The organism is Streptomyces sp. (genome assembly GCF_036566765.1).
Taxonomy (GTDB): Bacteria; Actinomycetota; Actinomycetes; order Streptomycetales; family Streptomycetaceae; genus Streptomyces.
Genome location: NZ_DATCVQ010000422.1, coordinates 1 through 49,958 on the forward strand (window position 1 = coordinate 1; position 49,958 = coordinate 49,958).

Below are 49,958 nucleotides of genomic sequence, written 5' to 3' on the forward strand. Positions count from 1 at the left end.
TCGGACATGGCCTTCGGCCACTCCCGGCGTACGGTCACCAGGGCCTTGGCCAGCTGTTCGGAGGTGGGGAACTGCGGGGTGCCCTCGACCGTCGGCAGTTGCGCGGCCAGGGTCTTGTTCAGGGTCCCGTTCTCCGCCATGGCGGCCATCTGGGCCGGGCGGGCATGGCCGACGAGTCGGAGGTTCTGTCCCACGGGGCTCGCGAGGTACTCCTCCCACAGGCGGGCCGCCGCCGGGTGGGGGGCGTTCTTGTTGATCGCCTGGGCGTAGTACTGGGAGAAGCTGCCGTCGAAGGGGATGGACACCTTCCAGTCGACGTGCGTGCCGCGGAAGGCGGCGGCGTGGTCGAGGTTCAGATAGTCCCACTGGATGCTGATCGGGGTCTGTCCGCGACCGATCGCGGCCGTGTCGGGCTGGCCTCGGTTGTAGTTGCCCACCCGGTCGAGAACGGCGAAGAACTCGATGCCGGGGCGGATGTCGTCGAAGGAGCCGCCGTTGGCCAGGGAGGCCGCGAAGACGGCCGCGAACGCCGAGCCGGCCATGGTGGGGACCCCGTTGAGCGCGACCATGTTCTTGTACTCCGGCTCGAGCAGGTCGCTGAAGGACACGGGGCACCGCGTGACGCGGTTGGCGTCGCAGCCGATGGAGACGTAGCCGCCGTAGCCGTTGTACCAGCGGGCCTCGGGGTCCTTCTGGTTCTCGGGGATCTCGTCCCACCGCTCGACCCGGTACGGCGCCAGCAGGCCCTCGCGGGCGGCGGACTGGGCGAAGGTGTCGCCGACGTCCACGACGTCGGGAGCGTTCGGCTTGCCCCGGTACCGCTTGATCTCGTCGATCTCGTCCTGACTGTGGCCGTAGGGATTGTCGACGACGACGTCGATGCCGTACTTCCGCTCGAAGCTGTCGATCAGGCCGCCGTAGTTGGCCCAGCCGCGCTGCAGCGTGGTCGTGTTGAGCCGCCCCTCCGCCTGCGCCGCCTTGATGAGCGCCGTCATGCCGCCGGCCTCGGCGGCCGAGGTGGCGCGGGCGGGCCCGACGACGCGCACGGCCTGGTTCTGCTGGCAGGCGTACAACCCCACCGTCAGGAGCAAGGCGACGAACCCGGCGGCGGTCGCGCGGACGCGGCGTGCGCGCGGCAGGTGAGCTTTCGTCCTCGCGGGAAGTCTCACAGTTCCACGTCTTCCCATTGCGCCAGCATGTCTGCCTCGTCCTGCTCGTGCGGAGCTGCGACACCGCCGAGCGCCTGGGCGGCCCAGATGGTCTTGCCGCGGGAGCTGTAGCGGGTCCCCCATCGCTGTGCGTACTGGGCGACGAGGTACAGGCCGCGCCCTCCTTCGTCGGTGTCGGCGGCCCGGCGGATGTGCGGGGTGGTGCTGCTTCCGTCGGAGACCTCGCACTCCAGCACGTCCGTCAGGATCATCCGTACGTGGATCGGGTCGGCCCCGTAGCGGACGGCGTTGGTGATCAGCTCGCTGAGGACGAGCTCCGTCCCGAACGCGATGTCGTCCAGGCCCCACTCGGCCAGCCGCCGCGCGCAGGCCTTGCGGGCCCGTCCGACGGCGGCGGGGTCGCGCGGCACGTCCCATTCGGCGACATGCTCCGTCGGCACCTTCCGGGTGCGGGCCACGAGCAGGGCGACGTCGTCGTCCGGGCGTTCGGGCAGCAGCTGGTCGATCACGGCCGCGCAGGTTGCGTCGGGGGTGCGCCCGCGCACGGCGAGCACGGTGCGCAGGTCTTCCAGGCCGGCGTCGAGGTCGCGGGTGCGGTGCTCGATCAGGCCGTCCGTGTAGAGGACGAGCTGCGAGCCTTCGGGCACGACCAGTTCCGCGGCCTCGAACGGCATGCCGGCCGACAGGCCCAGCGGCGGCGAGACGGGGGCGTGCAGGAAACGCGCCGTGCCGTCCGGGTCGACGACCGCCAGCGGAGGGTGGCCGGCGGTGGCCGCCGCGACGCGCCCGGATACCGCGTCGTAGACGGCGTAGAGGCAGGTGGCGCCGGTGATGCCCTGCTCGGCTTCGCCGGCGTCGTCGTGGTGCGGGACGTCGATGCGGGCGACCAGGTCGTCGAGGTGACCGAGCTGCTCGTCGGGGGGCAGGTCCAGCGAGGCGAAGTTGTGCACGGCGACGCGCAGCCGGCCCATGGTCGCCGCCGCGTGGACGCCGTGCCCGACCACGTCGCCGACGACGAGTGCGACGCGGGCGCCGGACAGCGGGATCACGTCGAACCAGTCCCCGCCCACGCCCGCCTGGGCGGGCAGGTAGCGGTGCGCCACTTCCAGGGCGCTCTGGTCGGGCAGCTCCCGGGGCATGAGGCTGCGCTGCAGGGTGACCGCGGTGCCGTGCTCGCGGGTGTAGAGCCGGGCGTTGTCGATGCTCATGGCGGCCCGTCCGGCCAGCTCCTCGGCGACGGACAGGTCCTCGGCGTCGAACGGCGGGGAGTCGTCCGCCCGCCAGAAATCCACGATCCCGAGGAGGACGCCCCGGGCGCGCAGCGGCACGACGGCCAGTGAGTGGATTCCGTAGTCCAGGATCCGGCGGGCGCATTCGGGGTCCTGGGACAGCCAGCCGGGCGACTGGGACAAGTCGGAGACCGTCAGGGAGCGGCCGTCGGCGACGCTGGTGGCCATCGGGGTGCCCGGCGCGAAGCGGATGAGCTCGCCGCGGCCGTAGAGGGGATGTCCTTCGGGCAGGCCGGCGAGGGCGATGCGGCGCAGTGCGGTGCTCGTGCCGGTGGGCTCCTCCCCTTCGAGGACCGGGTCGAGCAGTTCGACCGTGACGACGTCGGCGAAGCGCGGCACCGCCACGTCGGCGAGTTCCTGGGCGGTCTTCGCGACGTCGAGGGTGGATCCGATGCGCACGCCGGCGTCGTAGAGGAAGGTGAGCCGTTCCCTGGCCGCCTCGGCCCGCCCGGCGAGGGAGCTGAGTTCCGTGGTGTCGCGGAGGGTGATCACGCTGCCCTGGTGTCCGCCGAAGGGGGTGGTGGAGCGCTTGTTGAGGGCGAGCAGCCGCTCCCCGGCGGGGTGCACCTCGTCCGTGACGATGCGGTCCGAGGTCAGGAGGTCGGCGGTACGGCGCTCCAGGCCGAGGTCGGCGACGGGGCGGCCCTCCGCGTCGGGCGGCAGGTCGAGCAGCCGGGTGGCCTCGTCGTTGGCCAGCAGCAGACGGCCGTCGCGGCCGATGATGACGACGCCCTCCCGGACGGCGTGCAGGACCGCGTCGTGGTGTTCGTACATCCGGGTCATCTCGGCCGGCGCGAGGCCGTGGGTCTGCCGGCGCAGCCTGCGGCTGAACAGTCCCGCACCGACGGCGGCGAGGGCGAGTGCGACGCCGGAGGCCCCCAGCAGGGCGGGCAGCTGGCGGTTGACCGCGTCCTGGACCTTCTCCACCGTGACGGGGGCGGCCACGATGCCGACCACGTCGCCCGTCGAGTCCTTGACGGGCACGGCCGACACAACGGACGGGCCGAGCGCGCCGTCGAACGTCATGGTGAACGGCTCGCCGTCGGCCGCCCGGGCGTAGGGGCCGATGACGTGCCGGCCGATCAGGTTGGGGTCGCTGTGGGTGAGGGCGGTCCCGTCCAGCCGGTACACGACGATCGCGTCGATGCCCGAGCCCTTGCGGGCCGCCTCGGCGAGCGGCTGCAGCCGGTCGGTCGCGTCGGGGCCGTTCACGGCCTCCGCGAGCCCGGGGGCGTTGGCGAAGGACTGGGCGGCGGCGAGCGTGCGGTGCCGGGCGTCGGTCAGGGTGTCGTGTCGGGCCTGGACGATCAGGCTCGTCAGAGCCGCGGCGATGAGGAGCACGGCGAAGATCAGCTGGAGGACGAGCATCTCGCGGGCGACGCTGCCCCTCACCAGCCAGGACCGCAGGCGTCCGAGACCCCCGGTGCCGTTCGAGCCGCCCTCCTCGGGGCGGTCGTGATCGCCCGCGACGGCGTCCTCGTCGCCCGTTCGGCGAGCGGATCCGCCGAACGGGCGACGCGAGCGCTCCGCACGTCGACTCATACCTCTATTTACCCAGATTGCTTGAAATCGCGAAAGAACGGGTATTTAGGGGCGAACCTCAGCCGACCTGCATCCGGAGCGCCCGAAGCTTGCCACGCGCGGGATGTTTACGTAAACATGGCTGCGGCGGATTTTCTCGCCGCCACCCGGCGCATCGCCACCCCCGCGCATCCCACCTCCAGCACAGGAGCACCCGTTCATGCCCCTTCTTCAGATCGACGACGGCGGCTTCACACTCGACGGCGAACCGTTCCGGCTCCTGTCCGGCGGGCTGCACTACTTCCGCGTGCACCCCGACCAGTGGGCGGACCGGCTGCGCAAGGCCAGGCTCATGGGGCTCAACACCGTCGAGACCTACGTGCCCTGGAACCTCCACCAGCCCCGGCCCGACGCGTTCACGACGGACGGCGGCCTGGACATAGCAGCGTTCCTCGACCTCGCCGCCGCCGAAGGACTGCACGTCCTGCTCCGCCCCGGTCCGTACATCTGCGCCGAGTGGGAGGGCGGCGGCCTGCCGTCCTGGCTGCTCGCGGACCCGGACATCCGCCTGCGGACCCGCGACCCCCGATTCCTCGCGGCCGTCGACGACTACTTCGCCCGGCTGCTCACCCCGCTGAGACGCTGCCTCGCCACCGAGGGCGGCCCGATCCTGGCGGTGCAGGTGGAGAACGAGTACGGGGCGTACGGCGACGACACCGCCTACCTGGAGCATCTCGCGGACTCGCTGCGCCGCTGCGGGGTGGACGTGCCGCTGTTCACCTGCGACCAGCCCGCCGACCTGGCCCGGGGCCGGCTGCCCGGCGTCCTCGCCACGGCCAACTTCGGCAGCCGCTCCGCCCAGAGTCTGGCCGCCCTGCGCGCCCAGCAGCCGACGGGCCCGCTGATGTGCACCGAGTTCTGGATCGGCTGGTTCGACCGCTGGGGCAGCCACCACGTGGTCCGGGAACCCGAACAGGCGGCGCAGGAGTTGGACGAGGTGCTGGCCGCCGGGGCCTCGGTCAACTTCTACATGTTCCACGGCGGCACCAACTTCGGCTTCACAAACGGCGCCAACGACAAGCACACGTACCGGCCCACGGTGACCTCGTACGACTACGACGCCCCCCTCGACGAGGCCGGCGACCCGACGGAGAAGTTCACCGCCTTCCGCGACGTCATCGCCAAGTACGCGCCGGTCCCCGCCGAGGCCGTCCCCCCGCGCGGGCCCAAGCTCGCCCCGCAGGCCGTGACCCTGACCCAGAGCGCCGGACTGCTGCAGTGCGCCGAGGCGCTCGGCGGGGCCGTCGACTCCCCGCGGCCGCTCACCATGGAGCAGCTCGGGCAGGACTTCGGCTTCGTCCTGTACGAGACGGCCCTGGCCGACGCAGGTCCTGCCCTGCTGGAGGTGGAGCAGGTACGCGACCGCGCCCAGGTCTTCGTCGACGGGCTGCCGGCCGGCGTGCTGGAGCGGGAGAACCACGAGCACGCCCTCGCCCTGGCCGCGCCGCGCCCGGGCAGCGTCCTGAGCGTGCTGGTGGAGAACCAGGGGCGGGTCAACTACGGGCCTGGCATCCACGACCGCAAGGGTCTGCTGGGCGAGGTCCTGCTGGACGGCGAGGAGCTCACCGGGTGGACCAGCCGGCCGCTGCCGCTGACCGATCTCTCCGGCCTGCCGTTCACGGCCGGCACGGGTGCGTCCGTGGGGCCGACGTTCCATCGCGGCGTCTTCGAGGTCGACGAGCCGGCGGACACGTTTCTGCACCTCGACGGCTGGACCAAGGGCAGCGTGTGGATCAACGGCTTCGCGCTGGGCCGCTACTGGTCGCGCGGCCCCCAGCGATCCCTGTACGTCCCCGCGCCGGTGCTGCGCGCCGGGGACAACGAGATCGTCGTGCTTGAGCTGCACGCCTGTCACCGCTCCCGGACCGTCGACTTCCGCGAGACCGCCGACCTCGGGCCCACCGAGGAGTAGGACCGAGCCGCGCACGCGCATCAGCCGGGCTCCGACCACAGGGTCGGAGCCCGGCCTCACGGCGTCGTCAGCCCAGGCTGAGCTGCTGGGCGGCCGCGCCGTCGCAGGTCCGCTGGGCGACGGCAGCGCCATCAGCGGTGGAGGCGCCGCTGACCTCCAGACACTTGGCGCTGTGCCGGGCCGTCAGCGTCACGTGCCCGTCCCCGGTGTTCCGGACCGCCCATTCCTGGTTGCGGCCCTGGTTGCAGGAGTACTGGAAGACCTGCGCGCCGTCGGCCGTGGACTGGCCGCTCACGTCGAGGCACTTGCCGCTGTGGCGGGCGACGACGTTCACGTAGCCGCCGCCGGTGGCGCGCAGCGACCACTGCTGGTTGGGGCCGGCGTTGCAGCCGTACTGGGCGACGGTCGCGCCGTCCGCGGTGGAGGCGCCGCTGACGTCGAGGCACTTGGAGCTGTGCCGGAACGTGAGCGTCTTCCAGGCGTCCGGCGCGGCGCCCGGGAAGGTCCAGGACTGGTTGGCGCCGGTCGTCGGCCGGTAGACCCCGACGGGCGCTCCGTCGGAGGTCGAGGCGCCGGTGACGTCCAGGAGCCAGCCGGTCGCCTGGTTGATCAGGGTGTTGTGGCCGTCGCCGGTGGTGGAGCGGATCCACTGCTGCGCGGTGGACGTGCCGGGCGTGGCGAAGGTCAGGGCGCCGTCGGCGACGGAGAGCGCCTTGCCGGTCTTGGCGTTGGTGAGGCGGTAGGCGGCGGTGCTGCCCCAGTCGGTGGCGGACAGCTTGGTGAAGGTCCACTGCTGTGCGGTGTCCGCCGGGTCGGAGGTGCGCTGGACGACGGTGTTCTTGCCGTTGACGGTGGCGACGGCGAGCGCCTTGCCGCTGTGGTCGTTGAGCAGTCGGCGCGGGGCGCCGGTGGGAGCGGTGGTCGCCGTGGTGTTCACGCCGGTGACGGTGGGCAGGACGAACGTGGTGACGGAGCCGGGGCCGACGGTGGCCTTGAGGGTCCGGCCGGCCACGGCCGCGTCGCCGTCGCGCTGGAGGTTCTTCGTGGCGTCGGTCGTCCAGCGCTCGACGGGGCCGTCGGCGGCGGTCTGGAAGCCGTCGAGGTTCAGGGTCACCTCGCGTGCGCTACCGGTGGGGTTGGTGTGGACGACGACCACGCCGTTCCCGCCCGGCCGGACGGCCGCCAGGGTCTGCGGGTCGTCGGTGTCGACGATCCGCGCCCCGGGGCGGACGAAGCGGCTGTAGTTCGCCATCGCCCAGTACTTCTTGTTCTTGCGCAGCGGCTCGGTCGCCGCGTCGGCGGGGGTGAAGTCGGTCTGGATCAGGCCCCAGTTCGAGTCCTCGCGGCCCGGGGTCATGTTCTCGTAGTCCTCGACGGCCTGCCACAGGACCCAGGCGCGCGGCTCCAGTTCGCGCAGGTCGTCGTTGATCCGCCCGGCGAGGTCGAGCGCGGGGCTCATGTCGGTGAAGCTCTGCGGGACGCTGCCGCCGAGGTCGACCTCGGACATCCACAGCGGCGTCGTCTCGCCCTTCGCTATGTCCCGGGCCCCCTTGCGGCCGTTCGTCCCGTAGGTGTGCGTGTTGAGCCGGCCCACGGCGTCGCGGACGGCGGGGGCGTACGCGTCCCAATTGGACCGGAACTTGTCGGGGTTGGTCTCGTCCATCGCGGCGATCGGGGTCGTCACGCCCTTGGCGTCGAGCGCGGCGCGCAGGGTGGTGATCATGCGGGCCTGGGAGGCCGGGTCCCAGTGCGAGCCCTCCTGGCGGCCGCCGGCGTGCCAGTAGTCGGTGTCGGGCTCGTTGATCGGCGAGAGGGAGTCGAACGTGACGCCGGTGGCGGACTGGGCCCGCTGGAGCGAGCCGGTGAGGTAGGCGGCGAACCGGTCGTACTGGTCGGAGCGGAGGTTGTCCTGCGAGCCGCTGGCCGCGCCGGAGACCAGGCCGCTGTTGGTCATGAAGTACGGGGCGGAGTTGGAGAAGGCTTCGAAGGTGCTCGCGCCGCGGGCCTTCGCGGCTGTGAGCCACCAGCGCTGGTTGGCGTCGGCCGCGGGGTTCCAGTGGTCGGCGCGGGTGGGGTCCCACCAGTCGGGGGACTCCGGGCCCGGCCGGTTCCAGTAGCCGGGGACGGCCGCGCCGGCCCGCATGTAGGGGGTGGTCTCGGGGCTGTCGCCGCCGCCGATGTTGTAGCGGGCGATGGTGAAGCCGAGGCCGTCCGCGCCGTAGAGGTCGTCCGCGAGGCGGTTGCGCTGGGCGTCGGGCCATCCGCCGGTCACGTTGGCGAACCAGGCCAGCGCGGTCCCCCAGCCCTGGAAGGACGGCTGCTGGTAGCTGGGGTCGAGGCGGACGGTCAGCGCCGCGGCCGGCGTTTCCGCGGCGCTCGCGGGGGCGGAGGCGGGCCCGATGGCGGTGACGGCGGTCGCGGCGACGAGGGCGGCGAGGCTCCTGGGCAGTCGGGAGGGACCGTACCGGGGCCGGGGCGACGCCGATCGGTTGCGGGTGGGGAACACGACCTGCTCCTTGAGAGGGAGGGACGGGGTGTGGTGCGAGGGGGAGGGATGCGGTGTGGTGGGCGGCGGAGCCGGCCCTCGCCGCCGCGCCTCCTGGCCGGCGGCCAGGAGGCGCGGGTGACGCGGGGGCGGCGTGTCGTTCAGGCGCGGCGTCAGGCCGCCGAGCGCCGCCACTTCTGGTTGTCGCCCGTGTTGCAGGTCCACTGCTCCAGGGCGGTTCCGTCGGTCGTCGACTGGTTGACGACGTCGAGGCACTTTCCGCTGTGGCGGGCGACGAGCTGGACGTATCCGGTGACGTCGGTCGTCCGGACCTTCCACTGCTGGGAGGTCGAGCCGTTGCAGGTGTTCTGCACGGCGAGCGCACCGTCCGCGGTCGAGGCGCCGGCGACGTCGAGGCACTTGCCGCTGTGCCGGGCCATGATCTGGACGTAGCCGGTGCCCAGCTTCTTGATCCAGAAGTGCTGGTTCACGCCGCCGCCGCAGCCCCACTGGATCAGCTGCGCGCCGTCTTTCGCGTCGAAGTTCGCGACGTCGGCGCACTTGCCGCTGTTGCGGGCGGTCAGCGTCTCCCAGGGCACGTTCATGCCGGTCACGGTTCCCGCGGCGGTGTCGACGGTGAGCTGCGGGGAGTAGTCCATGGTCATGGTGGTGCTGGTGGGGAAGGTCAGCGGCAGCCAGACGTACTGGGAGTCGTTGACGGTGCCGCCCATGGAGTTGCCCCAGCGGTCTCCCATGTAGAGGTAGCTGGTGCCCTTGGTCCCCTGGACCGGCAGGACGTAGGCGGTCTGGCTGCGGTACGTCGTGGAGTCGCCGATGTCCTTCAGGTCGCTCCAGGAGCCGGTGACGCTGGTGGCGGTGGCGTACTTCTGCTGGTTCGGGGCCCATCCGGTGGCGCCGGAGGTGAGGAGGAAGTACACGCCGTCGCGCTTGAACATCGCGGGCGCCTCGCGCCACTGGCCCGACCACAGCTTCTGGACCTGGGACTCGACCGCGGTGTAGTCCGCGGTCAGCCGGTACACGTGCAGGTCGGCGTTCTCGTTGGCGGCGGAGATCATGTAGCCGGCGCCGTCGGTGTCGACGAACGTCGTGATGTCCCGGGACATGTGGCCGAGGGGGCGGAAGCTGCCGCGCCAGGTGTAGTCGCCGTCCACCGTGGACGACACGGCGACGGCGGCGCGCGCCTCCCCGTAGTCGGAGCCGTTCTCCTTGTGCATCCACATCACGAACTGCTGGGTGGAGCTGTTGTACACGACCTTGGGCCGCTCGATGTTGGCCCAGTCGAGCTCCGGGTCGGACGCCTCGGTCAGGACGTGGTTGCGGAACTCCCAGTTCTTCAGGTCTGTGGAGCGGTAGGCGGACACGTACCGGAAGGTGTTGTCGGCGTTCCGGTTCTCGCCGAACCAGTAGTAGTACTGGCCGACCTTGATCACGCCGCCGCCGTGGGCGTGCACGGGATTGCCGGCCGGATCGGTGAACTGTGTGCCGTTGGCGATGGTGGCCGGGGCGCCGTGGGCGGTTCCCACGGCGGTGAGCAGGGAGAGGAGGAGGGCGGTGAGGGCGGAGAAGAGTGCCGCCGTCCCGAAGATCTTGAGTCGCATGCGCGATACCTCATGGTGTTCGTCGGACTGGGCGCTCCGCGCGGGCGGCGCGGCAGGGACCGTCTGGGGAGGCCGGAGCGGTGGAGCGCCTGGAGGGGGTGGCCGGCCGTTGTGGACCGTCTCGATCACCGGGTCTACGTAATGTTTGCGTAAACACGATGTAGCCGGAAGTTTGAGAGCGCGGCGGGACCCTGTCAAGGAGTTGGACCAAGCGGGCCGAGCTTTTTGACCCGGGATCGTGTTTGCGTCAACATGGCGCGTGGGGGCGCAGTACGCGCGCGCCCGCGTGGGCCTCGGGGAAGGGACGGTCGAAGGTGGCGGACAAGGGACAGAGGGCGCCCCGCTCACGACCGCCCCGGAAGTGGCCCTCCATGGCGGAGGTCGCGGCGAAGGCGGGCGTGTCCTCCCAGACGGTGTCGCGCGTGGCCAACAACCACGACAACGTGGACGAGACCACCCGCGCGAAAGTGCTGGCCGCGATGCAGGCCCTCGGCTACCGCCCCAACGCGGCGGCGCGCGCGCTGGTCACGGGCAGGTTCGGGGCGATCGGCGTGGTCAGCTTCGACGTCGGCGCGCACGGCAACGCGCGGACGCTGGGGGCCATCGCGGACGCGGCGCGCGAGGCCGGTTTCTCCGTGAACTTCATGGGCATCCGGGCGCAGACCGAGGCCGCCGTGCGGCAGGCCTTCCGGCACCTGACGCTGCAGTCCGTCGACGGAATCGTGCTGGTCGAGTCGCAGATGCTCGACACGCCGTCGCTGCATCTGCCGCCCTCGATGCCGGTGGTCGTCGCCGACGGCGACACCGGGCACGAGTACCCGAACGTCGACTTCGACCAGGCCCGCGGAACCCAGGCCGTGGTCGGCCACCTGCTGGAACTCGGCCACCGGACCGTCTATCACGTCAGCGGGCCGCGCGACTCCTTCGCCGCCCGGCGTCGCGCCGAGGCGTGGGAGCGCACGCTCGTCGCGGCCGGCGCGCCCGTACGCCCCACGCTGTACGGGGACTGGACCGCCGAGTCCGGTTACCTGGCCGGCCGGACGCTGGCGCAGGTCCCCGACGTCACCGCCGTCTTCGCGGCCAACGACCAGATGGCGCTCGGGGTGCTGCGCGCCCTGCACGAGGCGGGGCGGAAGGTGCCGGACGAAATCAGCGTGGCGGGCTTCGACGACGTGCCCGAAGCCGGGTTCTTCGAGCCGCCGCTGACCACGGTGCACCAGGACTTCGACGTGGTGGGCCGGCACTGCGTGACCCTGCTTCTCGAGCAGATCGAGCGCCGCGACAACCGACCGCACCGGCTCGCCGTCGAACCCACCCTCGTGGTCCGCGCCAGCACCGCACCGCCGCCCGCCTGACGGATCACGCCCGAGCTCGCCCTCCCCTGACCGCAGCGGGGAGGGGGCGCCCGGCTGTGCGCCGGGATGCGTCCGCCCCGGCTCCCACCTGCCGCTTTCCCTGCGCACGCACCCTGTCGGCCCGCCCCGGCGTCGGAGCGCCCATGACGTGAAGCCCCCTCGCCCCTCACTGGACGCGAGGGCCGCTCGACGACCCCTGACTGGCCGTCGTGTCCTTTGTCGTCACCTCAATCCCATCCGGTCGCTACCGCGCCGTGCTTGACGCCCATCTGACGGTGGTGTCACCATCAAGCCCCTCGATGATTACGTAAACATTGCTCATCGGAAAATCCCTCTTCCGGCCTTCCCGGCCCGAGGCCTCTGCCTCCCCCGCTCCGTTCCCGACCGGTCGGTCACCGACGCAAGGAACCACCATGACGCTCCTGTCGACGTCCGCACAGGCAGTCCCAGCGCCCAGGCCACGACGGCGACGCCCACTCGGGAGGCACGGCCTCGTCGGGTGGGGATTCGCCGGCCCGTTCGTCGCGGTCTTCGGACTCGTCTTCCTGGCGCCGATTGCATACGCCGGCTACTTGAGCCTCTTCCAGGACCGGCTGATCGGCGGCAGGTCGTTCGTGGGCGTGGACAACTACCGGCAGGCGCTTTCGGACCCGCAGTTCTGGGAGGGACTGGCGCGGGTCGGCCTGTTCCTGGCGGTCCAGGTGCCGATCATGCTGGGCATCGCACTGCTGGTCGCCCTGGCCGTCGACAGCGGGCGGCTCTACGGAAGGTCCTTCTTCCGCATCGCCGTCTTCCTGCCGTACGCCGTCCCGGCCGTCGTCGCGAGCCTCATGTGGGGGTTCATCTACGGCACCCAGTTCGGCCTGGTCGGCAACATCAACGACGCGTTCGGGGTGTCCCTGCCGAACCCGCTGTCTCCGTCGCTGGTGCTCGCCTCCATCGGCAACATCGTGACCTGGGAGTTCGTCGGCTACAACATGCTGATCTTCTACTCGGCCCTCAAGGTCGTGCCGCGCTCGCTCTACGAGGCCGCGGCAATCGACGGAGCCGGGGAATGGCGGATCATCGCCTCGGTCAAGCTTCCCGCGATCCGCAGCGCCCTCGTGATCGCCACGATCTTCTCGATCATCGGCAGCTTCCAGCTCTTCAACGAGCCCAGCATCCTGCAGAAGCTCGCGCCCAACGCGATCACCAACGACTTCACCCCCAACCTGTACACGTACTCGCTGTCCTTCTCCGGCCAGCAGCACAACTACGCCGCCACCGTGGCCATCGTCATGGGCGTGATCACCGCGATCATCGCCTACACGGTCCAGCTGCGCGGCATGCGGAAGGGCTGAGCCATGACCACCTCGTTCACCACCGTGGCGGCCGAGTCCTCCGCCCCCGCCCCCGAACCGGCGACCGCCGACGACTCCCGGGCCGACGCCTCCCCGCGCAAGCGCCGACGCCGGCCGCACACCCCGCTCGACGCGCGCCCCAGCATCCCGCTGACCCTCGTCACCGGTCTCGTCCTGCTCTACACCCTGCTCCCGCTGGCCTGGCTGGTCGTCAACGCCACCAAGGACCAGAAGGGCCTCTTCGACTCCTTCGGCCTGTGGTTCGCCGAGGACTTCAACCTCTGGGACAACATCTCCCGCACGCTCACCTACGACGACGGCGTCTTCGTCCGCTGGCTGCTCAACACCCTGCTGTACGTCGCGCTGGGCGCGGGCGGCGCGACCGTCCTGGCCGTCCTCGGCGGCTACGCCCTGGCGAAGTACGAGTTCCCCGGCCGGCGCGCCGTCTTCGCCGTCGTCATCGGGGCCGTGGCCGTACCGGGAACCGCCCTGGCCGTGCCCACCTTCCTGATGTTCAGCAACATGGGCCTGACCAACACCCCCTGGGCCGTGATCATCCCCTCCCTCATCTCGCCCTTCGGGCTGTACCTGATGTGGGTGTTCGCCGCCGAGGCGGTGCCTGCGGAGTTGCTCGAGGCGGCCCGCATCGACGGCTCCGGCGAGCTGCGCACCTTCTTCCGGATCGCGCTGCCGCTGCTGATGCCCGGAATGGTCACCGTGCTGCTGTTCTCGATGGTCGCGACCTGGAACAACTACTTCCTGCCGCTGATCATGATCAAGGATCCGGACTGGTACCCGCTGACGCTCGGCCTCAACGCCTGGAACGCGCAGGCCCAGACCGCCGGCGGCGAGGCCGTCTTCGACCTGATCATCACCGGCTCGCTCCTGACGATCGTCCCGATCGTGGCCGTCTTCCTGCTGCTCCAGCGCTACTGGCAGTCCGGCCTGGCCGCGGGAAGCGTCAAGGAATGACCACGCCCCTCTTCCACCTCGTCCCGCCCACCCGCATCACCGACCAGGAGCACAGTCCATGAGAACGCACTTCACCCGCAGACTGCTCGGCGCTCTCGCCGTGGTCTCCACGCTCGCGCTGACCGCCACCGCCTGCGGCGCTTCCGACGGCGACGCAGACGCCGGCAGCGGCCCGAAGGACGTCAAGGCCGCACTGGCCAAGGGCGGCAAGGTGACCGTGTGGGCCTGGGAACCCACGCTCAAGAAGGTGGCCGAGGACTTCGAGAAGAAGTACCCCAAGGTCGACGTCGAGCTGGTCAACGCGGGCACCGGCGACAAGCAGTACACCGCCCTGCAGAACGCGATCAGCGCCGGCTCCGGCGCGCCCGACGTGGCGCAGATCGAGTACTACGCCCTCGGCCAGTTCGCCATAGCCCACTCCGTGGAGAACCTCGCGCCCCTCGGAGCGTCCGGCCTGGACAAGACCTTCACCCCCGGCCCGTGGAACGCCGTCAGCGAGGACAAAGCCGTCTACGCGCTGCCCATGGACTCCGGCCCGATGGCGCTGTTCTACAACAAGAAGGTCTTCGACAAGCACGGCGTCAAGGTCCCCACCACCTGGGACGAGTACGTCGAGGCGGCCCGCGCGCTGCACAAGGCGGACCCGAAGATCTTCATCACCAACGACACCGGCGACGCCGGCGCGACCACGAGCCTCATCTGGCAGGCAGGCGGCCGCCCCTACAAGAGCGGCGGCACCCAGGTCTCCATCGACTTCGGCGACGCCGGCACCAAGAAGTACACGGACACCTGGCAGAAGCTCCTGGACGAGAAGCTGGTCGCCCCGGTCAGCTCCTGGAGCAACGAGTGGTACAAGGGACTGGGGGACGGCTCCCTCGCCACCTTGTCCATCGGCGCCTGGATGCCGGCCAACTTCGCCTCCGGCGTCGCGTCGGCGTCCGGCGACTGGCGCGTGGCCCCGCTCCCGCAGTGGACGAAGGGCGACAAGGCCAGCGCCGAGAACGGCGGCAGCTCCCTCGCGGTGCCGGACGGCACAAAGAACCAGGAACTCGCCTACGCGTTCATCGAGTTCGCGACGACCGGCGCCGGCGCGACGTCCCGCGTCGCCCAGGGCGCCTTCCCTGCCACCACGGCCGACCTGGGGTCCAAGGCGTTCCTGGAGAAGCCGTTCCCCTACTTCGGCGGGCAGCAGGCCAACAAGATCTTCGCCGAGTCCGCGAACAACGTCGGCGCCGGCTGGTCGTACCTGCCGTACCAGGTGTACGCCAACTCCGTCTTCAACGACACCGTCGGCAAGGCCTACGTCTCCCCCAAGCCGCTGGCGGACGGCCTGAAGTCCTGGCAGGACGTGAGCGTCAAGTACGGGAAGGACCAGGGCTTCACGGTCGCCGAGTAGGCACCCGACGGCGCCGAGCGAGCGCTGCCGCCTGTGTGATTCTGTTCGACCCCCGGCGAACCGTCGCGTGACACCCAACCGTGTCACGCAACGGTTCACCGGGGGTTTTGTCATGTCTGTTGCTTCTGGCACACGTGAACATCACGGACTCATCTCGACCTGTCGCATGTCTTGACGCCCCCGACAACGCGTTGTGTCATGTAGCTAAACGTTTGACCCTGTTTGATTTTGAGGGATCTGAGATGCCCGACGAGGCGCTCCTCGCCTCGCGGCCCTCCCTCGCTCTCCTCGAACGGCCCCAAGGAGCTCCCCATGTTCCGTTCCACCCCCCGCCGCACGGCCGCCGCCACCGGCCTTCTGCTGACTCTCGGCCTGAGCACGGCGTGCTCGTCCGGGAAGGAGGCCGTCACCGACGACCAGGTCGCCAAGGTCGACGGCAAGATCTCGATCACGTACCTGCAGAAGCAGGGCGACCAGGAGTACTTCATCGGCGAGGCCGCGGGCGCGAAGGAGAAGGCGAAGGAGCTCGGCATCGACCTCAAGGTCGTCAACCTGGGCAACGACGCCAACAAGACCGTCAGCGAGGTGCAGTCGGCGATCGCGCAGAAGACGAACGGCGTCATCATCGTCGTACCGGACCCGGCCGTCGGCCCGCAGGTCGTCCAGACCGCGAAGGACGGCAAGGTCGCGCTCCTGACCTCCGACGACCAGATCTGCACCACCGGCCCGGACCCGGCCGCCTGCGGCAAGGGCGACCTGGTGCCTCGGATCGGGTTCAGCGGCGCCCAGATGGGCGAGGAGGTCGGCAAGCGCGCCGCCGTCGAGTACAAGAAGGCCGGCTGGACGGCCGCCGACACCCGCGTCGTCTCGGCCTGGAAGCAGGACGTGACCGTCTGCGGCGACCGGGTCGCGGCGGCGAAGAAGGCCTTCGACGCGGCCGTTCCCGGCGTGAAGACCATCGACGTCCCCACCGACAACACGCCCACCGGCGCCCAGGACAAGATCGCCGCGACGGTCACCGCCAACTCCGGCGTCAAGAACTGGGTGGTCTGGGGCTGCAACGACGAGAACGTCATGGGCGGCGTCACCGCGCTCGCCAACGCCGGCGTCGGCCCCGACCACGTCGTCGGCGTGGGCCTGGGCGCCTACCTCGCCTGCAAGGAATGGCAGTCGGACAAGCCCAGCGGCATGAAGGCCGCGCTGTTCATCAACGGCAAGGACGTCGGCGCCCTCGCCGTCCAGACCATGTACGACAAGCTCAAGAGCGGCAAGGACTTCCCCGCCGAGGCCTTCGCCCCGACGACCATGGTCGACCACGCCTCATGGAAGAGCGCAGGACTCACCTGCAGTTGAGTGCTCCCGGCCGGCGGCCGCCCACGGAACGACCGCCGGCCGGTGACTCCCCGCCCCGCTTCCCGACGCGTCGGGGCCGCTCCCGACCGCGCCTGCACCCTGCCTTCGAGGTGAACCGACAGATGAACCAAGACCCTCATCCGGCCGCCGCCCCGGGATCCCCCGGCAGCCCGTCCCCCACGGCCTGCGACCCCCCGTCCGTCGGGGTGGCGGGCATCACCAAGCGCTTCGGCGCGGTGCAGGCACTCGGCGACGTCACGCTCGACTTCCCCGCCGGACAGGTCACCGCCCTGATGGGCGAGAACGGCGCCGGAAAGTCGACGCTGCTCAAGATCCTCACCGGCGACCACCAGCCCACCGAGGGGCAGGTGGTCGTGGACGGCGAGCCCGCCGTGCTCGACTCCCCCGCCCGCGCACGGGCCGCCGGCATCCGGATCATCCCGCAGGAACCCGAGATCATCCCGCACATCTCCGTCGCGGAGAACGTCTACGCCGGGGCCCTGCCCCGCAAGCACGGGCGGATGCTGGACCGGGCCGAACTGAACCGGCGCATCAGGGCCGACCTGGACCGGCTGGGCTTCGCCCACGTCCTCGACCCTGACCTGCTCGGCTCACAACTCACGCCCGCCCAGCGGCAGTTGGTGGAGATCATGCGGGCGCTGACCGGCGGCACGACCGCACGGCTCATCGCGCTCGACGAACCCACGTCGTCGCTGTCGGAGCACGAGGTGGACGCGCTGTTCGCGCTGATCCGCCGACTGCGCGACCAGGGCATCGCGATCGTGTACGTCTCGCACCGCATGCAGGAGATCTTCCAACTCGCCGACCGCATCGCGGTCCTGCGCGACGGCAGCCTGGTCGGCGTCCAGGACGCCCGGGCCACGAACGAGGGCGAACTCGTCCGCCTGATGGTGGGCCGCGACCTGTCCGCCATGTTCGTACGGCAGCGGGTGGCCACCGACCGGCTGGTGCTCGACGTCAGCAACCTCACCACGGACGACGTCACCGACATCTCGCTGCGGGTGCACGCCGGCGAAGTCGTCGGCCTGGCAGGCCTGATCGGGGCCGGCCGCTCGGAACTCGCCCTCGCCCTCGCGGGCGACCTGCCCGTCCACAGCGGCACCGCCACGCTGGACGGAGTACGGCTGCGCAGCGGCCGACCGGGCGACGTGATCCGCGCCGGTCTCGGACTAGCACCCGAGGAACGCAAGGCGCAGGCGCTGTTCCTCCAGCAGTCCGTCAAGGACAACGCCTCCCTCGTCGTACTGGACCGGCTGCGGCGCTTCCGCTTCGTCCGGCGGGCGGCGGAACGCCGGCTCGCCCAGGAGTACTCCGACCGGCTGCGGGTGCGCACCCCGTCGATCGACCACGAGGTGCGCAAGCTGTCCGGCGGCAACCAGCAGAAGGTCGTACTGGCCAGGTGGCTGGCCCGCAAGCCGAAGGTGCTGATCCTCGACGAGCCGACCCGCGGCATCGACGTCGGCGCGAAGGCGGAGATCTACCAGATCATCGCGGACCTGGCGGCCGAGGGCGTCGCCCTGCTGGTCATCTCCTCCGAACTCCCCGAACTGCTCGGCCTCGCCGACCGGGTCGTCGTCATGCAGGGCGGCCGGATCACCGGCGAACTCGACCGCAGCGAAGCCACCGAAGAATCCATCCTCGAACTCGCCATGGCCGACGACATCGTCGGCGCCGCCCCTGGAGCCGCATCATGACCCTCACCAGTACTCCCTCACCGGCTGTCCAGGGGCCCAAGGGCGGTGACGGCCGCGCGGCGCGCCGGCCGAAGCTGCTGACCGGCATCGGCGGGCAGAACATCAGCCTCATCGGCGCCCTCGTCGTCGTCCTCGTCCTGTTCGGCGCTCTCAACGACAACTACCTGAGCCTGTCCAACATGCAGGTCATCGCCGAGGCGGCGACCATCACCGGACTGCTCGCGATCGTGCAGACCGTGGTCATCATCTGCGGCGGCCTCGACATCTCCGTCGGCTCGCAGGTCGGCGTCGCGTCCGTGGTCAGCGCCATGGTGTTCACCACGACCGGCTCGAACGCCCTTCTCGGCATGGCCGCCGCCGTCGGCGTCGGCGTGGTCGTCGGCGCGCTGAACGGCCTGATCATCGTGTACGGGCGGGTCAACCCCACGATCGCCACGCTCGCCGGCCTCGCCGCGTACAAGGGCCTGGCCCAGCTGCTGTCCGACGGACGCGCCCAGGGTTACGTGCTCAACGACGACGTCTTCATCTTCCTCGGGCGCGGCAAGATCGCCGGGCTGCCGGTGATGGTCTGGATCCTGATCGTGGTGGCCGTGACCGTGCATCTGCTGCTCAAGTACACCGACATCGGGCGCAACTTGTACGCGATCGGCGGCAACGACACCGCCGCGCGGCTGGCCGGCATCGGCATCAACAAGTACCTGATCTTCGTGTACACCCTGATCGGCGTCGTCGCGGCGGTGGCGGGCATCCTGCTGACCGCCCGTACCGGCTCCGGCCAACCGGTCTCCGGCAGCGAGGGCCTCGAACTGAAGGCCATCACCGCGGCCGCGCTCGGCGGCGCGGCGCTCAAGGGCGGCAAGGGAGGCATCGGCGGCACGCTGCTGGCGGTGGCCCTCCTCGGCTGCCTGGAGAACGGCCTGACCGTGGAGGGCATCAACACCTTCTGGCAGAACGTCGCCCAGGGAGCGCTCCTGGTCATCGCCGTCGTCATCCAGCAGCGGCGCAGCGGCGAACGGGCGGTCGGGCTTCCCCACTGACGTCCAGAACTCCGGAACAAGGAAACTTCATATGCGCCACTTGAGGGCCCGTCCCTGCAGCCCCGATCCCGGGAGGCTCTGCGAAGGCCCGGTGTGGGACCCCGACCTGCAAGAACTGCTCTGGGTCGACATCACCGCCGGCCTCGTCCACCGCGGCAGCCTGGTCCCCCGCGCCGACGGCAGCGGCCTTGCCGACATCCTGCCCCGCACCGCGCTGGCCCCCGGCGGCCCGGTCGGCGCCGTCCGGCCCTGCCGCAGCGGGGCCCTGATCGCCGCGGTGTCCACGTCTCTCGTCAAGATCGGCGACGGCGGCCGCCAGGAGGAGCTCGCCGTCCTTCCCCTCCCCCAGGACGGCGTGCCACGACGCCTGAACGACGCCGCGTGCGACCCTCGCGGACGCCTGCTCGCCGGCACCATGGCGTACGACACGACCCCGGGCGCCGGCGCCCTCTACCAACTCGGCCCGAACGGCCTGCGGGTGCTGCTCGACTCCGTGACCATCTCCAACGGACTCGGCTGGAGCCCCGACGGCGCCCTGATGTACTACGCCGACAGCGCGACGCGCCGCGTCGACGTCTTCGACTACGACCTCGCCACCGGCACGCCCAGCGGCCGCCGGCCCTTCGCCGCGATCGACGGCGGCGTACCCGACGGTCTGACCGTGGACCGCGACGGCAGCGTCTGGGTCGCGGTCTGGGGCGCGGGCCAGGTACGCGCCTTCGCGCCGGACGGAGCCTGCCACACCGTCGTGGACGTGGCCGCCTCCCACGTGTCCAGCGTCGCCTTCGCCGGCCCGGCCCTCGACACCCTCGTGATCACCACGGCGGCCGAGGAACTGACCGAGCGCCAGCTGATCGAAGAGCGGCACGCCGGGCGGCTGTTCGTCTGCCGACCGGGCGTCGCCGGACTGCCGGCCGTGCCCTTCGACGACCTCGTTCCCCAGGAGACGGCATGACCACCCTCCCGTACGCCCTCGCCGCCGTCCCGGTCGTGGCGATCCTGCGCTCCACCTCAGCCGACAGGTTCCCGCAGGTCGCCGACGCTCTGCGCCAAGCAGGCGTCCGCGCCGTCGAGTTCACCCTCACCACCCCCGGAGTCCTCGACGCCCTGCGCGAGTACGCCCAGGGCCTGCCCGACGGCCTCACGCTGGGCGCGGGCACCGTCACCACACCGCGCGAGGCCGAGGCCGCGGTGGCGGCCGGCGCCGAGTACCTGATCACCCCGGCCACCCAGCTCGACGTGATCGCCGAGGCTCGTCGGCTCGGCGTTCCGGTGCTGCCGGGAGCGCTGACGCCGACGGAGATACTCACGGCGTGGCAGGCCGGCGCCGCCATGGTGAAGCTCTTCCCCGCGTCCGTCGGAGGCCCGGAGTACGTACGCGCCGTACGGGCCCCGCTGCCCGACATACCTCTCGTGCCCACGGGCGGCATCCGCCTTGAGGACGCCCCCGCGTACCTCCGGGCGGGCGCCACCGCTCTCGGCATGGGCAGCCCGCTCGTCGGCGACGCCTGCGAGGGCGGCGACCTCGGCGCGCTGGCCGAGCGCACGGCACGACTCGTCGACGTTGTGGCTGGGGTGCCACGGTGACCGGCCTGGTGACTCTGGGCGAGGCGATGGCCGTCGTCGCGGCGAGCGAACCCGGGCCCCTCGCGCCGGGGGCCTCCGCGAGGCTGTCGTTCGCGGGAGCCGAGGCGACCGTCGCGATCGGCGTCCGCCGGCTCGGCCACCCCGCCGCGTGGATCGGCCGGGTCGGCGCGGACGCCGCCGGCCGGATGATCGTCGGCGGGCTGCGGGCGGAGGGCGTCGACGTCTTCCACGTCCGCACCGAAACCGCCGTGCCCACCGGCCTGATGCTCCGAGAACGCCGGACCGCCGACCGCACCCGCTCCGCCTACTACCGCCGCGGCCTCGCCGGCTCCCGCCTCGCGCCGGAGGACGTCGACGAGGAACTCGTCGCCACGGCCCGGCTGTTGCACATCACCGGAATCACCCCTGCCCTCGGGAGCACCGCCCGGGACGCCGTACGCCACGCCGTCGACGTCGCCCGCCGGGCCGGGGTCACCGTCTCCGTCGACGTCAACTACCGCTCCCTGCTGTGGTCCAAGGACGACGCGGCCGCCGAACTGGGCTTCCTCGTCCGGCAGGCCGACCTCGTCTTCGCCGGACCCGAGGAGGCGAGCCTCCTCGTCGGCGAAGCGCCCCCGGAGCGGACGGCGCACGCGCTGACGGCGCTCGGCCCCCGGCAGGCGATCGTCAAGCTCGGCGCGGAGGGGGCGCTCGCCGTGGTCGACGGCGTAGCGCTGGCCCAGCCGCCCGTAGCGGTCACCGTCGTCGACCCGATCGGCGCCGGTGACGCCTTCGTCGCCGGATTCCTCGCAGCGTATCTCGACGGCGCGGGGCCCACGGAACGGCTGCGGACCGCGGCGACGTGCGGTTCATTCGCCGTCTCGGTCCAGGGCGACTTCGAGGGCCTGCCGCGGCGGGACGAACTGGGCCTGCTCACGGGCGACGACGTCATCCGCTGAGGCACCGACACCCGAACGCCGGGCGCGCCAAAGGCCCGCCTCCCCCTCCGCGCGAGGCCCTCACCTCGCCGACCCCGATCCGACCGGACAGGAACCACCCCCATGCAACGCTTCACCGGAAAGACCGCGGTGGTCACCGGCGCCGCCTCAGGCATCGGAGCGGCCACCGCGCTGCGGCTGGCCGCCGAGGGCGCGACCGTCGTCCTCGCCGACATCGCCGACGCGGCCGGCGAGGACGTCGTCAAGGACATCGTCGCCGACGGCGGTCGCGCCGCGTACGTCCACTGCGACGTCTCGTCCCAAGAGGGCTGGCAGCAACTCCGCGACTGCACACACGAGTTCGCGGGCCCGCCCGACGTCGTGCACAACAACGCGTTCATCCACATCACCGCCGCGGCGCACGAACTGACCGACGACGGCTGGGACAGGGAGATCGCGGTCAATCTCAAGGCCCTCTACCTCGGGGCCCGCATATTCGTGGACGACCTGCGCTCCACGAGGGGCTGCTTCGTCGCCACCTCCAGCGTGCACGCGAACTTCGGCCTGCCCGGGCACCCCGCGTACGCGGCCTCGAAGGGCGGCATCTGCGCGCTGATGCGTCAACTGGCCGTCGAGTACGGGCCCGAAGTCCGGTTCAACTCCGTGCTGCCCGGCCCCATCCTCACCGACGTGTGGGACGAGGTGAGCGAGGCGGACCAGCGGCTGTCCGCCCGCGCCACCGCGCTCGGCCGGCTCGGGGCGGCCGAGGAAGTCGCCGCCGCGGTCGCCTTCCTGGCCTCCGCCGACGCCTCGTACATCACCGGCGCCGACCTCGTCGTCGACGGCGGCTGGTCCGTCAAGAAGGAGTCCAAGTGAAGATCACATCCCTGCGCACCTACCTCGTCGCCCCCCGCTGGTGCTTCCTGCGCATCGACACCGACGAAGGCATCACGGGCTGGGGAGAGCCGGTGATCGAGGGCCGCGCGCACACCGTGGCCGCCGCCGTCGACGAGCTGAGCGACTACCTCGTCGGCCAGGACCCGCTTCGCATCGAGGACCACTGGCAGGTGCTCACCAAGGGCGGCTTCTACCGCGGCGGCCCGATCCTGTCCAGCGCCGTGGCCGGCATCGACCAGGCGCTGTGGGACATCAAGGGCAAGGCGCTCGGGGTCCCGGTGTGGCAGCTGCTGGGCGGCAACGTCCGCGACCGCGCCCGCGTGTACAGCTGGATCGGCGGCGACCGTCCGGCCGACGTCGCCGAAGAGGCCCTGGCGCGCAAGGCCGAGGGGTTCACCGCGATCAAGATGAACGCCTCGCCCCAGCTGGACTTCATCGATACGCCCGAGGCGGTGCACGGCATCGTCGACCGCGTCGCCCGCGTCCGCGAGGCCGTCGGCGACCGCTTCGACATCGCCGTCGACTTCCACGGCCGGCTGACCATCCCGATGGCCCGCCGCGTCCTGCCCCTGCTGGAGCCCTACCTCCCGTTCTTCGTCGAGGAGCCCGTCGTCCCTGAGCTGAGCGACCACATCGGGGACATCGTCCGCTCGACCAGCATCCCCATCGCGACGGGCGAACGCCTCTACTCCCGCTGGGACTTCAAGAAGATCCTCACCCAGGGCATCGCCATCGCCCAGCCGGACCTGTCGCACGCGGGCGGCATCTCCGAGGTGCGCCGGATCGCGGCGATGGCCGAGGCGTACGACACCGCGCTCGCCCCGCACTGCCCGCTCGGCCCGATCGCGCTGGCCGCGTGCCTGCAGGTCGGGTTCGCCTCCCCCAACCTGCTCATCCAGGAGCAGAGCCTGGGCATCCACTACAACACCGGTTCCGACCTCCTCGACTACCTCGTCGAACCGTCGGTGTTCCGGTACGAGGACGGGCATGTCGAGCTCCTCACGGAGCCCGGTCTCGGCATCCAAGTCGACGAGAAGGCCGTCGAACGCGCCGCCGAGACGGGCCACCGCTGGCGCAACCCGATCTGGCGGCGCCGGGACGGCTCGCTCGCCGAGTGGTGAACATGCACCTGCGCTGTTCGTCATGACGTACTCGATCCGCGAGCGGCGGCCGGCCCGGTCAGACGCCACCCCTGCGCGCGGCTGCGCTCCCGCCAGTAATGGGCGTAGCGACCGTCGCGAGCGAGCAGGTCGTCGTGGACACCCTCCTCCGCGGCCCGCCCCTGGTCGAGGACGACGATGTGGTCGGCCTCGCGCAGGGTGTGCAGCCGGTGGGCGATCACCAGGACGGTACGGTCCCGCGCCAGGGCCGCCATCGCCTGCTGGAGGGCGTGCTCGTTCTCGGCGTCCAGGGCGGCGGTCGGCTCGTCGAACAGCACGATCGGGGCGTTCTTCAGCAAGGCGCGCGCGATCGAGACGCGCTGCCGCTCGCCGCCGGAGAGGCGGCTGCCGCCCTCCCCGACCGGTGCGTCCCAGCCGCCCGGCAGGCGGTCGGCGATGTCGTCGACCCGCGCCGTGCGGGCCGCGGCGTAGACCTCTTCGTCGGTGGCGTCGGGCCGGCCGAGGCGCACGTTCTCGAGAATCGTTCCGTCGAAGAGGTACACCTCCTGGAAGACCACGGAGACGGCCGACATCAGATCCTCGGTCCGCAGCTCGCGAACGTCCGCGCCGCCGACCCGCACCGTGCCGCCGTCGGGGTCGAAGAACCGCGCGATCAGCTTGATCACGGTCGTCTTGCCGGCCCCTGACGGCCCGACCAGTGCGGTCATCCGGCCCTGCGGCACCCGCATCGACAGTCCGTCCAGGACTGCGGCGCCGTCGTAGCCGAAGCGCACGTCGTGGAGTTCGATGTCGGCGCCGTCCAGCCGCCGGGGCGCCGCCGGTTCGGGCAGCGTCGCGGTGGCGAGCAGGTCGTTGACCTCGGTCAGCGCGTTCTCGGCGACGCGGATCGCGCCGCCGAGCTCGGCGGTGAGCATGACCGGTTCGACGAACCGGGCCGCCAGCACCAGCAGCGCGACGAGTTCGGCCGCGGCCAGCGAGCCGCCGAGCGCCAGATGGGTGCCCAGGGCCAGGAGTACGAGGAACGACGCCTGCGCGACGAAACCGAGCCCGACGATGCCGGGCATGGAGGCGCGGAGCATCCCGCGGCCGGCCGCATGCTGCGCGGCGAGCGCCTCGTCGAGCGCGGCGTGCCCCTGCACCGTACGGCCGAAGGCGCGCAACACCGGTTGGGCGCGGGCGAATTCCACGATCCGCCCGGCGGCCTCGGCGTGGATCCGGTCCGCCTCCCGGTCGGCGGCCTGCATGCCGCGGCCGGCCACCCGGTACACCAGCGCCGCCACGACCGCGGCGACGGACATCGCCACGGCCAGCCGCCAGTCGAACAGGAACATCGCGAGGACCACGACCAGCGGCGTGACGACGGCGTCGACCAACTGCCGCAGCAGATGCGCCGGTACGCCCATGATGTCGACCACGCGCTGCGCGGTCAGCCGCCCGAGCCCGCCGACGCGATCGGGGGTGAACCAGGCCAGCGGAAGCTGCGCGACCTTGTCGCCGATCCGGTGATGCAGGTCGCGGCTCAGGTCCACACCGGTCACGAACCCGGCCAGCGTCGCCGAATAGCTCACGGCCGCGTACCCGATCCACAGCAACGCGAGCGCGAGCACCCACGGCCAAGCTCGTGACGGTTCGTCACCGAGCAGTTCCCGCAAGGCTGGGACGAGCAGAACGAACGCCGCGCCTTGCAGCAGCGCCGCGACGGTGAGCCGGCCGAGCAACCGGCGCAGCGCGCGGTCGTGCCGCGGGCCGAGTGCGGTGAACAGTCGACGAATCATCGCGCTTCCCCCTGTGTCCTGCTCGCTCCGGCGTAGGCATCGCGGTCGTCCGCGTGCCCGATTCCGGCCTGCTCCTGCAGCTGCCACATCCGCGCGTACCGTCCGCCGGCGGCGAGCAACTCCTCGTGTGTGCCCTGTTCGACCGTCCGGCCGTGTTCGAGCACCACGATGCGATCGACGCCGACCACCGAGGCCAGCCGGTGCGCGACGACGAGTACGGTCCGTCCGGCCGCCAGCTCCGACAGCGCGTCCTGGATCAGCGCCTCCGATTCGGGGTCCGCATGGGCGGTCGCCTCGTCGAGCACCACGATCGGGGTGTCCGCGAGGATCGCACGGGCGATGGAGAGTCGCTGCGCCTCACCACCCGAGAAGCGGACGTCACGGCCGACCATCGAGTCGTAACCGCGCGGCAGAGCGCCGATGCGCTCGTCGACGGCCGCGGCCCGCGCCGCGCGCCGTACCGTCTCCTCGTCCGCGTCGGGACGGGCGAGGCGGATGTTGTCGCGCACGCTGGCGTCGAGCAGCTGAACGTCCTGCAGAACGAAGGACACCAGCCGGTACAGCTGGTCCGGCGCGATGTCGCGCAGGTCGACGCCGCCGATCGTGACGGCGCCGGCGGTCGGGTCGAAGAACCGGGGCAGCAGTTTCGCCAGGGTGGTCTTGCCCGAGCCCGAGGCCCCGACCAGCGCCGTCACGGTGCCCGGCTCGAGTACGAGGTCGATGCCGCTCAGCACCGGCCGGTCCGCGTCGTACGCGAACTCCACCCCGGCCAGCTCCACCCGGGCGCCGCCGGCGAGCTCCGGCTGCCGCGGTACGGCGGGGGCCGACAGCTCCGGCGCGGCGAGCAGCGCACCCACGCGCTTGGCCGCCGCGCTCGCCTTCTCCATGTCGTGGCTGTAGTAGTGCAGGGCCTGCATGGGCCCGGCAAGGCCCAGCCCGAGGATCGCGAACGGCAGCAGCTCGACCGCCGGAAGGTGGCCGGCGGAGATCAGCGCCGTGCCGCCGGCCAGGACGGTGAGCAGTACGGTGACCGGGCTCAGCGCCAGCTCCGAGGCCGCGCTCTTCCGGAAGGCCGTCGAGATCCAGGCGAAGAAGGAGTCCGCGAAGTCCTCGGCGGCCTGCGCGTATTGCCGGTGTGCGCGCCGGGCCTGCCCGAACAACTTCACCACGGCGATGCCTTCGACGAATTCGACGACGCTGCTGACGATGCGCTGCTGCGCCTCGTCGAAGGCCGCCGTCTGCGACTCCATGGTCACCAGCATCCGCACGAACAGCCCGAGGCCTATCACGATCGGGATCAGCAGGATCAGGGCCATCCGCCAGTCCGCCCAGAACAGATAGGCCAGCGTCACCACGGGCGTGACCACGCTGGTGGTGAGGTTCAGCAGGGCGTGGGCGACCAGGTGATGCATCGTGTCCACGTCGTGCTGGACCGCCTTCCCGATCCCGCCGGCGCCCCGGTCGGCGAACCACCCCAGCGGCACCCGGCCGAGCCGGTCGACGAGACGCCGCCGCACCGACAACTGGAAGTCCAGATCGGCGGAATGAGCGATCGCTCCGGCCAGTGCGGTCAGCACCAGCCACGCCGTCAGCGCGACCGCCGCGATCACCGCGACCGTCCATGCGCGGTCCTCTTCGACCGGCCCGTCCGCCAGCAGCACTTCAGCCAGCTCGGCCACTGCGGCGAACGGCACCACAGCGATCACCGCTCCGAGGGCCTGCAGGCCGATCGCCATGCTCAGGCGCGCCCGGACGGGGCGCAGTAACTCCCCGAGCCCGACGGCGTCGGATGGTTCCGTCTGATGCGTTGTCATCGTCCGTCCCGTGACCTTCCATTGGACTTTCCGAACATGTTCCGAAACTAGCACCGAGAGAGACGGCTGTCGACGCGCATGGCTTGACCGGGGCCGGTTCTGCGGCGCGGCACGGTTTTGCGGCTTGGGGCGGCGGGACAGCATGATGGGACGATGTCCCGCTCCGCCTCATCGTCCGGCCGCACCGGCCGGCCACCCGTGACCTCCCGCGAGCAGATCCTGGCGGCAGCCCGCCTGCTCATCGAGCGGGACGGCTGGGAGAAGCTGACCGTCCGCCGACTGGCCGCCGAGCTCGGCATCGGAGCGACGACCCTGTACCACCACGTACGGGACAAGGAGGAGCTGCTGGTCCTCCTGCTCAACGACTACGTCTCCGGGACCGAGCGTCCCCAACTGCCCGATGAGCCGAGGGAGCGCATCGTCGCAGCGGCCATCGCAATCCACGACGCCCTCGCGGCAGCCTGGCCGTGGGCCACCGAGGTCCTCATGACCGACGGTTTCGTGGGCCGCCTCGACACCAAGGCCCTGTGGATGGTCGAAACCGTCGTGGCCGGAGCGATCGACCGCGGATGCACACCCGACCAGGCCATCGTCGTCTTCCGCAGCCTTTGGTACTACACCGTCGGCGAGGTGATCGTCCGCGCCAACTCCAGGCGCCGCCCCGACGACCAGCGGTTCGTACCGGCGGACGCCACTCCGGCCAACTTCGACGCGTCACAGGCGCCTCGCCTGGCTGCCATCGGGCACCGCTGGGCGACGGTGGCCGCACAGGACACGTACGCCCAGGGCCTCCACGCCCTCGTCGACGGCCTGCTGGCCCAGGCCGCGCCGACCGGGGCCGAGCGAGACCAGGGCTCGGACGGCTGAACGGACCTCAGGCCGGCACGCGAACAGCCACCGCGTTCAGGGACGAGTGGCCGACTGGTTCCGGCGGGCGGCGCGCATGACCGCGTCGATCAGGCGCGTGTTCTCCGCGGCCCCTCCGCCCTGGGGCTGGAAGCGCCGACGGGTGTACGAGTACGCGACGCCGCTGCCCGGATCGGCGAAGGACTGCGCGCCGACGGCGCCGCTGTGCCCGAAGGCGTCCGGTCCGAGGACCGGGTAGCGCACGCCCTGGGCCTCGAAGCCGACGGCGAAATGGTCGAGCTCGCCGGTCACCAGGTCCGTCCCGCGCATCTGCACCGCGGCGAACTCCGCGACGACCGTCGGGGCGAGCAGCCGCGGCAGACCGTCCACTTCGCTGATCGCGGCCGCGTACATACGCGCCAAACCACGGGCGTTGCCGACGCCGCCCGACGATGCCGGCCCCTGGGCGCGGACGGCACGGGTGTTGCCGAAGGCGACGAGGTCGGTCGGGGGTGTGGCGTTCAGGTTGAACGCCACACCTGTCAGGCTGTCCGGTGCGGGGACCGCCTGCTCCGGAGCCGGTTGCGTCGCGGGCTGGACCGGAAGGCACCGGCTCTCCAGTGCCTCGGGCAGCCCGAGGTGGAAGTCCAGCCCGTACGGCGCCCGGACCCGTTCCTCGAAGAGCTCCTGGACCGTGCGACCGGTCGCACGCCGCACCACCTCGCCGATGAGCGCGCCGATCACCCAGGCGTGGTAGCCGTACGCGGCGCCCGGCTCCCAGTACGGCTTCTGGCCGGCGAGCCGCTCGGCGAGGAGCCGGTCGTCGGCCAACTCGACGGCGGTGAACCCGCCTTCGACGCCCACGACCCCGGCCTGATGGGACGCGAGTTGACGCAGCGTCACCCGCCCCTTCCCTTCGGCGGCGAACTCGGGCCACCAGTCGAGGACGGGCCGATCCAGGTCGAGCACTCCGTCCTGCACGAGAAGGGCGAGTACGAGATGCGCCGCCCCCTTCGCCGAGGAGTACAGCGCGAAGAGCGAGTCCCCGGCGACGTCCTGACCACCCCACAGATCGACGACCTGCCGCCCGCCCACGTACACGGCCAACTGCGCCCCGGGCTCCACCGGTTCCTCGGCGAGTACGGAAGCGAACTCCTCCCGCACCGCTTCGAACCCGACCGCCACGGCCCCCCGCACCTCGTGCCCCACAGCCCACCCCTGGTAGTCGTTCGCATACGCCTGTACGCCAAGTTCAGAACCGAGATCTCAGCCCCGACATTCCACCGGCGTACGTCTAGTCTCCGTCACCGCACATCGCCTGCCGCTGCAGCGTCTTCATCGCGTCGTCGATGGGATGGTGCTGCGGCTTCCCCGAGGAGTCCATCTTGTTCCACCTCTGGAGGTTGACCGCGACGGACATCTGACGCTTGCCGTCGGCCCGGGTCAGGGAGATCGTTCCGGCCCCCCAGACCGTGCCGTCGTGGCCCCAGAAGGTGCCGCAGTCCGGGACCGTGACCTTGTGCAGACCTAGGCCGTAGACGATCGTCGTTCCGTCCAGCGCGATGACCGGGACCGTGCGCTGCATCTCCGCCAGCGACGCGTGGTTGACGATCCTGCCGTCGAGGAGCTTGCGATAGAAGCGGTTGAGATCCTCCATGGTCGACACCAGAGCGGCCCCGGTCCCCGTCCAGGACATGTTGTAGACGCTGTAGTCGCGCGGCGGATCGATGAAGCCCCACAGAGCCTCGTACATCCGGGAGTGCGGCCCCTTGATGCGCGTCCCGGCAGGGAACTCGGTGTGCCGGAGCCCCGCCCTCTCGATGACGTTCCGGGTGATGTACTCCTCGGCCGTGGTACCGGTCACCCGCTCCAGGAGTTGCCCGAGGAGCAGCCAGTTGGTGTTGGAGTACACCCCGGGTGTGGCTCCGGGCTCCCCGGCGGGAGGCGCCGCGAGCCCCAGCTCGATCAGCTCGGCCGGCCGGAACTGCCGGAACCGGTTGTCGTCGAGGCTTTTGGGCACGTCCGGCCCGGAAGGGACCCTCTGGAGGGACGGAAAGGCATAGGGGATGTAGTCAGGGATGCCGCTGGTGTTGTTGAGCAGCATCCGAACCGTGATCTTCCTGCCCCGCTCCCCCGGCACGAGCTGCGGCAGATACCCGCCGATCGGCGCATCGAGCGCTATCCGCCCCTGCTCGACCTGCTGCATGATCGCGGCGGCGGTGAAGGTCTTGGTGATACTGCCGACCCGCTGCCGCATGTCGGGCGTGACGGGACGCCCGGTCCCGACATCGGCGACCCCGGAAGCCCCACGCCACGCCTGACCGGCGTCCCGCACCTCGGCGTACACCCCTGGAACCCCCGCGCGGTGGACACCATCAAGGGCGGACTTCAACTCCGCAGGATCGAGACCGGTCGAAGCGCTCGCACTACCGGCCGGCACAGCACGTGTCTCGCTGGACGCAGGAACCCCCGCGACCAAGCCCGCGCAGACACTCAGCGCGGCCACACTTCCACACAACGCCAATCGGTTCTTCAAGACAGCCGTCCTTCTGAGATCGATGAGAGGATCGCCGCCACGCCGGGGTACGGCCCTCGACCAAGCCGGGCCCGGGTGAACAACGTGCCGAACGCTTCGAGTTCGGCATCCATGACGACCATCCTCACGACCGACCCCCGCCGGATCACCCGCCGTCCGTCGCGCATCCCACCCCGATCACGCACCGATCGGCGCGTCCGTCCGAACACAGCGCCCTGCTGCGGCTCTGGCGCTCGACACAGCCATGCCGGCGCCGGGCGATCGCGCTCGCCGAGGCGTCAAGGACGGGATCGCGGTCAGACGACAGGGTGTCCCGCGCTGTCCGTCCGGCTCGCCTGGCTGGAGAACTTGTTCAGGAATACGTGGTACTTGCCGTCGGAGCGCTGGGTGACCGTTGCGCCGTCCTGCCAGATCCCGTTCTCCGGCCACCACTGGGAACCGGCCGGGTCGCCTTGGTTCTGGTGGATGTTGTGCATGCCGAGGTCGCCCTCGGGGTCGTTGTCGAACGGCTCGCCGAAGACGAGGATGCGCCGCCCCGCCACCAGCATCGGCTCCAACGCGGCGGCGGCGTCGACGTTCGAGCCCGCGTGCCACGGCCGCGAGCCGAACAGGTCGAGGAGCTCCTGCAGCCAGGACGGCGGGCGGCGCTCGAACAGGACGCCCGAGTGGTCCACCAGTGCCGGGTGGCGCAGGTAGTCCAGGGCCCCGGAGTCCGGTGCGGGCGCGAGGTCGTAGTAGCCCGCGGCAAGGGCGGCCGCCGGCCCGAGAGCGCCGGCGTCCAGGACGAAGGACTTCCACTGGACGCCCACGTTGGACTTGTGGCTGTCGACGTCGACGGCACAGTGGTACCGCCCGCCGGGCGCGTCCACCTCAAGGTTGACATGGAACCAGCGGCCCTGGTTGTCCGGCTGGTCGCGGTAGTGACGGAACAGGGTTCCCGAGAGCACGCCGTAGCGGTCGAAGGGCATGCCGCCAGTGAACCACCCACGAATGCTCTCCGCCTCGTGACGGCGACGTTCCGTATCCCCCGCCCCCGTCGACCTTGAGCCGAACGGGCGGCGGAACACTGGGCCGCAGGAGTGAACATGTCGTGAACGCGGCAACCGGGGCCGTACTCCTGGCCGTCTGGTCGTACGGTCGCCACGACCAGGCGACCGATGCATGGCGCCCAACGGGGGCCCGACGACGGGAGAGAGTGACATGCGCAGGAAATTCGCTTCGGTACTGGCGGCGACGGTGCTGGCCACCGGACTCGGTGCCGCGACGGCACCGAGCGCCTCCGCGGCGAGCGGCTGCTGGCAGGACGGCAACCGCTACTGGTGCAACAACGTGTCCGGAGCGCCGGTGTACGGCTCCGTCGGCAACAACCACATCTACCCCGACCCCACCCGCATCGTGGGCCGCATGTACTCCAACCCCAGCTGGTTCTACTGCAAGCTCGACGACCAGGCCTGGGTGGGCGGGCCGCACCCGACGCGCTGGCTGATGACGGTCGCCGACAACGGTCAGCTCGGGTGGATGAAGGACACCGCGATCTCCAGCGAGACCAACCCGGTGCGCGACTGCTACTGACGGAACCGTGTGGCGGTCTTGTCGCATCCAGCGGCAAGGCCGCCCCGCTGCGTGAGCTCGCCCATGCGGGCGGAAGGGACGCTTCAGACCGTGGGCGCCGGCGCTTCGGCCGTGGGCGCCGGCGCTTCGGCCGTCTCCCAGACGAAGCCGTCCGGGTCGGTGAAGGGAGCGGTGCCGCCGCCGATGGCGAGCCGGTGCGATCCGGCGCCGTCGGGAGAGACGCCGACCTCCTTGGCCAGGGCCTTGCGTCGGTACAGCGCGAGCTTGACCGAGCCCGACCCCGCCGCGAACTCGACGTACATACGACCGAAGCTCTTCGCCACGGTGAGGCCGCGCTCGACGTAGAACCGCTTGGTCTCGGTCACGTCCTCGACTCCCAGCAGGACCACGAACTCGTCGATCCGCCCGGTGGCCGGCCCGGTGTTCTTCTTCGCGGACGTCGCGACCTTCCAGATCGTCCCGTCCGGGGCCTGTACGACACCGCCGTAGCCCCACATGGACTTCGCGGCCGGCTTGAGCGTCGTGGCGCCGGCGTCGAGGGCGGCGCCGATGATGTGGTCGACGTCGGCCGGCTGGGACACGGTGAGCGCGAGGGTGAAGCCGCGGAAGCCGGTCGACGGCTCCTGCGAGGCCCGAAGGCGCAGCTGCGTGTCCAGGCCGAAGGCGGTCGAGTAGAAGCGGTCGGCGGCCGAGAGGTCGGCCACGTCGAGGGTGATGCAGGCGATGTCTTCCATGCCCATCACGCTAGAGGCACCCCGTCGACCTGCGCTTCTCCATTCCTGATCGGTCCGGCCACCTGCTTCTACTCCTGCGGATCCCGGCGCAGGACCAGGTCGAGGAGGCCCGGGAAGCGGGTGTCGAACTCGGGGCGGCGGAGGCGGTTGACGCGCTTGGGGCCCTGGTCGCGTTGCTCGACGAGGCCGGCCGCGCGCAGGACGGCGAAGTGGTGACTGAGGGCCGCCTTGCCGACGGGGACGTCGAAGCTGCCGCAGGCCCGTGACCACGCGTCGGACCCCGCCAGTTCCCGTACGAGGGTGAGGCGTACGGGGTCGGCGAGAGCGGCGAGGGCGGTGAGGACGGGGACGTCGTCGGGGTGGGTGTGCTGGGGGGCGGCGCGATGACTGGCGGTGGTCACGGTGTCCTCCCGTACGGATTGGCTGGCCCAACGCTCGGCGCTCGGGGTTTGGGCTTGCCGAGTGTTCGATCCAGATCATACAGTCACCAGTGTTCGCTTTTCATTGAACAGTCGAGCCGGAGGTATGGCATGCGCGCGATCGAGCTGGCGGAGCACGGCGGTCCCGAGGTCCTGAAGGCGGTGGAGACCGAGGTCCCCGAACCCGGCCCCGGGCAGGTGAGCATCGACGTGGCCTACGCGGGGGTGAACTTCGCGGACCTGAAGGCGCGCGCCGAGGGCTATCGGGTCGAGGCGCTGCCCTACCGGCCCGGCCTGGAGGTCTCCGGCCGGGTCCGGGCGGTCGGCGCGGGGATCGCCGGGCTCGCCGTCGGCCAGGAGGTGAACGCACTGACCGCAGGCGGCGCGTACGCCGAGGTGGCCGTGGCCGAGGCGACGACCGTCTTCCCGTTGCCGCCGGGCATCGACCTGCGGACGGCCGCCGCCCTCCCCACGGTGCTGCCGACGGCGTACGCGCTCGTGCACGCGGTCGGCCGGCTGCAGCCGGGCGAGACCGTGCTCGTCCACGGAGCCGCGGGCGGAATCGGCACCGCCGTCGGCCAGTTGGCGAAGGCGGCGGGCGCGGGGGCGGTGTACGGCACGGTGTCCTCGCCCGCGAAGGCCGAGTACGCCCGCGCGTACGGCTATGACCAGGTGTTCGTCGGCGACTTCGAGCGGGACGCCCGCGCGCTCGAGAAGGCTGTCCGGGAGGCGACCGGCGACCGCGGGGTCGACCTGGCCCTGGACCCGGTCGGCGGCGAGACCCTCAAGGCCTCGTTGGCCTCCCTCGCCGTCTTCGGCCGCCTCGTCTCGTACGGCAACGCAAGCTCGGCCGAGCCGTGGCGCGTGGGCCAGCCGGAGCTGTACCCCACCGGGATCTCGGTCGGCGGCTTCTCCATCCTGACCCTCGCCCGAACCGCCCCCGAAGCCTTGCGCTCCCTCGCGGAGCAGGCCTTCGCAAAGGTCGCCGACGGCACGGTCACCCTGCCCGTCACCGCCGAGTTCGCCCTCGCGGACGCGGCGGAGGCCCACCGCCTGATGGACTCGCGAACGAGCACCGGAAAGCTCCTGCTCAAGGTCGCCTGAAACAGCCGGATCCGCAATGCCGGGCGGACGGGGGCGTCGTCAGCTCGTCCAGGGAACGTAGCGTGGGCCTACCCCGAGGCGACGAGGAGTGGGCTGTGGCTGTTGATGTACCGGTGGACATACGAGAGCGCTGCGCGGAGTTGGGGCAGGGCGTCGGGTACGCCCTGAAGGTGCTGTGTCTGCAGCTTGAGGACGAGCCGCTGTTGGGCAGCCGTCAGGACGGTCCGTCCCTCTACACCGTGGAGATCGACGGCGACACGTTCGAGGACTGCCCGGCGCTGCGCGTTCACTACGCCTACGGGCCTCCTCTGCTGGAGGAAGGGCGGGTGCAGATCAGGGACGTCGTGGCCGCGCAGCCGCCTGCCACGCGCGCCGGCGAACCCGGCCGTGCGCCCGATCCCGGGCTGGAAGCGATCGCTGCGCGGCAGGTGGCCGGTGCTTGGGAGCGGATCACGGGTTGGCTTCGCGATCACGCCCCGGGCTCCTACGCCTCGCTCAAGGGCGGTGCCTCCGAGGATGAGATCGCCGCGCTGGAGGAAGCGTTGAACGTTCGGGTACCTGCTGACCTCAGGGCGCTGTGGGCTCTGAGCGCCGGGGTCCACGACGTGCGCGGGGCCACGTTCCTTCTGGACAATCGGGCGCTGATGGACCTCGACTCGGTCGCCGCCTTCCACCGACAGGAGATGGAGTTCCAACAGCGCAACGGCAGCGATGAGTTCACCTTCTGGAAGGCCTCCTGGATTCCGGTGTGCTCGTTCGGCGCGGTCGATCGCACCTATGGGCTCTATCTCGATGTCGATACCGGGCAGCTCTGCTACTGGGACCGGTACGGAGAGCGCCGGCCCGAGTACGCGTCGCTGACCACGTACCTCGAGGAGATGGCTGACGCTCTCGACACGCCCTCCCTCGTCTTCGGCGCCCGGCCCGGTCTCGCCGACGGGTGCCTGGCCTGGGGGCCGCCGCCTGATGCCGCCATCGAGGCGGCTTGGGCGCCGTACAGCGGCTGAGCCTCGCCGCCGGTGTTCCGGGCGGTGGGAGACGACCACCACCCGGAACACCTGTGGCTATCTGACCAGTTCGGCCGGCTCGTCCAGACCTGTCAGTTTCCGCGGGTTCGCCATCGCGTGGATCCGGGTGACCTTTCCGTTCTCCACCACCACGCTCACCGCGGCCAGTCGGCCGTCGAGCTCGATTCGGGCCGCGGGTGCGCCGTTGAGCCACACGGGCGACACCACCCGGTCCTGGCGAGCGAGCAGCTTCGCCACGATCTCGGCACCATGGATCGGAGCCAGCGCGGCCGGCGCCAGCCCGCCACCATCGGTGATCAGGACCACGTCCGGGGCCAGGATCTCCATCAGCTCCTGCAACTGCCCTGTCCGCAAGGCGGCCAGGAACCCAGCCACCACGGCCTGCTGCTCCGACCGGCTCACCCGCGCCCGCGGCTGCCGGGCCGCCACGTGCTCGCGGGCCCGCCGCGCGATCTGCCGCACGGTGGCCGCGGGCTTCCCCACGGCGTCGGCGATCTCGCCGTACGGCATGTCGAAGGCCTCACGGAGCACGAACACCGCACGCTCCGCCGGACCCAGGGTCTCCAGCACCGTCAGCATCGCGATCGACACGCTCTCCGCCAGTTCGACGTCGTCGGCGACATCGGGGCTGGTCAGCAGCGGTTCCGGGAGCCACTCGCCCACGTACTCCTCGCGGCGGCGCGACAACGTCCGCAGGCGGTTGAGCGCCTGCCGCGTCACGACCCGGATCAGGTACACCCGCGGGTCCCGCACCCTCGCTCGGTCTACGTCGGCCCACCGCAGCCACGACTCCTGCACCACGTCCTCCGCGTCGGCCGCCGATCCGAGCATCTCGTAGGCGACTGTGAAGAGCAGGCTGCGATGGGTGACGAACGGGTCCTCCGTCATGCCGTCGACGACGCCGCGCCGGACGGCTCGGGTCGAGCGGCGAGCCGGATCTCGCAGGCGTCGGAGTAGCCCTGCGACGTGATCCCGTGGGCCGTGTTGCCCCTGGTCGACAGGTTGGCGAAGCCGATGAACACGGTGAGTTCGACCATCGCCGCCGGCCCGAGCCGGTCGAGCAGGCGCTCCGCCAGTTCGTCGGTGACGGTCGGCGGCGTGTTCGTCATGGCCTCGGCGTACGTGAGGACGTCGCGCTCCAGCGGCGTGAACACGTCCGACTCCCGCCAGCGGGGCACCTGGCTCGCCTTGGTCAGGTCCAGGTCCTGGTTCATCGCCTGGAAGTAGTTGATGTCCAGGCACCAGCTGCAGCCGACCTGTGCGGCGACGGCCATGTGCGCGAAGGTCTTGAGACTCGCGTCGGCCGCGTCACACGCGCCCAGCTTGGCCGCGAACTCCTGGCTGGCCTCGGCGAGCAGGGGATGGTTCCACAGCACTTCGAAGGGCTCGGCCACGGTGCCGAGCTGCTTGATCATGTTGTCGCGGAGCTCGGCGGGGAGCTCGGCCTTGGGGACGCGTAGCGTCATGATGTCCTCCTCGGACGTCTGCGTGTTCGGCATCAAGACACCGCCGCGCCCGGGAATGTGACACCCGTGGCCGCCACGCGTCGATCTTCAGCACGCGTGATCCCGTGATCCTGTGATCCCGGGGTGTCGCCCTGTCGCCCGTGTCGCCCTGTCGCCCGTGTCGCGAAAGTTCAATACGCCGCGTCCTGCCCCTCGTAGTGTCCAGGGCATGAATGCGATCCACACCCACCTGACCGTCTGCGCCGCCGAAGCGTCCCGCGTCGCCCGTTCCGTCGCCCCCGCCCAGCTCGCCGCGCCCTCCGTGAGCGCCGGCTGGACGGTCCGGGAGCTCGCCAACCACCTCGTCCTCTATACCTCCCACGGCCTGGAGCACCGTGCCCTGCGCACCGAGCTCCCCGAGCAGACCGTCCAGCGCGACTTCGTCTCCGAGGACGGCTGGGCGAAGCAGTACGAGGAGCAGCTCGACCGTGCCCTGGCGGCGTGGGAGCGTCCCGGGGTCTGGGACGGTGAGGTGGGCGTCGGCTCCGCCGCCATGCCCGCCACCACCGTCGCCTCCCTGCTGGTCCTCGAACTCGCCCTGCACGGCTGGGATCTGGCCCGCTCCACGGGGCAGGACTTCACGCTCCCCGAGGAGACGGCGGTCTTCGTCCTGGGGGTCGTCCAGGAGCACGCCGAGGTGTACCGGCAGTACGACGGTTTCGCCGATGCCGTCACCGCGGAGGCCGGGGCGACCGCCCTCGCCCGCGCGCTGGCAGCCAGCGGCCGGGACCCTCGCCTGGGGGTCTAGCCGGTCCTACGTCTCTGGTCCGTTACGTCACCGCCGCCTCCCGCCTACCGTCTCCGTCATGGATACGACAGGAACTCTCGACGAGGCACTCCAGCGACTGCACAGCTCGGGGCCCGAGCGGCTCGGGCGGCTCACCAATCACGCGCCGATGGCCGTCGAGGCGCTTGCCGCGCGCGGACAGGCCCGTGGGGTGCATCGCTGGCTCGACGTCTACGCGAGCAAGCTGGAGGAGTTCCCGTCCCGCGTCGAGCCGATCACGACGGCCGGCCGGCGTCACGCCCTGGGGGATCCGCGCCGCGCCGCCGACTGGATCGACCACTTCGTACGCGAGGTCGCCGAGCGTCCGTGGCGCGACGTGCTGGCCCTGTGGTGGCCCCGTCTCCTGCCCGGCATGTACGGCGGCTCGACGCACCCGGTGATCCGCGTCGGGCATGCCGTGCGCACGCTGCTGAACGGCGAGCCCACCGAACCGCGGCTGACCGAACTCGCCCACGGGCTCGGCTACTGGGCCGCCCGCCACCGTCCCGTCGTCGTGCGCCGCTCGCCCCTGCCCCAGGACGCTGCCCCTGCCGCCGCCCTCGACGCGGTCACGCCCATCGCCGAACGGGACGGCGGCTTCCCCGCGCGGCTCGAACGCGTCACGGAGCTGCCGCTCTGGGCGGACGCTGTCACCGATCCCGAGGACGTACGGCAGCGCCTCACCGAGCTCGTACGGGCGGCCACGCATCGGTACGCCACCCACGGGCACGGCGATGAGACGATGCTGGTCCACGCGGCCACCGCGCCCAACGCCGTGCTGCGCGCACTCCCCGCGCTCCCCCACGACCTGTGGGCGCCGAGCCTTCAGGCGGCCTGGACGGCATCCGCCGCCGTCACGGCGATGTACGCGCCGGACGCACCGGTCGCGTACACCCCGCCCGGCTCCCTCACCCCCGAGGACGTGATCGAACAGGCGCTGGCGCACGGCGACGAGCACGTCGTCAAACTCACCGACACCGCCCTCGACTTCGCCGACGAACCGGCCCTCGCGGCGGCCCTACGCGCCATCGAACTGAGCGCGCCCCTGCGGTAGTCGGTCGTGATCCACTCCCCTGATGCAGGGTCAGGGTTCCTTCCGGGTTCGGTCCGGGTGATCCCCGTCGAAGCCAGTCAGCCCGACGCGCAGACTCGAAGGGTCTTGATCATCGCCATTCGAGTGGAGTTCCCTTGCGTCGTTCCTCAGCGCTGTCCCTGGCCGCCGCCCTCACGCTCGCCGTCGTGGCCCCCGCGCAGGCCGCCGTCTCCGAGCCCGCCCCGGGCCTGGACCGAGCCGCACTGCGCGACGCCGTCACGGTGCGCCCGAACGACGGGGCCGCCGGTGTCGTGGCGGAGGTGCACAAGGGCGGGGAGACGTGGCGGGGCTCGTCCGGTGACGTCGTCACCGGGAAGCACATCAGCCCCGGGGCGCACTTCCGGATCGGCAGCATCACCAAGCCCATGGAGGCGGTGATCCTGCTCCAGCTGTCCGCCGAGGGCCGGGTCGACCTGGACCAGAGCGTCCAGCACTACCTGCCCGGGCTGCTGCCGGAGGACCGGTTCCCGGAGCCGATCAGCGTACGGCAGCTGCTCGACCACACGAGCGGCCTGCCGCAGGACTTCGAGGGTGCCCCGGCCACATCCCCCGACGAGGAGATCGAGCGCCGCGTCGAGTACCTCACCTTCGACGAGGTGCTCCGGCAGACGCTCCACCCGACGTCGTGGCCGGCGCCGGGCCCGCGCTTCCGCCCCGGCACGAAGCAGGAGTACAACTCGTTCGGGTACCGCGTCGCCGGCAAGCTCATCGAGGAGCTCACCGGGCGCCCGTACCAGTACGAGGTGACCGCCCGCATCGTGAAGCCGCTGAAGATGCGGGAGACCCGGGCCGCCGTGCCGGGCCGCGCGACGCCCGTGCCTCGGCCGTACCTGCCCGGCTACCTGCCCAGGAGCACGGGCGAGCTGGTCGACGTCAACGTGCAGGGCGGGCTGCCCGCCAGCATGACGTCCACGACGGGCGACCTGGATCGCTTCATCTCCGGTCTGTTCGACGGCCGACTGCTGGGTCCGGAGCAGCTCGCGGAGCTCTTCACCGTGCCGAAGGGCGCCGACGGCAAGCCGCTTCCGTACGCCAACGGCTCCAACTGCAACACCGGTCCCGGAAAGGGGACGGCCTGCTACAGCGTCGGCCTGATGTCCGTGCCGCTGCCCGACGGCTCGGTTCTGTGGGGCAAGACGGGTTCCGACCCGGGGTACCGCAGCGGCGTCTTCGCCTCCCGTGATCTGAACCTGCGCGCGGTGTACTCGGTGGGCGCCTCGGCGCACCGCGACGGCATCCCGGCGGTCGCCCAGCGACTGGTCGTCGCGTTGGCCGGCTGAAGGGCCCGAGGACCCATACCCGAGGGCCCCGCACCCCAGGGCCCGTACCGCATCAGCCCAAGTCGAGGCCGCGCTCCGCCAGGGCCTCGCGGAGGATGCGCAGTGCCCTCGGGCCGAAGCCGTGCAGGGCCAGCAGCTCCTGCTCCGGGACGTCGGCGAGCTGGTCGAGGCGGGTGTACCCGGCGGCCGCGAGCGCGCGTGTCGCGGGCGCTCCGATGCCGCGAGGAAGGTCTGTTCCCGATGCTGCAGAGTCCATGGGGCGAGCATGCCACGCGGCCGTCGGTCCGGCTGCCCCAAGCCACCGGCGTCACTCCGGGCCCGTGGTGAGTTCGCCTCGCAGGCGTTGGGCGCGTAGGACCAACAGCATTTCGAAGCGGCGGTCCGGGTCGTCGATGGCGTCGCCCCACAGTTCGCGGATCTGGCGCAGCCGGTACCGGGCGGTCTGGGGGTGGACGCCGAGGCGGGTCGCGACCTCCGTGGCACCGCCGGAGGTCTCGATCCAGGCGAGCAGGGTCGCGGCGAGGCGGCGGGCCTGGGTCGGGGGGATGTCCTGGAGCGGGGTGAGGCAGCGCGGGGCGGCGGCGTCGATCAGCTCGCGGGAGGGCAGCAGGACCAGTTCCTCCGTGCGGTCGGTGCAGTGCTGCACCTCGCCCCGGGGCAGCAGGCCGTCCTCGATCAGCCGTACGGCGGTCTCCGCCCAGCGCAGCGAGGTCGCCGCGGCCGCGAGCGGCACCGAGGGGCCGATCGCGCCCGACCAGCCCGTCGTGGCCCGGCGCACCAGGTCCGCGCGGCCCGCGGTGTCGGGTTCGGGGATGACCATGCGGGGCTGTTCGCTCTCCATGTCGAGGAGGATGCCCTGGCCCACGGCGGGCGCGACGGCCTCCCTGGCCGGTCGGATCAGCACGCCGACGGCGATGGTGGCGGGCAGCTCCCAGCCGATGCGGGCCGCGCGCTCGCCGAGGGTGTGCGCGGAGTCGCCGCGCTGCCCGGCGAGCATGCGATCGATCAACTGCCGTTGTAATCGGAGGCGTTCGCTCGCCTGGCGGGCGGCCGCCTCCGCGTATCCGCGCACCGACTGCTCGACGAGGCCGTCCAGGTACTCGAAGCCGGATTCGGCGAGTTCGTACATGGCGGGCGCGGCGATGTCGACCTGCTGGCCGATCTCGGCGAACCTGCGCCAGGCGAGGCGTACGCCGAGCCTGTAGACGGCCTGGAGGGAGTCGAGGCTGCGCCCGTTCAGACCCTCTCCCCTGCCGAACTCCTGGAAGACCTCGGGCGGCACCCTGGGGTCGGCCGCCCCGGACGCCAAGTGCTGGACGAAGCCCTCGATGGCACGCCGGATGCCGACGAGCGCCATCGGCTCGCCGGACTCGTCCTCCACGAGCCGGAGTTGGGGGAAGTCGTACCGGATCGCGGCCAGGATCGCCTGCGCCAGATCCCCCGACTCGGCCAGGGCGATCGAGGCGAACCGCTCCACCTTGGGCTTGGGAACCTCGCTCCACGCGGGACGGCTCATGGGCGCGGCGACGCCGTGTCGTAGGTGATCAACGGGACGTTGGGCTGCTCGGGGGCGGCGTCCAGCAGTGCCACGATCCCGAAGGCGGCGCCCACGGCGAGTGCCGCGGCGATCACCGCGGTGGTCGATGCGGCGAGCAGTCTGCGCATGTGTCGGGTCAGCTCCTCGTTGGAGACGATCCCACCCCGGCCGGCCCCCACCGGCTGAGCGCCCAGTCTTGACAGGACATTGACATTCCGTCAAGTGGCTGCCTACCGTCTTCAGCCACAAGGGCTCGACCGGCCCTGGGGTCCGTGCGTCTCTGTGCGAGTTTCTCGAAACAGGAGTGCCCGGATGCGTCGTACCGCTTCACCCATGTCCTTGATCCTGCTGGGCGCAGGGGTGTTTCTGCTGGTCCTCGCCCCGTTGCTGGTGACGTACGTCCAGCCGCACGCCAAGCGCACCCCGGTCGGCATCGACACCACGACCGTCTTCACCGGTACCGGCAGCTACTTCGACACCTCGCAGCTCAAGACGGTGCACGACCGGCGGATCACCATCACGCGCCAGGTACGCGGCGATGTCGCGGACAGCGTGAAGAGCGATACCGCGATCTGGGACGTGTCCACCTCGGTGGACACCGACGCCACCCTGCCGGCCTCCGACACCCGCGACTCCCTCCAGTGGACGCTCGAACGCTGGGTGACCGACCGGCGGACCAATGAGCCGGTGCACTGCTGCGGTGAGTCGCCCGCGTTCGACGGCGAGGCGTACCTGAAGTTCCCCTTCGACGTCGAGGAGCGCGACTACCGCTGGTGGGACGGCACCCTCGGCGGTGTCGTACGACTCCGTTACGAGGGCCCCGGCACGGTGCAGGGGTACGAGGGGCTGCGCTTCACCGGCTCCGTCCCGCCCACCAGGACGGGTGTGCGGCAGGTGCCGGGGCGGCTCGTCGGCATGCCGAAGACGCCTCAGGTGCTCGCCGAGGAGTGGTACGCCAACAGCAGGATCGAGCTGGTCGCGGACCGGCGCACCGGGCGCATCGTCTACGCCGCGATCGGGCCCAAGAAGACGCTGCGCGCCCCCGGGGCGGACACGGACGCGGTCGTGCTGCTGGCGAGCGAGAAGATCGCCTTCACGGACCGTACGCAGCGGCAGCAGGTGGACCTGGCCTCGGCGGACAGCGGGAAGCTGGAGCTGCTCGGCAGCACGGCGCCGCTGGCGGCCGGGGCGCTCGGCGCGGCGCTCGCCGTGGTCGGCGCGGCCCTGGTCGTACGGGGACGCAGGACTGGACCAGACTCCCCGGATGCCCCCTGATGCTCACCTGATGACGAATCAACTCGCTGGAGACTGGCCGAAGTTGTCATACCGGTGAGTAGCCGCCGATCGAACACGTGCCCAACACTGGCGTTCCGAACCGAGCACGGCCCCTCCCGGTCACCCCCCACCACACCGTCCCCCCGCGATCGTCACCCCGGCTTGGTCCCCCACCCGCAGCCCCCACTGCGCACCGCTCGCCCTTCCACTCACCCCCCACACCTCGACACGAGTTGGAGCACGCATGCCCCAGCACGTTCCTCCCCCGCCGCTCCACCCGCTTCCGCAGCCGCTCCCCCGGACGCTTGCCTCCCTCACCCCCGCCCCCCGTCCGCGCGCGGCCGAGCCGCCCCGCCGCATCGCCTTCCTCGCCCATCGCGACCTGGACAACCCGGCCGCCGGAGGCTCGGAGCTCCTGATCGACCGGCTCGCCTCCGGACTGACCGAGCTCGGCCACGACGTCACGCTGCTGTGCGGCGGGCCCGCGGCGCAGCGGCCCTACCGCGTCGTGTCGGCCGGCGGCGGGCTCGGGCACTTCGTCGGCGCGCGCTCCGCCTTCGCCCGGCAGGTCGGCGACTGCGATCTGCTCGTCGAGGTGTGCAACGGCATGCCGTACCTGTCCCCGCTGTGGCATCACGGTCCCACCGTGTGCCTGGTCAACCATGTGCACACCGAGCTGTGGGGCATGCGCTTCCCCGCGCCCGTCGCCCGCGCCGGACGGCTGCTCGAACACTGGGCCCTGGCCCGTGCGCACCGCGGCAATCTGCTGGTGGCCGTGTCGCCCTCGACCGCGGGCGCGCTCCGCGCGATCGGGGTGCCGCAGGAGCAGATCCGTGTCGTGCACAACGGCGTCCACGAGCCCGGGGCGCGCGTCCCGCGGTCGGCGACGCCGTTGTTCGTCGCGCTCGGCCGGCTGGTCGAGTACAAGCGCATCGATCTGCTGCTGCGGCTGTGGGAGCGGGTCCGGCCCGTCACCGGCGGCCGGCTGGTCATCGTCGGCGACGGTCCAGAGCGCGGGCGGCTCCAGCAACTCGCGGGTCCCGACGTGGAGTTCATGGGTCATGTGTCGGAGCAAGAGAAGCACCGGCTGCTGTGCGAGGCATGGCTGCTGCTGCACCCCGCCTCCGTCGAGGGCTGGGGGCTCGTGGTGACCGAGGCCGGCGCCCGCGGCACCCCGACGCTCGGGTTCGACGTGCCAGGGCTACGGGACTCCGTCCAGGACGGCATCACCGGACTCCTGACCCGCGGGGAGTCGTCGTTCGCCGCCGCGTGGTGCACGCTGGCGCTCGACGACAGGCGGCGTGAGGCATTGGGCAAGGCCGCCGTCGAGCACGCCGCCGACTTCCGCTGGAGCAGCACGGTGCGGCAGTTCCGCGCCGTCGCCGCGGAGGCCGTGCACCGCGCGCGCCCACAGGGCCGGGGCGCGCAGGCGGAGGGCGCGCGCACGTGAAGGACCCGTCGTTCCGCCGCTCCCTCGCCCTCTTCCGGGCCTTCCTGCGCGAGCAGGACGATCCGCACGCCGCGTACGAGCTGCTCGCCCACGACGCGGCCGACCAGGTCGAGCGCCATGTCCGGCTGGACGGCCGGGTCGTCGTCGACGTCGGCGGCGGACGCGGCTACTTCACCCGGGAGTTCCGCCGCCGCGGGGCCCACGGCTACCTGTTCGAGCCGGACCTGGCCGAACTCGCCTCTCTACCGAGCGCGGGGACGGTCGTCGCCGACGGCTATCTGCTGCCGCTCGCCGACGGCGCCGCCGACGTGTGCTTCTCCTCCAACGTGCTTGAGCACGTGCGCGATCCCGGCACGTTCCTCAGCGAGATGGTCCGGGTGACCCGGCCCGGCGGACTGATCTACGTCTCGTTCACCAACTGGCTCTCGCCGTGGGGCGGTCACGAGTGGGCGCCCTGGCACTACCTGGGCGCCGAGCGGGCCCGGGCCCGCTACGAGCGGCGCACCGGCCGGGCCGCAAAGCACCGCCTCGGCGAGAACCTGTTCGCCCTCGGCGTCGGGCCGACCCTGCGCCACGTCAGGGGCCGGGACGACGTGGAGATCGTCTCCGCCCGCTCCCGCTACTGGCCCGTTCTCCCGGAGGTCGTTCCTCGGGTGCCGGGGCTGCGGGAGTTCGCGACGTGGAACCTCCTCCTCATTCTCCGGCGGTGTCCGTGACCAGCACTGTCCATGCCCGCCCGCCCGCGTCTCCGGCCCCGCCCGGGCCCCCGCCCGCCGCGCCGGAGCCTCCGCGCTGCTCACGGCGCTGGCTGCTCGGCTTCTGGGCGGCCGTGTTCCTCGCGTTCCTTGCCGTATCGCCCGGGCGGATGACGTTCGAGACCAAGCTGGGCGTCGTCGCCGACCCGTGGCGATTCCTCAGCGACCTGGGCCAGTTGTGGCACGACCGGGCCGGCTTCGGCGGCATCGCCGACCAGTACGTCGGCTACGCGATCCCGATGCTGCCGTTCCACGCCGCCGCCGACCTGGTGCACCTGCCCGTCTGGCTGGCCGAGCGGCTCTGGCTCTCCTTCGTGGTCACCACCGCGTTCTGGGGCGCGCTCCGGCTCGCCGAGCGCCTCGGCGCCGGCTCGCCCGCGACACGGCTCATGGGCGCGGCGGCGTACGCCCTGTGGCCGACGTACACGATCGTCGTCGGCTCCACGTCGGCCGCCGCCCTGCCCGGCGCGATGCTGCCGTGGGTGCTGCTGCCGCTGACGGACCCCCGGATGAGCCCGCGCCTGGCCGCGGCCCGCTCCGCGCTGCTGATCCCGCTCATGGGCGGCGTGAACGCCGCGTCGACGCTGGCCTCGCTGCTGCCCGTCGGCCTGTATCTGCTGTCCCGCCCGGGCGGTCCGCGCAAGCGCGCCCTGATCGCGTGGTGGACGCCGTGCGTGATCCTCGCGACGGCCTGGTGGATCGTGCCGCTGCTGCTCCTGGGGTCGTACGGCGAGAACTTCATGCCGTACGTGGAGTCCTCGCAGACCACCACGGCGACGATGTCGGCGGCCGAGGTGCTGCGCGGGGCCGGGAACTGGGTGGGCTATCTGAACTTCGGCGAGCCCTGGCTGCCGGCCGGCTGGACCGTCGCGACCTCGGCCGTCGTGATCGCCGGCTCGGCCCTCGCCGCGGCGCTCGGCCTCGCCGGGCTCGCCCGGCGGGACCTGCCCGAGCGGCGCTGGCTGGTACTGACGGCGACGGTCGCCGCCCTGGTCACGCTCGCCGGGTACGGCGGGGCGCTGGGCGGCCCGTTCCACGAGACGGTGCAGGGCTGGCTGAACGGGCCGCTGGTGCCGTTCCGGAACATCTACAAGTTCCAGACGGGGCTCGCCCTCGCGCTCGCCCTGGGCCTCATGCACCTGACGGCCACGGCCCTGCCCCGGTCCATACCGGTCCGGGCCCGCCGCCTCGCGCCCGCCGTGGCCGCCGTGCTCGTCCTGCCCGGCCTCGCCTGGCCGTACGTCAACGGCTCGATCCTGCAGCCGGGTTCGTTCCGGCAGCTGCCCGCGTACTGGGAGGCGACCGCGGACTGGCTGGACGAGAACGCGCCCGAGGACCGTGCCCTCGTCGTCCCGGCGACCGCGCACGGGATCTACACCTGGGGCTCGCCGATCGACCAGCCCCTCGACGTCCTCGCCCGCTCCCCGTGGGCGCAGCGCGACTACGTGCCGTTCGGCGCCCCCGGCAACCGGCGGGCGATGGACGCCGTGGAGCAGGCCCTGACCTCGGGCGGCGAGGTGCCCGGGCTCGCCGCGTACCTCGCCCGGGCCGGGCTGTACCACGTCGTCGTACGCAACGACCTCGACCCGGACCAGCTCGGCCACGTCCCCACCGCGACCGTGAAGCGAACCCTCGAGGCCTCCGGATACCGGCGCGTGACCGGCTTCGGCCCGCTGCTGACCGACGGCCGGATCGCCGACGACACGCCCGTCCAGGTCGAGGGTCTCTACCCTCGCCAGCGCGCGGTCGAGATCTACGCGCCCCCGTCCGACGTCCCGCGCCCCGGCCTCGCGCGCGTGACGCCCGTCTCCGGCACGGCGGTCGTCAGCGGCGGACCCGAGTCCCTGCTGCCGCTGTCCGCGTCGGGAGCCCTGGCGGGGCGGCCGGCGGTGCTCGCGGGCGACGCGCACCCGGGCGTGGACCGGCCGTCGCTGTACGCGGCGGGCGACGGGATGCGCCGCGCCGACACCCGGTTCGGACTGGTGAACTCGGGCACCTCGCACACGTACACCCGCGAGGAACGCAACGCGGAGCGGGCGGTCCAGGACCCGGGCGACGAACCGCGGCAGATCCTGCCGCTCTCCGGGATCCGGCACCAGACGACCGCGGTGCTGCGCGGCGCGGCGTCCGTGACCGCGTCGTCGGTCGGGAACTGGCTGTTCCACCTCCCCCAGTACGACCCCGTCAACGCCTTCGACGGCAATCCGGACACCGGCTGGGCCGAGGGCTCCCCCGGCTCCCCGCAGGGCGAGTGGCTGCGGATCGCCTTCACCGGCCCGACCCGTATCCCCGGGACGCTGGATCTGACCCCGCTGCCCGGCGGCGAGGTGCGCGCCGCGCCCACGGTGGTGCGGGTGGAGACCGACCGGGGCAGCCGGGTCAGCCCGCTGCGGCCGGACGGCAGCAGGCAGCAGGTCGCCGCGCCGGAGGGCGAGGCGACGTGGCTGAAGGTGACGATCCTGGAGTCGCAGCAGGGCCGCCCGGGGCTGACCGGCGCCGGGTTCACGGAGATCTCCGTCCCCGGCGTGCAGGTCACACGGATGCTGGAGCTGCCCGCCGACGCGCCGCGCGACCTCGACGGCCCGGTCGTGTACGCGCTGTCCCGCGGCAGCGATCCCGGCGGGCTGTCCGCCGTGTCCGCCGAGGTGGGGCTGCACCGGCAGTTCGAGGCCGCCCGGGCCGGCGACTACACGGTGCGCGCGACCGCCCTTCCCGTACCGGGCAAGGAGCTCGACGACCTGCTGTTCGACCTCACCGGGCAGCGGGAGAAGATCGTCGTGAGCGCGGACTCGACCGCGCGGCTCGGGACGAATCTCAGCCCGCGCAATCTGACGGACGGCGACCTGACGACAGCCTGGGTCGCGGGCGACCGGCCCGTGCTGCATCTGACCTGGCCGGAGAAGACCTCGGTCGGCGAGATCGTCCTCGCCGCGGCCGGCGGGCTGGCTACCCGGCCGGAGCAGGTGCAGATCAGCTCGCCGGACGGGACGGCGATCGCGGCGGTCGACGAGAACGGCATGGCGCGGTTCTCCCCCATCACGACCGACCGGATGGACATCACCATCTCCCGGGTCGCGCCGCTGACCCTGCACAACCCGGTCGCCGACGAGCAGTTGCAGCTGCCGGTCGGCCTGAGCGAGCTGCACATTCCGGCGCTGGAGAAGTACCGCGCCCCGCAGCCGGATCCGGCGAAGCGCTTCACTCTGCCGTGCGGCAAGGGCCCGATCGTCTCGGTCGACGGCCAGTTCCTCGCGACCCGCGCCGAGGGGCGGGTACGGGACCTGACGGAGCGTCGGCCGATCGCCGTGTCCCTGTGCAACGACGGTGGCCGAGTCGCCCTCGACCGTCGCACCCACACCGTCGAGGCCGGTGACACAGGTCCGCTCGCGGTCACCGGCATCGAGCTCGCGACCGGAGAGTCGCGGGCCGCGGCGGCCACGGCGCGCGAGGTGGACGTCGTGTCGGGCGGCGGAGACCGGCGCAGCCTTCGGGTGGGCGCGGGCGAGGCCTCATATCTGCAGCTCCACGAGAACCACAACGCGGGCTGGAAGGCCACGCTGGGCGGAGAGGAGTTGCGCCCGCTGCGCATCGACGGCTGGCAGCAGGCCTGGCTCGTTCCCGCCGGCGAGGGCGGCACGGTGACGCTGGTGTACGAGCCGTCCCGGCTGTACGACGCCGGGCTCATCGCCGCCGGGGCACTGCTGCTGGTGCTCGTCGGGCTTGCGTTCGTCGGCCGCCGTCGGGCGGCGGCTGGGGCGACGGAGGGCGCGGACCTCGCGCCGCCCGCACCGGGGCTGCTGCTCGGCACCGTCGTGCTGACGGTGGTGGGCGTCGTGATCGCGGGGCCTGTGGCGGTGGTCGTGCCGGTGCTCGCGGTCGTCGCTCGGCTGCGGCCGGCGCTGCTCGGACCGATCGCCTTCGCGGCGATGGCGGGTGCGGGAGTCGCCGCGCTCGCGGGGAGCGGCGAGGCGGTGGGCTTGGGGCAGGGGGCGTACGGGCCGGTGGCCCAACTCCTGGCTCTTGTCGCGCTGTTCGCGGCCCTGGTGACGGTCGGCGGTGCACGGCCTGGTGCGCACCGGGCCGGGAGCGGGGGCGGGGGCTCGGGCTCGGCCGGGCGGCCCGGGGAAGGGGATGCCTGATGGCGACCGATCAACGGGCTGACGTCCAACGCACGGCCGGAAGGCGGAAGTCGCCGCGCGTGCCGTTTGCCGTCGCGGACGAGATCGCCAAGCACTGTGCCGACGCCCATGAGCCGAACACGGTGCACATCGAGATCCATCTGCCGGGGCGGGTCCACCCGGACCGGCTGCGCGACGCCTTCGAAAGGGCGCTGGCCCGGCATCCACGGGTGTTGATGCGGGAGCGGAGGCGCGGGCCGTTCGCGCGGCGCTACGAGTGGGAGCTGACCGACGGTCCCGGCGCACATGTGGTGTTCTTCCCGCCGCGCGCGCCCGGCGCTCTCGTACGGGCCCGGGAGCGGGCGCTGGCCGAGGCTCCGTCGCTGCTCTCCGCTCCGCCGCTGCGCCTGGAGGTGGTCGAGGAGCCCGATTCCAGAGGCTGCGTCTTGCTGTTCACGGTTCATCACACGGCGCTCGACGGTCCCGCCTGTCTGCGCATCGCCGCGACCGCCGCGGAGATCTACAGCGGTCACGCCGCCCCGGCCGTCCCGGCGCCGGTCCGCCCACCGGCCGGTCCGGCGCTCCGGCCGGGCGGGGCCTCGGCGG

Annotated in this window: 40 protein-coding genes and 1 pseudogene; 25 read left to right on the forward strand and 16 right to left on the reverse strand. The window is 71.7% G+C overall.

All coding sequences use genetic code 11. From position 1 onward, the window contains the following. Together VIU94_RS24725 and VIU94_RS24730 are read right to left on the reverse strand one after the other, a co-directional pair. On the reverse strand, positions 1-1,079 hold a 1,079-nt coding region (locus VIU94_RS24725), incomplete at its 3' end, for an ABC transporter substrate-binding protein (RefSeq protein WP_331914221.1). Positions 1,080-1,165: 86 nt separating this feature from the next. Next, positions 1,166-4,000: a SpoIIE family protein phosphatase gene (locus VIU94_RS24730; RefSeq protein WP_414721005.1), complete on the reverse strand. Its 2,835-nt coding sequence runs from the start codon at positions 3,998-4,000 to the stop codon at positions 1,166-1,168. A 199-nt stretch (positions 4,001-4,199) separates the two neighbouring features. Between VIU94_RS24730 and VIU94_RS24735 the strand changes: the two genes are divergently transcribed. Further along, on the forward strand, positions 4,200-5,951 hold the full coding sequence (locus VIU94_RS24735) for a glycoside hydrolase family 35 protein (RefSeq protein WP_331914223.1): 1,752 nt from the start codon (positions 4,200-4,202) through the stop codon (positions 5,949-5,951). Between the two features lie 67 nt (positions 5,952-6,018). On the opposite strand, the gene VIU94_RS24740 is transcribed toward VIU94_RS24735, so the two are convergent. Next, the gene (locus VIU94_RS24740; RefSeq protein ID WP_331914225.1) at positions 6,019-8,457 is read right to left on the reverse strand and encodes an RICIN domain-containing protein; all 2,439 of its coding nucleotides are present in this window, start codon (positions 8,455-8,457) and stop codon (positions 6,019-6,021) included. Positions 8,458-8,609: 152 nt separating this feature from the next. After that, complete coding sequence (locus tag VIU94_RS24745; protein ID WP_331914227.1) at positions 8,610-10,055, reverse strand: RICIN domain-containing protein; 1,446 nt, start codon at positions 10,053-10,055, stop codon at positions 8,610-8,612. 371 nt (positions 10,056-10,426) lie between these two features. On the opposite strand from VIU94_RS24745, the gene VIU94_RS24750 reads away from it, so the two are divergent. The 12 genes from VIU94_RS24750 (at position 10,427) to dgoD (ending at position 23,745) form a co-directional block, all read left to right on the forward strand. Beyond that, positions 10,427-11,410 (forward strand): LacI family DNA-binding transcriptional regulator, encoded by a 984-nt coding sequence (locus VIU94_RS24750; RefSeq protein WP_331914229.1) that lies wholly within the window; start codon positions 10,427-10,429, stop codon positions 11,408-11,410. Between the two features lie 413 nt (positions 11,411-11,823). Beyond that, entirely contained in the window at positions 11,824-12,750 is a 927-nt protein-coding gene (locus tag VIU94_RS24755) for a carbohydrate ABC transporter permease (protein ID WP_331914231.1), read from the forward strand. 3 nt (positions 12,751-12,753) lie between these two features. After that, positions 12,754-13,722: a carbohydrate ABC transporter permease gene (locus VIU94_RS24760; RefSeq protein ID WP_331914233.1), complete on the forward strand. Its 969-nt coding sequence runs from the start codon at positions 12,754-12,756 to the stop codon at positions 13,720-13,722. Positions 13,723-13,780: 58 nt separating this feature from the next. Beyond that, positions 13,781-15,118 (forward strand): ABC transporter substrate-binding protein, encoded by a 1,338-nt coding sequence (locus VIU94_RS24765; RefSeq protein ID WP_331914235.1) that lies wholly within the window; start codon positions 13,781-13,783, stop codon positions 15,116-15,118. A gap of 312 nt (positions 15,119-15,430) precedes the next feature. Continuing rightward, positions 15,431-16,471, forward strand: coding sequence for a substrate-binding domain-containing protein (locus VIU94_RS24770; RefSeq protein WP_331914237.1), 1,041 nt, complete (start codon positions 15,431-15,433; stop codon positions 16,469-16,471). A 122-nt stretch (positions 16,472-16,593) separates the two neighbouring features. Further along, positions 16,594-18,186 (forward strand): sugar ABC transporter ATP-binding protein, encoded by a 1,593-nt coding sequence (locus tag VIU94_RS24775; RefSeq protein WP_331914239.1) that lies wholly within the window; start codon positions 16,594-16,596, stop codon positions 18,184-18,186. After that, complete coding sequence (locus VIU94_RS24780) at positions 18,183-19,223, forward strand: ABC transporter permease (protein ID WP_331914241.1); 1,041 nt, start codon at positions 18,183-18,185, stop codon at positions 19,221-19,223. The genes VIU94_RS24775 and VIU94_RS24780 overlap by 4 nt, the downstream gene beginning before the upstream one ends. Positions 19,224-19,254: 31 nt before the next feature. Next, on the forward strand, positions 19,255-20,178 hold the full coding sequence (locus tag VIU94_RS24785) for an SMP-30/gluconolactonase/LRE family protein (protein ID WP_331914243.1): 924 nt from the start codon (positions 19,255-19,257) through the stop codon (positions 20,176-20,178). Next, a complete protein-coding gene (locus VIU94_RS24790) occupies positions 20,175-20,810 on the forward strand; it encodes a bifunctional 4-hydroxy-2-oxoglutarate aldolase/2-dehydro-3-deoxy-phosphogluconate aldolase (RefSeq protein ID WP_331914245.1) in 636 nt (211 codons plus the stop codon). The genes VIU94_RS24785 and VIU94_RS24790 overlap by 4 nt, the downstream gene beginning before the upstream one ends. After that, on the forward strand, positions 20,807-21,748 hold the full coding sequence (locus VIU94_RS24795) for a sugar kinase (protein ID WP_331914247.1): 942 nt from the start codon (positions 20,807-20,809) through the stop codon (positions 21,746-21,748). The genes VIU94_RS24790 and VIU94_RS24795 overlap by 4 nt, the downstream gene beginning before the upstream one ends. A 102-nt stretch (positions 21,749-21,850) precedes the next feature. Then, positions 21,851-22,603: an SDR family NAD(P)-dependent oxidoreductase gene (locus VIU94_RS24800; RefSeq protein ID WP_331914249.1), complete on the forward strand. Its 753-nt coding sequence runs from the start codon at positions 21,851-21,853 to the stop codon at positions 22,601-22,603. Continuing rightward, the gene (gene dgoD / locus VIU94_RS24805) at positions 22,600-23,745 is read left to right on the forward strand and encodes a galactonate dehydratase (RefSeq protein WP_331914251.1); all 1,146 of its coding nucleotides are present in this window, start codon (positions 22,600-22,602) and stop codon (positions 23,743-23,745) included. The genes VIU94_RS24800 and dgoD overlap by 4 nt, the downstream gene beginning before the upstream one ends. Positions 23,746-23,765: 20 nt before the next feature. Here dgoD and VIU94_RS24810 read toward each other — a convergent pair whose 3' ends face one another. Together VIU94_RS24810 and VIU94_RS24815 are read right to left on the reverse strand one after the other, a co-directional pair. After that, a complete protein-coding gene (locus tag VIU94_RS24810; protein WP_331914253.1) occupies positions 23,766-25,520 on the reverse strand; it encodes an ABC transporter ATP-binding protein in 1,755 nt (584 codons plus the stop codon). Then, positions 25,517-27,334, reverse strand: coding sequence for an ABC transporter ATP-binding protein (locus tag VIU94_RS24815; protein WP_331914255.1), 1,818 nt, complete (start codon positions 27,332-27,334; stop codon positions 25,517-25,519). The genes VIU94_RS24810 and VIU94_RS24815 overlap by 4 nt, the downstream gene beginning before the upstream one ends. 153 nt (positions 27,335-27,487) lie before the next feature. Here VIU94_RS24815 and VIU94_RS24820 point away from each other — a divergent pair, with 153 nt between their 5' ends. After that, entirely contained in the window at positions 27,488-28,201 is a 714-nt protein-coding gene (locus tag VIU94_RS24820; protein WP_331914257.1) for a TetR/AcrR family transcriptional regulator, read from the forward strand. 36 nt (positions 28,202-28,237) lie between these two features. Here VIU94_RS24820 and VIU94_RS24825 read toward each other — a convergent pair whose 3' ends face one another. The 3 genes from VIU94_RS24825 to VIU94_RS24835 all read right to left on the reverse strand — a co-directional run bounded on the left by VIU94_RS24825 (position 28,238) and on the right by VIU94_RS24835 (position 31,684). Next, on the reverse strand, positions 28,238-29,365 hold the full coding sequence (locus tag VIU94_RS24825) for a serine hydrolase domain-containing protein (RefSeq protein WP_414721006.1): 1,128 nt from the start codon (positions 29,363-29,365) through the stop codon (positions 28,238-28,240). A 109-nt stretch (positions 29,366-29,474) separates the two neighbouring features. Further along, the gene (locus tag VIU94_RS24830; RefSeq protein ID WP_331914261.1) at positions 29,475-30,572 is read right to left on the reverse strand and encodes a serine hydrolase domain-containing protein; all 1,098 of its coding nucleotides are present in this window, start codon (positions 30,570-30,572) and stop codon (positions 29,475-29,477) included. Between the two features lie 440 nt (positions 30,573-31,012). Then, positions 31,013-31,684 carry a DUF2278 family protein gene (locus VIU94_RS24835; protein ID WP_331914263.1) on the reverse strand — a complete coding sequence of 224 codons (672 nt, stop codon included), beginning with the start codon at positions 31,682-31,684 and terminating at the stop codon, positions 31,013-31,015. A gap of 232 nt (positions 31,685-31,916) precedes the next feature. Here VIU94_RS24835 and VIU94_RS24840 point away from each other — a divergent pair, with 232 nt between their 5' ends. Continuing rightward, positions 31,917-32,288 (forward strand): hypothetical protein, encoded by a 372-nt coding sequence (locus VIU94_RS24840; RefSeq protein WP_331914265.1) that lies wholly within the window; start codon positions 31,917-31,919, stop codon positions 32,286-32,288. Positions 32,289-32,371: 83 nt separating this feature from the next. Here the strand turns inward: VIU94_RS24840 and VIU94_RS24845 are convergent, their stop codons facing one another. Continuing rightward, positions 32,372-33,022: a glyoxalase gene (locus tag VIU94_RS24845; protein ID WP_331914268.1), complete on the reverse strand. Its 651-nt coding sequence runs from the start codon at positions 33,020-33,022 to the stop codon at positions 32,372-32,374. Between the two features lie 68 nt (positions 33,023-33,090). Continuing rightward, positions 33,091-33,423, reverse strand: coding sequence for an ArsR/SmtB family transcription factor (locus VIU94_RS24850; RefSeq protein WP_331914270.1), 333 nt, complete (start codon positions 33,421-33,423; stop codon positions 33,091-33,093). A gap of 129 nt (positions 33,424-33,552) precedes the next feature. Here VIU94_RS24850 and VIU94_RS24855 point away from each other — a divergent pair, with 129 nt between their 5' ends. Further along, entirely contained in the window at positions 33,553-34,545 is a 993-nt protein-coding gene (locus VIU94_RS24855; RefSeq protein WP_331914272.1) for a quinone oxidoreductase family protein, read from the forward strand. 95 nt (positions 34,546-34,640) lie between these two features. Continuing rightward, a complete protein-coding gene (locus tag VIU94_RS24860; protein WP_331914274.1) occupies positions 34,641-35,552 on the forward strand; it encodes an SMI1/KNR4 family protein in 912 nt (303 codons plus the stop codon). A gap of 57 nt (positions 35,553-35,609) precedes the next feature. Here the strand turns inward: VIU94_RS24860 and sigJ are convergent, their stop codons facing one another. Next, positions 35,610-36,461 carry an RNA polymerase sigma factor SigJ gene (gene sigJ, locus VIU94_RS24865; protein WP_331914276.1) on the reverse strand — a complete coding sequence of 284 codons (852 nt, stop codon included), beginning with the start codon at positions 36,459-36,461 and terminating at the stop codon, positions 35,610-35,612. Beyond that, a complete protein-coding gene (locus tag VIU94_RS24870) occupies positions 36,458-37,039 on the reverse strand; it encodes a carboxymuconolactone decarboxylase family protein (protein ID WP_331914278.1) in 582 nt (193 codons plus the stop codon). Before VIU94_RS24870 ends, sigJ begins: the two co-directional genes overlap by 4 nt. A 208-nt stretch (positions 37,040-37,247) precedes the next feature. Here VIU94_RS24870 and VIU94_RS24875 point away from each other — a divergent pair, with 208 nt between their 5' ends. The 3 genes from VIU94_RS24875 to VIU94_RS24885 all read left to right on the forward strand — a co-directional run bounded on the left by VIU94_RS24875 (position 37,248) and on the right by VIU94_RS24885 (position 40,217). After that, positions 37,248-37,826, forward strand: coding sequence for a TIGR03086 family metal-binding protein (locus tag VIU94_RS24875; RefSeq protein ID WP_331914280.1), 579 nt, complete (start codon positions 37,248-37,250; stop codon positions 37,824-37,826). A gap of 58 nt (positions 37,827-37,884) precedes the next feature. After that, complete coding sequence (locus tag VIU94_RS24880; protein WP_331914282.1) at positions 37,885-38,898, forward strand: questin oxidase family protein; 1,014 nt, start codon at positions 37,885-37,887, stop codon at positions 38,896-38,898. Positions 38,899-39,032: 134 nt separating this feature from the next. After that, positions 39,033-40,217: a serine hydrolase domain-containing protein gene (locus VIU94_RS24885; RefSeq protein WP_331914284.1), complete on the forward strand. Its 1,185-nt coding sequence runs from the start codon at positions 39,033-39,035 to the stop codon at positions 40,215-40,217. A 52-nt stretch (positions 40,218-40,269) separates the two neighbouring features. Here the strand turns inward: VIU94_RS24885 and VIU94_RS24890 are convergent, their stop codons facing one another. Genes VIU94_RS24890 through VIU94_RS24900 form a run of 3 tightly spaced genes read right to left on the reverse strand, consistent with a single transcriptional unit; the run spans position 40,270 to position 41,882 of the window. After that, positions 40,270-40,473 (reverse strand): helix-hairpin-helix domain-containing protein, encoded by a 204-nt coding sequence (locus VIU94_RS24890; protein ID WP_331914286.1) that lies wholly within the window; start codon positions 40,471-40,473, stop codon positions 40,270-40,272. A gap of 51 nt (positions 40,474-40,524) precedes the next feature. After that, on the reverse strand, positions 40,525-41,733 hold the full coding sequence (locus tag VIU94_RS24895; RefSeq protein ID WP_331914288.1) for a PucR family transcriptional regulator: 1,209 nt from the start codon (positions 41,731-41,733) through the stop codon (positions 40,525-40,527). Next, entirely contained in the window at positions 41,730-41,882 is a 153-nt protein-coding gene (locus tag VIU94_RS24900; protein ID WP_331914290.1) for a hypothetical protein, read from the reverse strand. The genes VIU94_RS24895 and VIU94_RS24900 overlap by 4 nt, the downstream gene beginning before the upstream one ends. A gap of 184 nt (positions 41,883-42,066) precedes the next feature. Here VIU94_RS24900 and pgfA point away from each other — a divergent pair, with 184 nt between their 5' ends. The 5 genes and pseudogenes from pgfA to VIU94_RS24925 form a co-directional block, all read left to right on the forward strand. Next, entirely contained in the window at positions 42,067-43,029 is a 963-nt protein-coding gene (gene pgfA, locus VIU94_RS24905; protein WP_331914292.1) for a cell envelope lipid trafficking protein PgfA, read from the forward strand. A gap of 244 nt (positions 43,030-43,273) precedes the next feature. Continuing rightward, on the forward strand, positions 43,274-44,479 hold the full coding sequence (locus tag VIU94_RS24910; RefSeq protein WP_331914293.1) for a glycosyltransferase family 4 protein: 1,206 nt from the start codon (positions 43,274-43,276) through the stop codon (positions 44,477-44,479). Further along, positions 44,476-45,195, forward strand: coding sequence for a class I SAM-dependent methyltransferase (locus tag VIU94_RS24915; RefSeq protein WP_331914295.1), 720 nt, complete (start codon positions 44,476-44,478; stop codon positions 45,193-45,195). The genes VIU94_RS24910 and VIU94_RS24915 overlap by 4 nt, the downstream gene beginning before the upstream one ends. Then, positions 45,192-49,373 carry an alpha-(1->3)-arabinofuranosyltransferase domain-containing protein gene (locus VIU94_RS24920; protein ID WP_414721007.1) on the forward strand — a complete coding sequence of 1,394 codons (4,182 nt, stop codon included), beginning with the start codon at positions 45,192-45,194 and terminating at the stop codon, positions 49,371-49,373. The genes VIU94_RS24915 and VIU94_RS24920 overlap by 4 nt, the downstream gene beginning before the upstream one ends. Next, positions 49,373-49,958: pseudogene (locus tag VIU94_RS24925) on the forward strand (condensation protein); the annotation flags it as partial. The gene VIU94_RS24920 and the pseudogene VIU94_RS24925, both read left to right, overlap by 1 nt.

Excerpts from the sequence above, each read along its gene's own strand:
- VIU94_RS24730 (WP_414721005.1), bottom strand. The coding sequence starts at position 4,000 with ATGAGTCGACGTGCGGAGCGCTCGCGTCGCCCGTTCGGCGGATCCGCT.
- VIU94_RS24735 (WP_331914223.1), top strand. The coding sequence starts at position 4,200 with ATGCCCCTTCTTCAGATCGACGACGGCGGCTTCACACTCGACGGCGAA.
- VIU94_RS24745 (WP_331914227.1), bottom strand. The coding sequence starts at position 10,055 with ATGCGACTCAAGATCTTCGGGACGGCGGCACTCTTCTCCGCCCTCACC.
- VIU94_RS24750 (WP_331914229.1), top strand. The coding sequence starts at position 10,427 with ATGGCGGAGGTCGCGGCGAAGGCGGGCGTGTCCTCCCAGACGGTGTCG.
- VIU94_RS24755 (WP_331914231.1), top strand. The coding sequence starts at position 11,824 with ATGACGCTCCTGTCGACGTCCGCACAGGCAGTCCCAGCGCCCAGGCCA.
- VIU94_RS24760 (WP_331914233.1), top strand. The coding sequence starts at position 12,754 with ATGACCACCTCGTTCACCACCGTGGCGGCCGAGTCCTCCGCCCCCGCC.
- VIU94_RS24765 (WP_331914235.1), top strand. The coding sequence starts at position 13,781 with ATGAGAACGCACTTCACCCGCAGACTGCTCGGCGCTCTCGCCGTGGTC.
- VIU94_RS24770 (WP_331914237.1), top strand. The coding sequence starts at position 15,431 with ATGTTCCGTTCCACCCCCCGCCGCACGGCCGCCGCCACCGGCCTTCTG.
- VIU94_RS24775 (WP_331914239.1), top strand. The coding sequence starts at position 16,594 with ATGAACCAAGACCCTCATCCGGCCGCCGCCCCGGGATCCCCCGGCAGC.
- VIU94_RS24780 (WP_331914241.1), top strand. The coding sequence starts at position 18,183 with ATGACCCTCACCAGTACTCCCTCACCGGCTGTCCAGGGGCCCAAGGGC.
- VIU94_RS24785 (WP_331914243.1), top strand. The coding sequence starts at position 19,255 with ATGCGCCACTTGAGGGCCCGTCCCTGCAGCCCCGATCCCGGGAGGCTC.
- VIU94_RS24790 (WP_331914245.1), top strand. The coding sequence starts at position 20,175 with ATGACCACCCTCCCGTACGCCCTCGCCGCCGTCCCGGTCGTGGCGATC.
- VIU94_RS24800 (WP_331914249.1), top strand. The coding sequence starts at position 21,851 with ATGCAACGCTTCACCGGAAAGACCGCGGTGGTCACCGGCGCCGCCTCA.
- VIU94_RS24810 (WP_331914253.1), bottom strand. The coding sequence starts at position 25,520 with ATGATTCGTCGACTGTTCACCGCACTCGGCCCGCGGCACGACCGCGCG.
- VIU94_RS24815 (WP_331914255.1), bottom strand. The coding sequence starts at position 27,334 with ATGACAACGCATCAGACGGAACCATCCGACGCCGTCGGGCTCGGGGAG.
- VIU94_RS24820 (WP_331914257.1), top strand. The coding sequence starts at position 27,488 with ATGTCCCGCTCCGCCTCATCGTCCGGCCGCACCGGCCGGCCACCCGTG.
- VIU94_RS24835 (WP_331914263.1), bottom strand. The coding sequence starts at position 31,684 with ATGCCCTTCGACCGCTACGGCGTGCTCTCGGGAACCCTGTTCCGTCAC.
- VIU94_RS24840 (WP_331914265.1), top strand. The coding sequence starts at position 31,917 with ATGCGCAGGAAATTCGCTTCGGTACTGGCGGCGACGGTGCTGGCCACC.
- VIU94_RS24845 (WP_331914268.1), bottom strand. The coding sequence starts at position 33,022 with ATGGAAGACATCGCCTGCATCACCCTCGACGTGGCCGACCTCTCGGCC.
- VIU94_RS24855 (WP_331914272.1), top strand. The coding sequence starts at position 33,553 with ATGCGCGCGATCGAGCTGGCGGAGCACGGCGGTCCCGAGGTCCTGAAG.
- sigJ (WP_331914276.1), bottom strand. The coding sequence starts at position 36,461 with ATGACGGAGGACCCGTTCGTCACCCATCGCAGCCTGCTCTTCACAGTC.
- VIU94_RS24870 (WP_331914278.1), bottom strand. The coding sequence starts at position 37,039 with ATGACGCTACGCGTCCCCAAGGCCGAGCTCCCCGCCGAGCTCCGCGAC.
- VIU94_RS24875 (WP_331914280.1), top strand. The coding sequence starts at position 37,248 with ATGAATGCGATCCACACCCACCTGACCGTCTGCGCCGCCGAAGCGTCC.
- VIU94_RS24880 (WP_331914282.1), top strand. The coding sequence starts at position 37,885 with ATGGATACGACAGGAACTCTCGACGAGGCACTCCAGCGACTGCACAGC.
- VIU94_RS24890 (WP_331914286.1), bottom strand. The coding sequence starts at position 40,473 with ATGGACTCTGCAGCATCGGGAACAGACCTTCCTCGCGGCATCGGAGCG.
- VIU94_RS24895 (WP_331914288.1), bottom strand. The coding sequence starts at position 41,733 with ATGAGCCGTCCCGCGTGGAGCGAGGTTCCCAAGCCCAAGGTGGAGCGG.
- VIU94_RS24900 (WP_331914290.1), bottom strand. The coding sequence starts at position 41,882 with ATGCGCAGACTGCTCGCCGCATCGACCACCGCGGTGATCGCCGCGGCA.
- pgfA (WP_331914292.1), top strand. The coding sequence starts at position 42,067 with ATGCGTCGTACCGCTTCACCCATGTCCTTGATCCTGCTGGGCGCAGGG.
- VIU94_RS24910 (WP_331914293.1), top strand. The coding sequence starts at position 43,274 with ATGCCCCAGCACGTTCCTCCCCCGCCGCTCCACCCGCTTCCGCAGCCG.